The organism is Arthrobacter sp. NPDC056727 (assembly GCF_042790555.1).
Lineage (GTDB): Bacteria > Actinomycetota > Actinomycetes > Actinomycetales > Micrococcaceae > Arthrobacter.
Genome location: NZ_JBHTZA010000026.1, coordinates 1 through 57,671, shown reverse-complemented (window position 1 = coordinate 57,671; position 57,671 = coordinate 1). Strand labels below are relative to the sequence as shown.

The 57,671-nt window shown below is 67.5% G+C and carries 45 protein-coding genes, 1 tRNA gene and 1 riboswitch (1 of these 47 running past the window's edge); of the genes, 18 read left to right on the top strand and 28 right to left on the bottom strand.

Annotated elements, in window-relative coordinates; genetic code table 11:
* The 3 genes in view from egtC to egtA are tightly spaced (at most 3 nt apart) and all read right to left on the bottom strand, a layout consistent with a single transcriptional unit that may run on beyond the window.
* Positions 1-669 carry the 5' portion of an ergothioneine biosynthesis protein EgtC gene (egtC, locus tag ACFRAH_RS20490; RefSeq protein ID WP_377992749.1) on the bottom strand. The gene continues 96 nt to the left of window position 1, outside the view, so the window shows 669 of its 765 coding nt (coding positions 1-669); its start codon is at positions 667-669; its stop codon lies beyond the left edge, outside the window.
* 3 nt (positions 670-672) lie between these two features.
* The gene (gene egtB, locus ACFRAH_RS20485; RefSeq protein ID WP_377992748.1) at positions 673-2,022 is read right to left on the bottom strand and encodes an ergothioneine biosynthesis protein EgtB; all 1,350 of its coding nucleotides are present in this window, start codon (positions 2,020-2,022) and stop codon (positions 673-675) included.
* Positions 2,012-3,304 (bottom strand): ergothioneine biosynthesis glutamate--cysteine ligase EgtA, encoded by a 1,293-nt coding sequence (gene egtA, locus ACFRAH_RS20480; RefSeq protein ID WP_377992747.1) that lies wholly within the window; start codon positions 3,302-3,304, stop codon positions 2,012-2,014. Before egtA ends, egtB begins: the two co-directional genes overlap by 11 nt.
* 222 nt (positions 3,305-3,526) lie before the next feature.
* Between egtA and ACFRAH_RS20475 the strand changes: the two genes are divergently transcribed.
* Positions 3,527-6,091, top strand: coding sequence for an AMP-binding protein (locus tag ACFRAH_RS20475; protein WP_377992746.1), 2,565 nt, complete (start codon positions 3,527-3,529; stop codon positions 6,089-6,091).
* Between the two features lie 10 nt (positions 6,092-6,101).
* Here ACFRAH_RS20475 and ACFRAH_RS20470 read toward each other — a convergent pair whose 3' ends face one another.
* Together ACFRAH_RS20470 and ACFRAH_RS20465 are read right to left on the bottom strand one after the other, a co-directional pair.
* Positions 6,102-7,337 carry a glutamate--cysteine ligase gene (locus ACFRAH_RS20470; protein WP_377992745.1) on the bottom strand — a complete coding sequence of 412 codons (1,236 nt, stop codon included), beginning with the start codon at positions 7,335-7,337 and terminating at the stop codon, positions 6,102-6,104.
* Positions 7,338-7,459: 122 nt separating this feature from the next.
* Positions 7,460-8,983, bottom strand: a complete 1,524-nt coding sequence (locus ACFRAH_RS20465) for a UDP-N-acetylglucosamine 1-carboxyvinyltransferase (RefSeq protein ID WP_377992744.1) — start codon at positions 8,981-8,983, stop codon at positions 7,460-7,462.
* A gap of 239 nt (positions 8,984-9,222) precedes the next feature.
* Here ACFRAH_RS20465 and ACFRAH_RS20460 point away from each other — a divergent pair, with 239 nt between their 5' ends.
* Complete coding sequence (locus tag ACFRAH_RS20460) at positions 9,223-10,113, top strand: hypothetical protein (protein ID WP_377992743.1); 891 nt, start codon at positions 9,223-9,225, stop codon at positions 10,111-10,113.
* Positions 10,114-10,269: 156 nt separating this feature from the next.
* On the opposite strand, the gene ACFRAH_RS20455 is transcribed toward ACFRAH_RS20460, so the two are convergent.
* The 3 genes from ACFRAH_RS20455 to ACFRAH_RS20445 are packed head-to-tail and all read right to left on the bottom strand — an operon-like array spanning position 10,270 to position 13,321.
* Positions 10,270-11,073 (bottom strand): energy-coupling factor transporter transmembrane component T family protein, encoded by an 804-nt coding sequence (locus ACFRAH_RS20455; protein ID WP_377992742.1) that lies wholly within the window; start codon positions 11,071-11,073, stop codon positions 10,270-10,272.
* Entirely contained in the window at positions 11,070-12,701 is a 1,632-nt protein-coding gene (locus tag ACFRAH_RS20450) for an ABC transporter ATP-binding protein (RefSeq protein ID WP_377992741.1), read from the bottom strand. Before ACFRAH_RS20450 ends, ACFRAH_RS20455 begins: the two co-directional genes overlap by 4 nt.
* Positions 12,701-13,321, bottom strand: a complete 621-nt coding sequence (locus ACFRAH_RS20445; RefSeq protein ID WP_377992740.1) for an ECF transporter S component — start codon at positions 13,319-13,321, stop codon at positions 12,701-12,703. The genes ACFRAH_RS20450 and ACFRAH_RS20445 overlap by 1 nt, the downstream gene beginning before the upstream one ends.
* Before the next feature lie 72 nt (positions 13,322-13,393).
* A riboswitch (TPP riboswitch) is annotated at positions 13,394-13,537 on the bottom strand.
* Positions 13,538-13,657: 120 nt separating this feature from the next.
* Here ACFRAH_RS20445 and ACFRAH_RS20440 point away from each other — a divergent pair.
* The 3 genes from ACFRAH_RS20440 to ACFRAH_RS20430 all read left to right on the top strand — a co-directional run bounded on the left by ACFRAH_RS20440 (position 13,658) and on the right by ACFRAH_RS20430 (position 16,866).
* On the top strand, positions 13,658-14,209 hold the full coding sequence (locus ACFRAH_RS20440; RefSeq protein WP_377992739.1) for a heme-degrading domain-containing protein: 552 nt from the start codon (positions 13,658-13,660) through the stop codon (positions 14,207-14,209).
* Between the two features lie 75 nt (positions 14,210-14,284).
* Positions 14,285-14,548, top strand: a complete 264-nt coding sequence (locus ACFRAH_RS20435; protein ID WP_377951385.1) for a DUF4235 domain-containing protein — start codon at positions 14,285-14,287, stop codon at positions 14,546-14,548.
* A gap of 326 nt (positions 14,549-14,874) precedes the next feature.
* Positions 14,875-16,866: a hypothetical protein gene (locus tag ACFRAH_RS20430; RefSeq protein WP_377992738.1), complete on the top strand. Its 1,992-nt coding sequence runs from the start codon at positions 14,875-14,877 to the stop codon at positions 16,864-16,866.
* Between the two features lie 79 nt (positions 16,867-16,945).
* On the opposite strand, the gene ACFRAH_RS20425 is transcribed toward ACFRAH_RS20430, so the two are convergent.
* From ACFRAH_RS20425 to ACFRAH_RS20390, 8 genes are all read right to left on the bottom strand, one after another.
* Positions 16,946-17,152, bottom strand: coding sequence for a helix-turn-helix domain-containing protein (locus ACFRAH_RS20425; protein ID WP_377992737.1), 207 nt, complete (start codon positions 17,150-17,152; stop codon positions 16,946-16,948).
* Complete coding sequence (locus tag ACFRAH_RS20420) at positions 17,152-17,631, bottom strand: DUF2975 domain-containing protein (RefSeq protein WP_377992736.1); 480 nt, start codon at positions 17,629-17,631, stop codon at positions 17,152-17,154. Before ACFRAH_RS20420 ends, ACFRAH_RS20425 begins: the two co-directional genes overlap by 1 nt.
* Before the next feature lie 82 nt (positions 17,632-17,713).
* Positions 17,714-18,133, bottom strand: coding sequence for a monovalent cation/H(+) antiporter subunit G (gene mnhG / locus ACFRAH_RS20415; protein ID WP_377992735.1), 420 nt, complete (start codon positions 18,131-18,133; stop codon positions 17,714-17,716).
* Positions 18,123-18,401, bottom strand: a complete 279-nt coding sequence (locus ACFRAH_RS20410; RefSeq protein WP_377992734.1) for a monovalent cation/H+ antiporter complex subunit F — start codon at positions 18,399-18,401, stop codon at positions 18,123-18,125. The genes mnhG and ACFRAH_RS20410 overlap by 11 nt, the downstream gene beginning before the upstream one ends.
* Positions 18,398-18,943 (bottom strand): Na+/H+ antiporter subunit E, encoded by a 546-nt coding sequence (locus tag ACFRAH_RS20405; RefSeq protein WP_377992733.1) that lies wholly within the window; start codon positions 18,941-18,943, stop codon positions 18,398-18,400. Before ACFRAH_RS20405 ends, ACFRAH_RS20410 begins: the two co-directional genes overlap by 4 nt.
* The gene (locus ACFRAH_RS20400) at positions 18,940-20,529 is read right to left on the bottom strand and encodes a Na+/H+ antiporter subunit D (protein ID WP_377992732.1); all 1,590 of its coding nucleotides are present in this window, start codon (positions 20,527-20,529) and stop codon (positions 18,940-18,942) included. Before ACFRAH_RS20400 ends, ACFRAH_RS20405 begins: the two co-directional genes overlap by 4 nt.
* Positions 20,526-21,137: a Na(+)/H(+) antiporter subunit C gene (locus ACFRAH_RS20395; protein ID WP_377992731.1), complete on the bottom strand. Its 612-nt coding sequence runs from the start codon at positions 21,135-21,137 to the stop codon at positions 20,526-20,528. The genes ACFRAH_RS20400 and ACFRAH_RS20395 overlap by 4 nt, the downstream gene beginning before the upstream one ends.
* On the bottom strand, positions 21,134-24,214 hold the full coding sequence (locus tag ACFRAH_RS20390) for a Na+/H+ antiporter subunit A (RefSeq protein ID WP_377992730.1): 3,081 nt from the start codon (positions 24,212-24,214) through the stop codon (positions 21,134-21,136). The genes ACFRAH_RS20395 and ACFRAH_RS20390 overlap by 4 nt, the downstream gene beginning before the upstream one ends.
* Positions 24,215-24,404: 190 nt before the next feature.
* Between ACFRAH_RS20390 and ACFRAH_RS20385 the strand changes: the two genes are divergently transcribed.
* From ACFRAH_RS20385 to ACFRAH_RS20375, 3 genes are all read left to right on the top strand, one after another.
* Positions 24,405-25,808, top strand: coding sequence for an MFS transporter (locus tag ACFRAH_RS20385; RefSeq protein ID WP_377992729.1), 1,404 nt, complete (start codon positions 24,405-24,407; stop codon positions 25,806-25,808).
* A gap of 93 nt (positions 25,809-25,901) precedes the next feature.
* Positions 25,902-26,384, top strand: coding sequence for a cation:proton antiporter regulatory subunit (locus tag ACFRAH_RS20380; protein WP_377992728.1), 483 nt, complete (start codon positions 25,902-25,904; stop codon positions 26,382-26,384).
* 5 nt (positions 26,385-26,389) lie between these two features.
* Positions 26,390-27,574: a cation:proton antiporter gene (locus ACFRAH_RS20375; protein ID WP_377992727.1), complete on the top strand. Its 1,185-nt coding sequence runs from the start codon at positions 26,390-26,392 to the stop codon at positions 27,572-27,574.
* Between the two features lie 60 nt (positions 27,575-27,634).
* Here the strand turns inward: ACFRAH_RS20375 and ACFRAH_RS20370 are convergent, their stop codons facing one another.
* Both ACFRAH_RS20370 and dcd read right to left on the bottom strand, forming a co-directional pair.
* On the bottom strand, positions 27,635-28,576 hold the full coding sequence (locus ACFRAH_RS20370; RefSeq protein ID WP_377992726.1) for a hypothetical protein: 942 nt from the start codon (positions 28,574-28,576) through the stop codon (positions 27,635-27,637).
* A gap of 153 nt (positions 28,577-28,729) precedes the next feature.
* Positions 28,730-29,305, bottom strand: coding sequence for a dCTP deaminase (gene dcd, locus ACFRAH_RS20365; protein ID WP_377992725.1), 576 nt, complete (start codon positions 29,303-29,305; stop codon positions 28,730-28,732).
* 106 nt (positions 29,306-29,411) lie between these two features.
* Between dcd and ACFRAH_RS20360 the strand changes: the two genes are divergently transcribed.
* A complete protein-coding gene (locus ACFRAH_RS20360; RefSeq protein WP_377992724.1) occupies positions 29,412-31,214 on the top strand; it encodes a CAP domain-containing protein in 1,803 nt (600 codons plus the stop codon).
* Between the two features lie 102 nt (positions 31,215-31,316).
* Here the strand turns inward: ACFRAH_RS20360 and ACFRAH_RS20355 are convergent, their stop codons facing one another.
* Positions 31,317-31,763, bottom strand: coding sequence for an SRPBCC family protein (locus ACFRAH_RS20355; RefSeq protein ID WP_377992723.1), 447 nt, complete (start codon positions 31,761-31,763; stop codon positions 31,317-31,319).
* Positions 31,764-32,009: 246 nt separating this feature from the next.
* Between ACFRAH_RS20355 and ACFRAH_RS20350 the strand changes: the two genes are divergently transcribed.
* Positions 32,010-32,083, top strand: a tRNA-Gly gene (locus ACFRAH_RS20350).
* A 26-nt stretch (positions 32,084-32,109) separates the two neighbouring features.
* On the opposite strand, the gene ACFRAH_RS20345 is transcribed toward ACFRAH_RS20350, so the two are convergent.
* Positions 32,110-33,438: an MFS transporter gene (locus ACFRAH_RS20345; RefSeq protein WP_377992722.1), complete on the bottom strand. Its 1,329-nt coding sequence runs from the start codon at positions 33,436-33,438 to the stop codon at positions 32,110-32,112.
* Between the two features lie 131 nt (positions 33,439-33,569).
* Between ACFRAH_RS20345 and ACFRAH_RS20340 the strand changes: the two genes are divergently transcribed.
* Together ACFRAH_RS20340 and ACFRAH_RS20335 are read left to right on the top strand one after the other, a co-directional pair.
* On the top strand, positions 33,570-34,424 hold the full coding sequence (locus tag ACFRAH_RS20340) for a LysR family transcriptional regulator (RefSeq protein ID WP_377992721.1): 855 nt from the start codon (positions 33,570-33,572) through the stop codon (positions 34,422-34,424).
* A 145-nt stretch (positions 34,425-34,569) separates the two neighbouring features.
* Positions 34,570-34,824: a hypothetical protein gene (locus tag ACFRAH_RS20335; protein ID WP_377992720.1), complete on the top strand. Its 255-nt coding sequence runs from the start codon at positions 34,570-34,572 to the stop codon at positions 34,822-34,824.
* Positions 34,825-34,894: 70 nt separating this feature from the next.
* Here the strand turns inward: ACFRAH_RS20335 and ACFRAH_RS20330 are convergent, their stop codons facing one another.
* Both ACFRAH_RS20330 and ACFRAH_RS20325 read right to left on the bottom strand, forming a co-directional pair.
* Entirely contained in the window at positions 34,895-38,431 is a 3,537-nt protein-coding gene (locus ACFRAH_RS20330; protein WP_377992719.1) for a bifunctional proline dehydrogenase/L-glutamate gamma-semialdehyde dehydrogenase, read from the bottom strand.
* A 397-nt stretch (positions 38,432-38,828) separates the two neighbouring features.
* On the bottom strand, positions 38,829-40,289 hold the full coding sequence (locus ACFRAH_RS20325; protein WP_377992718.1) for an amino acid permease: 1,461 nt from the start codon (positions 40,287-40,289) through the stop codon (positions 38,829-38,831).
* Between the two features lie 157 nt (positions 40,290-40,446).
* Here ACFRAH_RS20325 and ACFRAH_RS20320 point away from each other — a divergent pair, with 157 nt between their 5' ends.
* From ACFRAH_RS20320 to ACFRAH_RS20305, 4 genes are all read left to right on the top strand, one after another.
* The gene (locus ACFRAH_RS20320; RefSeq protein WP_377992717.1) at positions 40,447-41,457 is read left to right on the top strand and encodes a LysR substrate-binding domain-containing protein; all 1,011 of its coding nucleotides are present in this window, start codon (positions 40,447-40,449) and stop codon (positions 41,455-41,457) included.
* A 57-nt stretch (positions 41,458-41,514) separates the two neighbouring features.
* Complete coding sequence (panD, locus tag ACFRAH_RS20315; protein WP_377992716.1) at positions 41,515-41,943, top strand: aspartate 1-decarboxylase; 429 nt, start codon at positions 41,515-41,517, stop codon at positions 41,941-41,943.
* 120 nt (positions 41,944-42,063) lie between these two features.
* On the top strand, positions 42,064-42,990 hold the full coding sequence (locus tag ACFRAH_RS20310) for an AEC family transporter (RefSeq protein WP_377992715.1): 927 nt from the start codon (positions 42,064-42,066) through the stop codon (positions 42,988-42,990).
* A 53-nt stretch (positions 42,991-43,043) separates the two neighbouring features.
* Complete coding sequence (locus ACFRAH_RS20305; protein ID WP_377992714.1) at positions 43,044-44,165, top strand: FAD-dependent oxidoreductase; 1,122 nt, start codon at positions 43,044-43,046, stop codon at positions 44,163-44,165.
* A gap of 11 nt (positions 44,166-44,176) precedes the next feature.
* Here the strand turns inward: ACFRAH_RS20305 and ACFRAH_RS20300 are convergent, their stop codons facing one another.
* The 3 genes from ACFRAH_RS20300 to ACFRAH_RS20290 form a co-directional block, all read right to left on the bottom strand.
* On the bottom strand, positions 44,177-46,819 hold the full coding sequence (locus tag ACFRAH_RS20300) for a trehalase-like domain-containing protein (RefSeq protein ID WP_377992713.1): 2,643 nt from the start codon (positions 46,817-46,819) through the stop codon (positions 44,177-44,179).
* Positions 46,820-46,944: 125 nt separating this feature from the next.
* Positions 46,945-48,267, bottom strand: coding sequence for a hypothetical protein (locus tag ACFRAH_RS20295; protein ID WP_377992712.1), 1,323 nt, complete (start codon positions 48,265-48,267; stop codon positions 46,945-46,947).
* A 265-nt stretch (positions 48,268-48,532) separates the two neighbouring features.
* A complete protein-coding gene (locus ACFRAH_RS20290) occupies positions 48,533-49,522 on the bottom strand; it encodes an LLM class flavin-dependent oxidoreductase (RefSeq protein WP_377992711.1) in 990 nt (329 codons plus the stop codon).
* Between the two features lie 153 nt (positions 49,523-49,675).
* Between ACFRAH_RS20290 and ACFRAH_RS20285 the strand changes: the two genes are divergently transcribed.
* Together ACFRAH_RS20285 and ACFRAH_RS20280 are read left to right on the top strand one after the other, a co-directional pair.
* Entirely contained in the window at positions 49,676-51,403 is a 1,728-nt protein-coding gene (locus ACFRAH_RS20285; RefSeq protein ID WP_377992710.1) for a helicase HerA-like domain-containing protein, read from the top strand.
* A gap of 129 nt (positions 51,404-51,532) precedes the next feature.
* Entirely contained in the window at positions 51,533-52,525 is a 993-nt protein-coding gene (locus tag ACFRAH_RS20280; RefSeq protein WP_377992709.1) for a hypothetical protein, read from the top strand.
* A gap of 125 nt (positions 52,526-52,650) precedes the next feature.
* Here ACFRAH_RS20280 and ACFRAH_RS20275 read toward each other — a convergent pair whose 3' ends face one another.
* The 3 genes from ACFRAH_RS20275 to ACFRAH_RS20265 form a co-directional block, all read right to left on the bottom strand.
* Entirely contained in the window at positions 52,651-54,624 is a 1,974-nt protein-coding gene (locus ACFRAH_RS20275) for an NHL domain-containing thioredoxin family protein (RefSeq protein ID WP_377992708.1), read from the bottom strand.
* Entirely contained in the window at positions 54,624-56,738 is a 2,115-nt protein-coding gene (locus tag ACFRAH_RS20270; RefSeq protein ID WP_377992707.1) for a cytochrome c oxidase assembly protein, read from the bottom strand. The genes ACFRAH_RS20275 and ACFRAH_RS20270 overlap by 1 nt, the downstream gene beginning before the upstream one ends.
* Before the next feature lie 167 nt (positions 56,739-56,905).
* Positions 56,906-57,190, bottom strand: coding sequence for an HU family DNA-binding protein (locus tag ACFRAH_RS20265; RefSeq protein WP_003803320.1), 285 nt, complete (start codon positions 57,188-57,190; stop codon positions 56,906-56,908).
* Positions 57,191-57,671: the final 481 nt, after the last annotated feature.

The following is a 57,671-nucleotide window of genomic DNA, read 5'->3' as shown; positions in this document are numbered from 1 at the left end:
CCAGCCGGGGCCGTCGTCGAACGGCTCACTCGCCACCACAACGTTCCCTGAACCCTCCCGCCAAAAGAGGGTGTCACCGGCAGCCGTGGCCGCTATGCGCGTCCCGTCGGTCAGCAGGAAGTTCAAGCGCCCGCCGGCAACCGCGGCGACGTCCCTGACCACCCGGGCCAGGGCATCCGCGGCGGGGTCCCCGGCGTCCAGCCGTTCCTGGACGAGGGCCCAAAGCAGCGCGGAATCGGCCTGGGCCTCGAGCGCCAGCAGGCGCGACGCAGGAATCGAGGCCGCCAGTGCCGCCACGGCATCCGGCCAGCCCTCGACCCGTCCGTTGTGGCTGAAAAGCCACGGCCCGCAGGCATAGGGCGCGGCGGCCGATTCCTCAAGCGACATTCCCCACGTGGCTGACCTGACTGCCGCCAGCACGGCAGCACTGGAAGTCACCCTGGCGACGTCGGCGAAGGACCTGTCCGCCCAGATCGGTATGGAACGGCGGTAGCGTGCAGGCACAGGATCCCCGGACGCGTACCAGCCGACGCCGAAACCGTCCGCGTTTACGGTCCCGTACCGCTGGCGCCGGGGAGCCCAGGATTGTGTCAGGAGACCATTGCCGGGACTGAGCAGCAGCTCCGCCAGCGGAACCGGAGCCCCGAGATAAGCCAGATGGCGGCACATCGGCTACCGCCCCCCGGTCTCGACGGCGTCACGGGCCGTGCGGAATCCGGCGAAGATCTGGCGCCGGATCGGATAGTCCCAATTCCGGAACGTCGCACGGCACGCGGCAGGATCGGCCGCCCAGGAGCCTCCCCGGAGCACCTTATAGTCGGAACCGAAAAAGACCTCGCTGTATTCGCGGTACGGGAAGGCGGTGAAACCCGGGTAGGGACCGAAGTCCGAGGAGACCCATTCCCAGACATCACCCATGAGCTGGCGAACACCCAGGGGTGACGCACCATCCGGAAACGAGCCGGCGGGGGCGGGGCGGAGGAGGGCTCCGCTGAGGTTCGCGTGATGCGGGGCGGGGTCGTCGTCGCCCCACGGATAGCGCAGGGAACGGCCGGACGAGGGATCATACCGGGCCGCTTTTTCCCACTCGGCTTCGGTGGGCAGCCGGCGTCCGGCCCAGCGGGCATAGGCGTCCGCCTCGTACCAGCACACGTGCTGCACCGGCTCATCGTCGGGCACCGGTTCAACAACGCCAAACCGGGCCCTGACCCACCTGTCACCGTCACGTTCCCAGTACTTGGGTGCCACCAGTTCGGCTTCCCTGCAGTGGTCCCAGCCCGGCCCGGTCCACCAGCGCGGATTCCGGTAGCCGCCGTCGTCGATGAAGTGCCGGTAGTCGCCGTTGGTCACCGGAAGCGTATCGATCCAGTAGCCGGGCACGTCCACGGAGTGGGCCGGACGTTCGTTGTCCAGCGCCCACGGCTCCAGCGAGGTTCCCATGGTGAACGGGCCGGCAGGAACCAGCACCTCCTTCGGGAGCGCATCCATGGGCCGTGGCAGGACACCGGCCGGCAGCGGCTGGCCGTGCAGGACCGGCGTGCCGACCCGGAGCTGGTGCGTGGCCAGCATTGTCTCGTCGTGCTGCTGCTCGTGCTGGATGATCATCCCGAACGCGAAGCCCCGGTCCACCAGCGGGGAGCCCTCCAAGGGACTCCGGTCCAGGACGTCGAGCGCCTTGTCGCGGACCTCGGCGATGTACTTCCGGGACTCCTGCGGCGAGAGCAGCGGCAGCGAGGGCCGGCTGCTGCGCGAATGCTGGAATGCGTCATACATTTCGTCAATGTCGCACCGCAGCGGCTCCATTTTGCCAACGTCGCGCACCAGCCACAGCTCCTCCTGGCTGCCAACGTGCGCCAGGTCCCAGACCAGCGGCGACATCAGCGGAGAGTGCTGCTTCAGCAGATCCTCCTCGTCGCACTCGGTCAGCCTGTGGGTGCGGTTCCTGGCCCGTTCCAGTCCGGCCGCAATGAAGGTCCTGAGGGTTGCGGGGTCGGCGGGTGCGCCGGTGTGGTCACTTTGCATTGTCGCCGTCCTCCTCGTGCTGCGGCCCGGCAAAGCAGCTGCCGGTCCGGGCCCACCTGTCCATCCGTTCGTCCGCCGGGCAGCGGCCACGCGCCGTGTAGCGCTCAACGAAGTCCTCGGTCCGGGCCCGCGTTACAGCGTCCGCCCCCAACCGGGGCAAAGCCGCCAGGGCAGCTTCGGCGCAGTCAAGGGCGGCCGAGGCGAGCACCGGATTCGTCAATCCGTCGCGGGCTGCGGTCCGCATGGCATCGGGCAGCAAGGCAGCCGGGGCGCACACGGCCGCAGCCGCGTCGGCGGCGTCTTCGTCTTCCATGAGCGCCATGACCATCGCCGCGGCCGGCTCCCAGTCATGGCCGGCCTGGGCATCGATGACCCGGAGTTCCATGAATCCGCGTGGCCTGACCGGCGGAAAAAGCGTGGTGAGGTGGTAATCCAGATCCCTGAGGGTTGCGGGCCGGGGACCCGCGCCGCGGAGCCAGTCCCGCATCCTCAGTCCCCGCGGCGCGTCCCAGCAGGATTCCGGTGAAGGTATGCACAGCACCAGGGCGTCGAGGGCGTAGCGCGCCCAGTCCTGCCGCGGATCCCCCGACGAAGGGACGGCGGCGGTCCGGGTGGGGTCAATGGCCAGCCAGGTGCGTTGCCGGTTGCTGCGCCATCCGCTGGGCAGGCCGTGGGCGAAAGGGGAATTGGCGAACATGGCTACCAGGACCGGCAGGAGGGTGTGCAGCCGGGACCAGCGCTGGGCTGCGCCAGTGGGCCCGGGGGCGTCGGATCCGGCGTCCAGTGAAACCTGGAGCGAAGCCGTGGAGCACATCATCGTTCGCCCGTCGGGGCCGAAGGAGTTGAAGTGCCGTTCCATGGATGCATACCGCGGATGCTCCAGGGACCGGACGGCCGGCCGGTCCGGGTCAAGAGCCAGCGGACCAAAGCACAGGCCAGCATCCGCAAGCCGGGTCCCGACGGCGGCGAGGTCGGCCCGGGTTGCCCCCATCAGGGCGGGAAGACTGGGCGCGCAGGCGGAGCTGACCTCCAGCTGGCCGCCCGGCTCGAAGCTGATCACACCACCGCCGGGCAACCGCCCCACCGACGCCGCCATCGCCTCCTTCACGCGTGCAACGGTGACCGGGATACGGGGATCCACGACGTCGTGCACCAGTCGCTCAACCTCGACTCCGGCCGCGCCCGGCGGACCGGTCTTAAAGCACACGGAGGCCACATAGACCTCAGCCTCGGATTCAGAAAGCGGACGGATGTCACGATCGGCCTGTATCGACGGGTTCACTCGGCACACCTTCCGACGGCGTTGTCTTCAGGCGGCAAGCTAAACAGCCCCTTTTCCGCCCTGTCAACGATCCGGGCGGCAGAAACCGTTTCTGTGACAGGGCAGCACTGTGATTTCCCGCCGCCGGACGTGGTTCTTGCGGCCGAATTATGACGGCCGGCCCGGATTCACGAACCCAGCAGTAACTTTACTTAGGTAAGCCTTAACTAATATCCTCTTTCGGTGACCACGCAGCTTGATTTCGCGCGGGTGCCCTTCGCCGCCGATCTCGCAGGCCACGGGGACAGGCCCGCCATTCTTACAGACAATTTCACCCTCACCTACCGGGAACTGGCCGATCGGGTTGATGCCCTCGCCCTCCGCCTGGGCACCCAGCGGCGCCTCGTGGCACTGGCTGCGGCGAACGACGTCGACTCCCTGGTGGCCTACCTCGCGGCCCTGGTTGGCGGCCACCCGCTGATCCTGATTCCGGAGGACAAGCCGGCGGCATTGGAATCCCTGGTGGCAGCGTACGACCCCGACGTCGTGCTTTGCTCCTCCAACGGGGAGACACTGTTCGAGGAGCGACGGGCCGGCACCGCGCACGAGCTCCACCCGGACCTGGCGCTCCTGCTCAGCACTTCCGGATCCACCGGCTCGCCCAAGCTGGTGCGCCTGTCCGCCGCCAATCTGCAGGCAAATGCGGAGTCGATTGCCGAGTACCTGGACATCGGCCCGGCGGACCGCGCAGCAACCACGCTGCCGATGTCATACTGCTACGGGCTCTCCGTGATCAACAGCCACCTGCTGCGCGGCGCGGGACTGGTGCTCACCGGCCTCTCCGTCGTAGATCCCTGCTTCTGGGAGCTTTTCCGCTCCCGCCAAGCCACTGCGTTTGCCGCCGTGCCCTACACCTTTGAACTGCTGGAACGGGTGGGCTTTGCCGGGATGGACCTCCCGGCGCTGCGGTATGTCACCCAGGCCGGCGGCCGGCTCGCCCCGGAGCGCGTACGGGGCTACGCCGAACTCGGCCGCCGGCAGGGCTGGGAACTGTTCGTCATGTACGGCCAGACCGAGGCTACCGCCCGGATGGCCTACCTTCCGCCCGGGCTGGCCGCCGAGCACCCCGGCGCCATCGGCGTCCCCGTGCCGGGCGGCGCGTTCCGGATCGAGCCGGTGCCCGGGCTGGAGCACGGCGAGCTCGTCTACACCGGGCCCAATGTGATGCTCGGTTACGCGGAGGCCCCGGCGGATCTCGGTGCCGGCCGCACGGTCCACGAACTCCGCACCGGCGACCTGGCCAGGCTGCACCCGGCCGGCGTCTACGAAGTGGTGGGGCGGCGCAGCCGGTTCGTCAAGATCGTCGGGCTCCGGGTGGACCTCGGCCAGGTGGAGCGCATCCTGGGCGACCTCGGCGTTGAGGCGGCCAGCGCCGGCACGGACCAGGGCCTCGTCGTCGCAGTCGAGGGCAGCCACGACACGCAACTGCTCGCCAAGGTCCTCGCCCAGGGCATCGGGCTGCCCCGTGCCGCACTGGAGCTGCACGCCGTCGAACATCTCCCCCGCCTGGCCACCGGAAAGCTGGACTATCCGGCGGTCCTGGCGCTCTCAACGCCGGCAGTACCTGAACGGGAGCCGGCAAACGCCGGCACCGCAGGACCCGCCGTCGGTCCCGACGACGTGCGGCGGATCTTCCGGGACACCCTGGAATGTGAGGATGTCGACGACGGCGACACGTTCGTTTCGCTCGGCGGCGACTCGCTGTCCTACGTGGCCACATCGGTCCGGCTGGAGCAGTTGCTGGGCCACCTGCCGGCTGACTGGCACGTGACGCCGGTGCGGGACCTGGAACCGCGGCCCGAGGGGAAACCCGCCGGGAAAATGCGGCGGCTCTTCGCCCCGGTCGAAACCAGCATCGTGCTCAGGGCAGTGGCGATTGTGCTCATCGTCAGCACCCACGTGGGACTGATGAAATGGCCGGGCATGGCCCACGTGCTGATGGCCGTGGCCGGGTACAACTTCGCCCGCTTCCAGCTCGGCGGGGAACGGCGTCCCCGGTTCAGGCGCCAGCTCTCCAGCCTCGCGAGGGTGGCTCTGCCCAGTGTGGCCTTCATCGGCGTGGCCTACCTGCTTACCGACAGGTACAGCCTGGCCAATGTCCTGCTCCTGAACTCCATCGTTGGCCCGGAAGAGGTCACCACGCAGTGGCACTTCTGGTTCATTGAGGTGCTGGTCTACATCCTGCTGGGCGTGACAGCCCTTTTGGCCATCCCCTGGGCGGACCGGGCGGAACGGCGGTTCCCGCTGCTCTTTCCGCTTGCCCTCACCGGCCTCGCGCTGCTCTCGCGGTATGACATCGTTGATCCCGGCATTCCGCACCCGTCGCCTACGCTGTGGCTGTTCGTCATGGGCTGGGCAATCGCCCGTGCACGGACCCTGGCTCAGCGGTGCGTGGTGTCAGCCCTCCCGGTCCTCACGGTCCCGGGCTATTTCTTCGGGGAGACCCACCGGGAACTGACGCTGGTAGCCGGAATCCTGCTGCTCACGTGGCTGCCCACCATCCCCGTGCCGAGGGGGCTGCAGCGCCTGACGGTGCTTCTGGCCAGCGCCTCACTGTACGCATACCTCGTGCACTGGCTGGTCTACCCGCTGCTGGATGCCACCAGCCCGGCGCTTGCCGTGGCAGCCTCCCTCGCGGCCGGGATAGCCTACTGGGCACTCTGCACGCGCGTCATGGGCCTGCTGAGCCGGAATGGATGGGGCAGGTTCCGCCGCCGGTTCAAACGGCCAGTGCGAACGGACGCATAAAGCCCCCGGGTCAGAGCTGGCGGACGCGCAAAAGTTCCGGAGCGGCCTCGCCGTCCGGGCCGACGTACGCGTCGGTTCCCTTATGGGTGGCCCGCACGGCGTGCGCGACGACGGCACCCAGCCCGCCGTCGTCGGGGTCTGCCCTGTCCAGCACCACCTGCCGGACGTCGCGCTGCTCGGCGGCACCCGTTCCGCGGGCGAAAATGTCCTCGATGCCCTGCCGGACCAGCTCCATTTCACCGTTCTCGGCCAGCACCGGCTCGAGGAAGTCAACCAGCGAACGCACCACGTCCTCGGCAGGCACCGGCCGGAAGCTGCCGAAGTCCAGCAGTTCACCGCGCAGGCCGAAGTTGCTGGCCTGCCATGCGGCCATCCGCAGCAGCACCGTGGGCACCGGCGCCGGTTCCACGCCTTCACGCCATTCCCGGCAGGCCGATTCCACGAGTGCACGAACCAGGACGCCGATCAGCGCGGCATCCTCGGCGCGGAGGCAGACGTCCGCCACCCGGACCTCCACGGTGGGGTGGTTCCGGGATAGGCGTGCGTCGAAGTAGATCATGCCCTCGTCCAGCACCACGCCGGTGTCCATCAGCCGGGTCACCACCCGGCGGTATGCGGACAGGTTGCCGAAGATCGCAGACGGGCCCGACGACGGCCAGCGGTTCCAGGCCTGCGTCCGGTAGCTCTCAAATCCGGTGGCAACGCCGTTCCAGTACGGGGAGTTGGCACTGAGCGCGATCAGGACGGCCAGCTTGTCCCGGATCCTGTCCAGCACGGCCACGCCTTCGTCCTGGGATTCGATGTAGGTGTGCACGTGGAAGCCGCAGGTCAGCTGTTCCTGGGCGGTCAGGCCGAACCGTTCCAGCATCCTGGCGTAGCGCGGGTCCGGCGTGGTGTGGCTGGATAGGGCCAGCGGCGAGGTGGCCAGTGCGGCGATCCGGGCGCCGTGGCCCTGCGCAGCCTCATCGGCCAGGGTGCGGCCGGCCCGGATCTGGCGCAGCAGTTCCGCGTGGTCCAGGCAGGGGCGGGTCTGCGTCTCGATCTGCTCAAGCTTAAGTTCGGCGCTCAAGCCCATTTCGTCGTCGTCGCACTTGGGTTCCGGTTTTTTCTTCAGCAGCCGGGGCTTGCCAGGGGCGTCGTCGGCGGCGAGTTTGCGGCCCGCCAGCAGGGCATCGGCGAGCGCCAGCGGTTCCCCGCTGTCCGGATCAACGATCAGGAGCTCTTCCTCCACGCCAAAAGTCCGCATGCCTACATTGTGCGCCAGCCCGGCCAAAACGTCCCCGACATGACGAAGCGCGAACGTACAGTTGTGGCCCTTGGGAACCGCTTCCCAGGGGCCACAAATGTACGTTCGCGCCTAAATGAACGTCAGTCCTGGAAGTACTCGATCTTGGCGCCGATGGTGTTGAGCCGTTCTGCGAGGTCCTCGTAGCCGCGCTCGATGACGTAAATGTTGCGCAGTTCGGACACGCCGCGGGCGGCCAGCATGGCCAGCAGCAGGCAGGCAGCGGGGCGCAGCGCGGGCGGGCAGCCCACCTCCGCGGCACGCCAGCGCGTGGGTCCGTTGACGTAGATCCGGTGCGGGTCCAGCAGCTGTATCCTGGCGCCCAGCTTGTTCAGCTCCGTCAGGTAGATGGCGCGGTTCTCGTAGACCCAGTCATGGATCATGGTCTGGCCCTCGGCGTTGCCGGCGATCACCGCGAAGAACGGCAGGTTGTCGATGTTCAGCCCGGGGAACGGCATCGGGTGGATCTTGTCCTCCGGCGCGCTCAGCTCGGAGGGCTTGGTGGTCACATCAACGAGCCGGGTGCGGCCGTTGCGGGCCATGTACTCGCCGGAGACCTCCAGCTGCTGGCCCATCTGTTCCAGCGTGGCCAGCTCGATCTCCATGAATTCGATGGGCACGCGGCGGATGGTCACCTCAGAGTTGGTGACGACGCCGGCGGTGATCAGGCTCATCGCCTCGATGGGGTCTTCCGAGGGGAAGTATTCGATGTCGACGTCGATGGTCGGCTTGCCGGTGATCTTCAGCGTGGTGGTCCCGACGCCGTCGATCTCCACTCCCAGCCGCTGCAGGTAGAAGCAGAGGTCCTGGACCATGTAGTTGGGGCTGGCGTTGCGGATGACGGTGGTGCCGCAGCGGTGGGCGGCGGCCATGATGGCGTTCTCGGTAACAGTGTCGCCCCGCTCGGTCAGCACGAAGGACCTGTCAAACGTGTCGGTCGGCGGCGCCTGTACGGAGTAGAAGCCCGAGCTGGCCTCCACGGACAGGCCGAACTGCCGCAGCGCCTGCATGTGCGGCTCCACGGTGCGGATGCCCAGGTCGCAGCCGCCGGCGTAGGGCAGCCGGTATTCGCCGGCCTCATCCAGCAGCGGGCCCAGCAGCATGATGACGCTGCGGGTCCGGCGGGCGGCCTCGACGTCCATGGATTCCAGGTCAAGGTCTGCGGGCCGGCGGAGGCGGAGGTCGTTGTCGTTGAGCCAGGTGCATTCGACGCCGATGCTGCTCAGCACCTCGACGATGCGGTTGACTTCCTCGATCCGGGCCAGCCTGCGCAGCGTGGTGGTGCCGCGGTTGATGAGGCTGGCGCAGAGCAGTGCGACACCGGCGTTCTTGCTGGTGTTGACGTCAACGGACCCGGAGAGCGTCCGGCCGCCCTCCACGCGGAGGTGGGTCATCTGCGGTTTGCCGAGCTGGACGATGCTGCGGCCAAAGATCGCCTCCAGGCGCTGGATCATTTTCAGGCTCAGGTTTTGCTTTCCCTGCTCCATGCGCGCGACGGCACTCTGGCTGGTGCCGAGTTCCGCGGCCAGCTGGCCCTGGGTCCACCCCTTCTGGCTGCGGGCGTCGCGGAGCAGAAGGCCGACATGTTCAGCGGTCTGTTGAGTCATGGAATAAATATATCAGATGTGAGTTATTTCGTCGCTTATCGCGCCCATTGCGCGCCGCTTTGGCCCTTGTTTTACCCGTTACATGCATAAACTTTCCACCACGTGCCACGCCCGTGTGACAGCATCCGTGGCGGCATTCCCAGCCCTCGGCATGTGCCAGGTGCCTGCCTTGACCGGCGCGCGTATCCGGGAGCAAGCTAGCGGTACCTGTTGCGGCCACAAGGGAACGGGAGGCCGCCGTGTTTTTCAGCTCCGCCCTGCTGGGCAGGAAACGCCCCGTCGGGCGCCGGGCTTCAGCGCTGCTGTCCTTTCTGGTGGCGACAGCTGTTGGTTTCATTCCGGGACCGAGGCTCGACGACGGCGCGCCGCCGGCACCCGAATCGACCGTCACCCAGCCGTCCCCCAAGGCGTCCGCTGCTTCCGGCGGAGACGATGCCGGGCCGGGCAACGATGTCTCCTGGCCGCAGTGCAGCGCCGACCTGCCGGACGACCCGGCATTCGCGATTGTCGGCGTCAACAACGGACTCGCCAACACCACCAATCCCTGCCTCCACCAGCAGCTTGACTGGGCGGACGACGCGGGCGGCGGAACCGGCCAGCCACCCCTGGCGCTTTACGTGAACACCGCCAATCCCGGGCTGCGCGGATCCTGGTGGCCGACGAACAACGAGTACGGTGGCAAGGTGGTGGCCAATCCCTACGGTGACTGCCGGGGGAAGGAGGACGCCGCCTGCGCCTACATGTACGGGTACGCGAAGGCCTTCGATGACGCCTACCTCCGCACCATCTCCGAGCCTGGGACGTACCTCTGGTGGCTGGACGTTGAGACGGGCAACAGCTGGTCAGGCGACAGGAACGCCAACCGGGCGGACCTCGAGGGCATGACGGACTTTTTCCACAGCATCGGCGCCAGCGTGGGCATTTACTCCTCCGCCCGGCAGTGGGGACAGATCGTCGGCGAGGTGGGTTCGGCCAGCAGCCTCTACACGCTGCCAAGCTGGCTTGCCGGGGCCCGCTCCGCCGCCCAGGCCAACGACATGTGTTCCGCGGCGCCCCTCACCGCGGGCGGCCAGGTGGTCCTCACCCAGTTCGTGGCCGGCGGCTTCGACTACGACCACTCCTGCATCTGAGCTGCCGCATAGACTCGGCCCCGTGGAAGGGCGGCCGGCCCTTTGGCGGCACCTTCTGGCCGGCCCGCATGCGGGCCGGCACCATGTTGCGGTCGACGGCGGGAGGCTGGTGGGGTTTGCCGGCTCGCTTCCGCCCGAAGACGGGGTGCGGGCAGGCTAGGAACCCTCCAGCCACACCATGTGCCACGTTCCGGCCCACAGCGCAGCCGCCACGGCGCCGGCGGCGATGAGGACTCCGCCCAGCACCACCCAGATGTCCAGCACGCTGTAGGTGGACACGCGCGCCCAGGTCCGGCTGGCCCCGCCGAACCCGCGGGCTTCCATGGTCACGGCGAGCCGGGTGGCACGGCGGATGGCCTGGACCATGAGTCCGAAGCTCTGCCCCAGGGTAGCCCGTATCCGCTGCCAGGGATTGCCGCGGGACCCCACGCCGCGGGCGCGCCGGGCCATGCCGATGGTCTGCCATTCCTCGGCCATCAGCCCGACCAGCCGCATGGCTGCCAGCGTCCCCAGCACAAAGCGGTGCGGCAGCCGTGCCTTCTGCGCCAGGGCGTCCGCGAGGTCGGTGGGATCCGTGCAGCTCATGAGCAGCACCGCGGGCAGTGCAATGGCAAGGCCCCGCAGCAGGAAACCCAGCCCCAGCTGGAGGGAACCTTCGCTCATGGACCAGAGTCCGACGTCGAGCAGTATCCTTCCGCTGTCCGGCGCCAGGATGGAGGTGCTCCAGCCGCCTGCGGCGGCAGCGAGGATCAGCGGCCAGCCGCGCTGCCACAGCAGCGAAAACGTCAGCCCGGCCAGGGGAAAGAGCAGCAGTTCGCACACCAGGGCAACCGACGCTGACATCCAGTCGATGGACAGCGCAAGGGCCAGGGTAATGAGGAAGACCGCGGCGAATTTGGCCAGCGGATTGGCGCGCGTCAGCACCGCCCGGTTTCCGGCGAGTGTCAGGACTTCCCTCATGGCGCCGCCTGTTCTGACGTCGGTTGGGCTTGCCTCTGCCCTGCAGCCCGCGGTTCGGCCCTGCCGCCGGAGCCCAGCCGCAGCTCGGTCCCGCCGAGGACATGGGTGAACTCCTCGTCGTGCGTCACGGACACCACGGCCGTGCCGGCGTCGAGCAGTTCGGAGAGGAACGAGGCAAGCTCCGCCCACGTGTTGGCATCCTGTCCGAAAGTGGGCTCGTCCAGGACAAGCACCTGCGGGTGGGCGGCCAGGACAGTGGCCACGGACAGCCGGCGTTTCTCCCCGCCGGACAGGGTGTACGGGTTGGCGTCCACCAGATGGGTGAGGCGCAGGCGCTCCAGCAGCTCGTCGACGCGCTCCTCGCCGTGGCCCAGATGGCGCGGCCCGAACTGCAGCTCGTCCAGGACGCGGCCGGTGACGAACTGGTGCTCGGGTTCCTGGAATACCGTGCCGATCCGGGAGATCAGCTGCTCGGGCTTCCATTTGTAGGGGTCGATGCCGGCGCCGGCGCCCAGCTCAACGGTCGCGGAGACCTTGCCGTCCACGGGCGGAAGCAGCCCGGCGAGGGTCAGCGCGAAGGTGGATTTGCCAACGCCGTTGGGACCCGTGACAGTCAGCGCCTCACCGGCACGGACCTGTGCGGTGACGTCCCGCAGAACCGGCACCGGGGGCACAGAACGGAAGCCGCGGCGCCGGGGACGTTCCCGCGAGACCGCGAGCTTTTCCGCGGCCAGCAGGAGCTGGCCGGCATCGCTCCCGGAGGGCGGCGTAGCCAGCCCGGCGGAGCGGCGCCGGGTTTCCGGAACGTAGCCCGGGACCCAGACGCCGGCGGCGGTGAGCATTCCGCGGGCCTGTTCGAGGACCTCGTCCGGGGTCCCGTCGATCAGCACTGCCCCGCTCGCGGCGGAACCCGGCTGCAGGACCACGATCCGGTCCACCAGGTCTTTCCATGCCGCCACACGGTGCTCCACCACCACCAAGGTGGCGCCGGTCTTGTCGAGGCAACGGCCCACCGCGTCCCGGACCTCCAGGACCCCGGCGGGGTCGAGGTTGGCGGTCGGCTCGTCCAGGAGGATGAGCCCCGGGCGCATGGCCAGGATGCCGGCGAGCGCCAGGCGCTGCTTCTGGCCGCCGGACAGGGACGACGTCGGGTGGTTCAGCGGCAGGTGGGACAGTCCGACGTCGTCCAGTGCCTCGTGCACCCGGCGCCAGATCTCGTCGCGGGGCACGGACAGGTTTTCGGCGCCGAAGGCGACGTCGTCGCCGAGGCGGGACAGCACCACCTGGGTTTCAGGGTCCTGCTGCATGAGTCCGGCGCGGCCCCGTTGCGCCCGCGGGGACGCGCCGTCGATGAGCAGCTCGCCGCTCTCGTCCGCGTCGTCGGGGTCCTGGTTCCCGGCGCCGATCACTGAGCTGTCCGCGTCGCTGTCCCCCAGCACCCCGGCCAGGGCGTGGAGCAGCGTGGACTTGCCGGCCCCTGACGGGCCGAGCAGCAGGACACGCTCACCGGGCCGGATGTCCAGGTCGAGCGCGTGGACGGCGGGTTTGGTGCGGCCGGCGTGGCGCCAGCCCCAGCCGCGGGCGTGTACCGCGGCGGGGCGGACGCCGCCGTCGTGGGAAGCGGGCATCAGTTGAAGACGGGCTCCGTGGCTGCCTTGCGCGACGCGAAGGAGCTCAGCACGCCGGTCCTGGCCAGGCCGCGGGTGGCGATCCAGGACAGGGCGCCGGCAATGACCGCGCCGGAGATGGCGCAGAACACGATGTACGCGAGCTTGTCGCCTCCGCTGTAGGCGATGTTCCAGCCCCACGGCGCGAAGGAGTCGTTAAGTCCGCAGAACAGGCCCGCGCCGGCGCCGGCCAGCAGAGAAGCCGGGAGGTTGAACTTCCGGTACACCAGGGCGGCGAACACGAGCTCCGCGCCGAGGCCCTGGAGGACGCCGGAGATCAGCACCGTGGTGCCGTACTGCGAGCCCATGAGGAGCTCGCCCGTGGCGGCGACCGTTTCGCAGAACAGGGCAGCGCCGGGCTTGCGGATGATGAGCATGCCCAGGACCGCCGGAATCATCCAGCCGCCGGCATACAGGCCGGTCAGGGGCGGGTAGACGGCGTTGACGGGAGTGGAGATGACGTTGGCGCCCTGGGACCAGGCCCAGAAGATAACCCCGCCGGCGACGGCGATGAGCGCCGCCACCACGATGTCCGCAACGCGCCAGTTATAGCTGGTCTTCCTGATTGATGCAGTTGTCATGATGGTCCTCCTGAGGAACAGGAGGGGAAAGCGTTCCCCCGGCCGCCGGTGGCTGGGCCTCCTGCTGCCGGGCGCTCTGAGAACTCGACTCCCTTGCGCCGGTACTAGCCGGATCAGGTTCGAGGGTCTGCGGCGGTCCGCACTCTCAGCGCCCATCCGCGGTTGCGCTGGCAGTTGCCTTTGCATCCCGACGGCGGCGCTCCCCTGTCGTGATAAATCTGCCCTTGTGGGCTGGTCCAGTTTACACCCCGGCGGCCCCGGAATCCCGGGGCCGCCGTCACAATCCGGGAGACGTCCCTGCGCTGCCGGGACAGCCGTGCGGAGTACATTGGGGCCATGACGCTACAGGACTCCGGCAGCCCTGCCCTGCCCGCCTTTGACCCCGATTCCACCGAGGAACAGCCCGCGGGATCCCTGGAAGCCCTGATCGGCCAGATCGAGGGTGAGATCGCCGAACTGCAGTTTCCCAGGTTCAGCAAGGACGACGCCCTGGCGCTGGGCCTGGAACTGGTGGAACGCGGCAAGGAAGAGAACCTGCCCATCGCCATCGACATCACCAAAGGCCAACAGGTCCTCTTCCACGTGGCGCTCGAGGGTGCCACACCGGACAACGATGGCTGGGTGCGGGCCAAGCAGCGGACTGCCGTGCGCTACGAGGAGCCGTCGCTGCTGGTGGGACTGCGCGGCCGCGTCGGCGGGGGACGGATCGAGGACAACGCGTGGTTCGACCAGTCCACCTACGCCGCCCACGGCGGAGCCTTCCCCGTCTATGTGCGGGATGTGGGGGCGGTGGCCGTGGTCACGGTGTCCGGGCTGCCGCAGAAGGCGGACCATGACCTCGTGGTGCGGGCCCTGCGGGAAATCCACCGTTCCATGCGGCTGGGCTGACGCTTCACGCGGACAGGCTGCTCCATGCGGATAGGCTAGGGAACAACCAGTGTTCATCTCGCGAGGAGTTCCGGAATGAGTTTCTTCATCAAACTGCTTGGCACCGGCATCAGCCTGCTTGCAGGGTTCGCCGGCACCAAGGCCGTCGACACCATCTGGGAAAAGGTCACGGGGCAGAAGCCCCCCAAGGGCGACAAGGACGACGTCCCCACAACGCTGCGCACCGCCCTGACGTTCGCCCTCGTCTCCGCTTCTGTGAGCGCCGTGATCCAGGTGCTGGCCAACCGCGGCACGCAGCGGGCCATCACCCGCTTCGCCAAGACCCAGGACATCGTCTAGGGCCGTCGCCCCCCCCAACATCGGGTGGGCTGCCCGCAGCCTCTTCCTGCCAACGACCGGGTTTCCCCAAGCACGGCCGGACATACTGTTCCTGTCCTGAACCCGGCAGTGCTGATGACCTCGGCCGGGCTCATGACAGCCGGACCCGGCACCGCAAACTGCGGCGCCGGGTCCGTTCACGTGCTTTCCTCACAGCGCCTGCGGGTCCCCCCACGCAGCCGTAAAAAGCCTTGGACTACAAGGTTTCTCCAACCTCGAAATCGAACGTTTTTCCAACCCCCGCACCCTTAAGTGGATGCCATCAGCGTCTTTTCGAGGAGACAAAAATGGTATCCACCCCACATTTCCTGTCGGCCAAGCGCCTGACCCCGCGGCACCGGGCCGCACCCAGCACTTCATCCCGCCGCCGCGGAATCGCCGCAGTCACCGCCGTGCTGCTCGCGGCGACGGGCGCCGGAACCTCACTGGCCGCCACGCAGGTGACCCAGGCGAACCCGAGCAAACTGACCGCTGTCGGGCCCGTCAACACCGAGTACGGCTTCCCGTCCTGGTACGAGGACAGCAACAAGACGCGCGTCGAGCTCTGCCTCGACGCGGAAAACCCGCTCTGCGGATTCCTGCCCGGCGACATCCCGGACGGCACCGCTCCAATATCCTTCCCGGACAATTTCCCGGAAGAGGCGTTCTACATGCTCGCGGGTTCGCAGCTGGACCTGCCCGGCGGCGGAAAGGCCGTCCTGGTCCTCGGCCTGGAGGCAGCCTTCGCCAATACGGTCACCCAGGGCGACCAGGTGGTGTTCGGCCGGCAGCGCATCGTGGTCAAGGGCGGACCCGCCAACAGCACCCTGACGTTCCAGCACCCCTACGGCACCATCACCATCGACACCGACGGCACCGGTGCGGGCAAGCTCGTCGAAGACATCTCGCCCGCCGCCGGCAACTTCTCCACGGCCCTGAAGAGCAACATCGGCCCGTTCCTGAAATGGGATCCGGCCACTGCGCCGGCAGCCCCCGAGGGTTACCTCGGCGACCCGGGCCAGGACCACACCGTCACCGGCAGCCCGTTCGGCTACAACAAGTTCTCGGTCAGCGGCGGCGGCGTGTCCCTGGAAACCGACCAGTTCACCGTCCAGGGCAAGATCTCCACCAACCAGGGCGTGAACACCGATAGCGCCGTCCTGAACGGGGCCATGATCGACGTGTTCGCCAGCAGCGGCAACGGCGCCCAGCTCCAGGTCGACGGCCAGGCAGGCGTTTTCGAAACCACGCCCATGCTCAGCGACGCCGACACCGGCCGGTACTACGCCCGGATCCAGTTCACCGGCACCGCCCCGTCCACCGTCAAGGTCACCAACATCGGCGACAAGCCCGCCAGCAGCAGCCAGATCAACGTCACCAAGCCCAGCGGCGTCATCATCACCAAAGCCGTCTACGACGGAACCAACCTCACCGTCGCCGCCACCTCCAGCGTGGGCTATCCGCTCACCGTGACCGGTCTGGGCACCATGGAAGCATCGGCTACCGGAACCGGCGCGGAGAAGTCCTTTCCCGTCACCGCTCCCCCGGCCACCGTCACCGTCAAAACCCCAGAGGGCGGCTCTGCTTCCCTGCCCGTGACCGTCTCCGGCGGCGCGGCAACCCCGGTGGGTCTGGACCCGGTCACCCCCGCCCCGGACCCCGGTCCCGTCGTCGACACCGGCAGCGGTTCCGTCCCCGGCTCAACGCAGCCCGCCACAGCAGTCGCTACCGCCGCTTCGACCACGGTCACCCGCGGCGGAACCGTCCAGCTGGACGGCAGCACCTCCACCGGCGCCGCGACTTTCAAGTGGACCCAGCTGTCCGGACCCGCCGTCACCTTCTCCAGCGACACCGCCGCCAAGCCCACCGTCACGGTCCCGTACTACGCCAAGACCACTGACACGGCACCGCTGACGGCCAAGGCCGACGAGCCGATCAAGCTCCAGCTGATCGTCACGGATGCGAACGGCATCGGCAGCGCCCCGGCGTCGGTTGACCTGGCAGTCCAGACGGATACCGTCGCCATTCCCGCCGGCTCCCGCCACCGGCTCGGCACCGAGCTGCGGATCACCGGCACCTCAACACTGGCCGGCAGCACCGCCGTCCTGGTCCCGGCCACCACGGTGGTCATCTACGACACCACGCCCGGCCGGGCCGTGTCCAAGATCGGCACAGCACAGGTGGACACCCTCGGCAACTGGTCCTACAAGGCCAAGCCGGGACCAACCCGGCAGATCACCAGCGTCCTGGTCCAGTCCAGCCGCGGCGGCACCGCAACCGGAGTGCTCGCAACCCGCTAGACCCAGCTCATCACCGCCCGGGCCCTGTCTGTTCAGCAGACAGGGCCCGGGCCGTTTAATCTGGGCCTCTAACGGCGGTTCAGTCCTCGACCCATTCGAGCAGGTCGCCGGGCTGGCACCCGAGGACCCGGCACATTGCCTCCAAAGTACTGAACCGCACAGCCTTGGCCCGTCCGTTCTTCAGCACTGCCACGTTGGCCGGGGTGAGGCCGACCCGGTCCGCGAACTCGCCCACGCTCATCTTGCGTTTGGCCAGTTCGACGTCGATGCGCACCACGATGGGCATCAGATGACTGCTTCCATGTCGGTCCGCAGTACCGTGGCCTGCCGCAGCAGCGCGCGCATCACCACCATGAGCAGCCCGACGACGGCACCGCCCACCAGCATGAGCATCAGGATCATCGGCATCCCGGGATCGTCGGCATTCAGCACAACGAAGAGGAAGACACCGGCCAGCAGGACCCAGGCCGTGAGCACAGCCCACACGATCGCGTCCACCCAGGCCAGGGCTGCCTTGCTGAAGATGCGGTCCCGCTTGACCATGGTCAGGAGTTTCCAGGTGCTCACGATCACCACCTGCACGCAGGCCACCTCCACCACCGCGAAGACGGTCAGCGGCCACTGCAGGGGCGCATCGGCGGGGTTCTCCTGCGCCATGTAGGCAAACTGCCCGGGCAGGGACAGGGCCTGAAACACCAGCAGCAGGCCGAATGCCATGATCAGCAGGATCCGAAGCGCGGTGACTGCCAGGTTTGTCTTATGCATGGACCGAGTATCGCTGGTTTCCTATCGAATTTCAATCGCTAGAACTGTTGCCGCCGTCCGCTTTTCCCGGGTTCCGGCAGGCTCAACCAGCTGGACGTTCGCCGCCGTCGTCGTCCGCGTCCGGCTTGCCGGCCGCCTTGGCGGCCTTAAGCACCACGGCCTCCAGCTCGTCGGTGCTGAGCAGCTCCTTGTGAAGGTGCTTGGTGCGGTAGCCGGCACGGCCCACCATGTGGGCCGAAACGGGCACGGTGAGCAGCTGGAAGATCCATGCCACAAGCAGCACCGGCCACACCCACCAGGTCCGCAGCTGCAGCCCCACCGCGGCCAGCAGCAGGAACAGCCCCAGGACCTGCGGCTTGGTGGCCGCGTGCATCCGGCTCATCAGGTCCGGGAAGCGCAGCAGGCCGATCGCGGCGGCGAGGGACATCAGGGCCCCCACCACCATGAAAACGGCCGAAACCGCGTCGATCACGGTATCCACGGCATTGGTTTCAGGACTCATTGGGCTGCCCCCGTCTGTCGGCCACGAAGCGGGCCACCGTCACCGAGCCGATGAACCCGATGACGGTGATGGCCACCACCAGCATCAGGTTGTTCAGGTGCCGGTTCACGGCCATGTCGATGCACAGCGCCGCGCCGAGGATGCCCAGCAGCACGTCCGCCGCGAGGACCCGGTCCAGCAGCGACGGGCCGCGGGCGATGCGGATGATCGCGCCCGCGGCAGCCAGGGACAGGGCCACTGCCGTGACGGTGAGGACGAGTTCCATCATGCGCCAACCTCCTGGTTCAGGGCGGCCAGCTCTTCCTTCGTTCCCATGATCCGGATGAGCCCCGCCTCGGTGTCCCGGACTTCCTGGCGCAGTCGGAGGACATCCTCGCCGTTGCGGACGTTCAGTCCGTGGATGTAGAGCGTGGACGTGGACCTGTCCACCTCCACCACCAGCGACCCCGGGATCAGGGAGATCACGTGGCCGGTCGCCGTCACCATGAGATCGGAATGGCTGCGCAACGGAACGGCGACGACGGCGTTGGTCACCTTGGGCCCCCGGGTCACCGCCAGGTAGAACACCTGGCAGCTGGCGGCCACCACGCGGCCCAGGAACACCACGGCGAACGGAACGGCCCGCAGCACGTTGAAGCGGCCGCTCAGCTCCACCGGCGGCAGGTAGAACAGGCGCGCCACAGCAATAGCCAGCAGGGCGCCGAAAAGCAGGTTGCCTGGGCTGAAGTCCTGCCAGAGTGCTCCCCAGACAATGACGAGCCAGACCAGCAGCGGCAGTTCCTGCCGCAGGGACACCTTTTGCCTGCTCACTTTCCGGCTCCGCTCAGCGCGAGGGCCGGGACAGGGGCGCGGTCACCGAGCACCGCCTGAATGTAGGCGGATCTGTCCAGCATGGCCGCGGCGGACTGGTCCGCCACGTGGAAAAGCGGTCCGGCGAAGACGGTGAGCGCCACTCCCAGCACCACCAGGCCCAGCGTGGACCCCACCATGGTCCGCGGCAGCAGCCGCACCGCCGTCGGGCCGCCGTCGGGGGCGGGGACTGCCAGGAGGACGGGATCGGGGTGCTCCGCGTCCTCGGCCTTGCGCCAGAAGGCGCGGTTCCACACACGGGCCACGGCGAGAAGCGTCAGGAGGCTGGTCAGCACGCCGCCGACCACCAACGTATAGGCCAGCGGCGTGCCCAGCCCGATGCCTGCCTGCATCAGGCCGAGCTTGCCCAGGAAGCCGGAGAACGGCGGGATGCCAGCAAGGTTCATGGCGGGAACGAAGAACAGCAGCGCCAGCAGCGGGGACAGCTTGGCCAGGCCGGCCAGCCTGTCCACGGAGGAACTGCCGCCGCGGCGCTCAATCAGTCCGGTGACCAGGAAGAGGCTGGTCTGGATGGTGATGTGGTGCGCCACGTAAAACACGGCGGCCGCCAGGCCTGCCACGGATGACATCGCCAGGCCGAACACCATGTAGCCGATGTGGCTGACCAGGGTGAAGGAGAGCAGACGCTTGATGTCGCTCTGGGCGAGGGCACCCAGGATGCCCACCACCATGGTCAGCAGCGCCACCACCATGAGGGGCGTGTTCAGACTGTCGCCGGGGAACAGCAGGGTTTCCGTGCGGACCATGGCGTAGACGCCCACCTTGGTCAGCAGGCCGGCGAACACGGCCGTGACCGGGGCCGGCGCGGTGGGGTACGAGTCGGGAAGCCAGAAGGACAGCGGGAACACGGCGGCCTTGATGCCGAAGGCCACCAGCAGCATGACGTGCAGGAGCGTTTTGGTTCCCTGGTCCAGTTCCGCAAGCTTGATGGCCAGGTCCGCCATGTTGATGGTGCCCGTGGCGCCGTAGACCATGGCGATGGCAATCAGGAACAGCACCGAGGACACCACCGAGACCACCACGTAGGTGACACCTGCCCGGATGCGCGGGCCCGTGCCGCCGAGGGTCATCAGCACGTAGCTGGCCGTCAGCAGGATCTCGAAGCCGACGTACAGGTTGAACAGATCCCCGGAGAGGAATGCGTTGGAGACGCCGGCCACCAGGATCAGGTACGTGGGGTGGAAGATCGACACCGGGGCGTCCTGGTCGCCGTCGGCCATGCCCTGCCCGGTGGCATAGACGAGGACGGCGAGGCTCACCGCTGACGACACCACGAGCATCAGCGATGAGAACTGGTCCACCACCATGACGATGCCCCACGGCGGCACCCAGCCCCCGATGTTCACCGCCGCGGTGCCGCCGTTCCACACCGACGCCAGGAGCAGGCACTCCAGCAGCAGCGTGAGGGACAGCAGGGCGATGCTGACGGCACGCTGGGCGCGCGAGTGACGGATCAGGACGAACGTCAGCGCCGCACCCAGGATGGGAAGTACGACGGCGAGCGGGGCAAGGTTTGCGAGGTTCACTTTGTGCCCCCCTCCGTGTCTGCTTCTGTGCCGTTGTCTTTGTCCGTGCTTGTGTCCGTTTCCGTGCCTGTGGCCACGTTGCCCGATCCCGGCTTCTCCTCCAGCGCCGCGTGTTCCGCGAGGAGGGTCCGGCCGCCTGCTTCGACGGTGGCCGTTGGCTCCGCCGCCGCGGAACTGTCCGGCCCGCCCATCGGCAACGGGAATTCGGAGGTCTCCACGGGGATGACGGCGTCGTCCTCCGCGTCGAAGCTGGGGGTTTCGGCCACGCGGCGGTCCTCGATGTCGTCTTGGATGTCGTCCTGGCGGGCAAGCACCCAGGTCCGGTAGATGATGCCCAGCATGAAGGCCGTCACCGCGAAGGAAATGACGATGGACGTCAGGATCAGTGCCTGCGGCAGGGGGTCGTTGTAGGACCCGGGGTCTGTGTCCTTGCTGAAGAACGGTGCCAGCCCGGCGTAGCCGCCGGTGGCGAGGATCAGCAGGTTGGTGGCGTTGGCGAGCAGCATCAGGCCCAGCAGCACCCGGGTGAGGCTGCGTTCCAGGATGAGGTAGATGCCGCAGGCGTAGAGGGCGCCCATGACCGTCAGCAGGGTCAGGTTAACGGTCATGCCTTGCCGCCTCGGGTTGATCCGGCCGGGACCCCGGCGGGCACCTGTTCGCTGCCCTCGCCGCCCTCCTGCGTGCCGGCCTGCCCGTCCGCTTGCACGGGACGCTCTTCAAAGTGCTCGTCGATTTCGGCGCCCAGGCTGCGCAGGACATCCAGCACCAGCCCCACCACCACGATGTACACACCGGTGTCGAAGATGGTGGAGGTGACGAACTTGATGTCGCCAAAGACCGGCAGCCAGAACTCGATGATGGCGCTCTGGAACACCTGGCCGCCCAACAGGACCGGGGCCGCGCCGGACAATGCGGCGGTGGCCAGGCCGATCCCCAGCAGAGTGCCCGCGCTGATGGGAGTGGCCTCGCGCAGTTCGAAGCGGCCGCCGGCCAGGTAGCGCAGGGTCAGGGCCAGCCCGGCCATGAGCCCGCCGGCGAAGCCGCCGCCGGGGAGGTTGTGGCCGGCAAGCAGCAGGTAGAGCGAGAAGATGATCATCGAGTGGAAAACCAGCCGGGTGACCACTTCGAAGATGATGGAACGGCGCTCCGGGGCCAGCGTGCGTCCGGCGACGAGCCACGGGTCCCGTGCGGCCGCCGCGAACTTGCGGGTCAGCGCCAGGGCGGCGCCGTCACGCGATGATTTGTCGACGCCGTGGCGGCGGCCCACGGTCCCCTCGGCCACAGCGGCCGCCGTGCGCAGCCGGTCCCCGCGGCCCCGGACAAAGATGAGGCTTGCCACGCCGGTCGCGGCCAGCGCCAGCACGGATATCTCGCCGAAGGTGTCCCACGCGCGGATGTCCACCAGGGTGACGTTGACGATGTTGAGCCCGCCGCCGCCCTCGTAGGCCAGCTTGGGGAACTCGAGGGAGACGGGCGTGGCGATGCGGGCGCCCATCGCGTGGATGGCGGCGAAGACCATGGTGGCGCCGAAAGACAGGCCAATGATGACGCGGACCACCCGGTACTTGCCCCGCGTGCGGTCCCGCAGCTCCGCCGGGAGGCTGCGCATCGCCAGCACGAACGCCACCAGGATGATGGTCTCCACGAGCATCTGCGTCAGGGCCAGGTCCGGGGCGCCCTGCAGCGCGAACATCAGGGCGATGCCGTAGCCGGTGACGGACACCATGAGCACGGCGAGGAAGCGCTTGTTGGCCCGGACGGCGGCCAGCGCCCCGATCACAATTCCGGCGCCTGCCACCAGCTGCAGCGGCGAGTTCGGGTCGACGAAGTACAGCCCCTCCGGCAGCGGCTTGTTGGCGACGATCAGGGCGGACAGGGGCAGGGCGCAGGCGACGCTGAGGATCACTGCCAGGTAGAAGTACAGCGAACCACGCTGCGTGCGTCCGGTGATCCAGACGGCGGCGTCGTCCAGGGCGCCGATGGTCAGCTGGTAGCCGCGGTCGGCGTCGAACCAGGGCGGGACGGCGCCCTGGATCCGGTCCACCACCGCACGTCCGTAGAACATCGCCGCGCCGGCGGCGAAGGTGATGGCCGTCAGGCCCAGGGCGGGGGTCAGCCCGTGCCACAGCGCGAGGTGCCCTGCGGCAGCTGCCGGAGTGCCGGCGTCGTGCGTTGCCTCTGCAAACAGGGCCGCGTACGGCTGGATCCAGGCGTCCACCGGCGCCGGCCACAGGCCGTACACGATGGTGAGGACGCTCAGGGTTGCCGGGGCCGCCAGGAAGGAGGGCCGGATGGCCTTGAACGGGGTGTGCTCGACGCCCGGCTTCACCGCGAAGGCGCCCCACATGAAGCGCGCGCTGTAGGCGAAGGTCAGCACGGAGCCCACCACCGTGCCCGCCAGCACCACAGTGCCCCACGGGCCGTAGCCTGGCGCGCCGGCGAAGTGCACGAACGCCTCAAGGACAGATTCCTTGGCCACGAAGCCGCCGAGCAGCGGGATCCCGGCCATGGAGGCGGCGCCGACGCCGGCCACGATGCCGAGCGCCCGGGAAGAGCGGAACACGCCCGAGAGCTTGCGGATGTCGCGCGTCCCGGACTGGTGGTCGATGATGCCCACCACCAGGAAGAGCGTGGCCTTGAAGAGCCCGTGGGCGAGCAGCATGGCCAGGCCGGCGAGCGCGGCGTCGGGCTTTCCGAGCCCCACCACCATGGTGATGAAGCCGAGCTGGCTCACGGTGCCGTAGGCCAGGATGAGCTTGATGTCCGTCTGGCGCAGTGCCCGGTAGCCGCCCACCAGCATCGTGGCCAGCCCGAGTCCAAGGACCATCGGGAGCCAGTAGGCGGTGTCCGTGAAGCCCGGCGCGAGGCGTGCCACGACGTAGACGCCGGCCTTCACCATCGCGGCCGCATGCAGGTACGCGCTCACGGGGGTTGGCGCGGCCATGGCGCCCGGCAGCCAGAAGTGGAAGGGGACCAGCGCGGATTTGGTCACCGCTCCGACCAGAATGAGGACGACGGCGGCGCCCACCGCAGTGGCTGCCGGCCCGGACACCAGCTGCGGTGCCTGTTCGAGGATGGCGGAGATCCGGTACGTGCCGGCGCTGGCGCCGAGCATGATCAGGCCCACGAGCATGGCCAGGCCGCCGGCGGTGGTGACCATGAGTGCCTGCAGCGCGGAGCGGCGGGCAGCCAGCCTTGTCCGTGCGTAGCCAATCAGGAGGTAGGACAGGACGGTGGTGAGTTCCCAGAAGATGAACAGCATGAGCAGGTCATCGGCGGTGACCAGGCCGAACATTGCCCCGGCGAAGGCCAGCAGCTGCGCGCCGAATCCGCCGAGGTAGCTGTCCTTGTCCTTGAAGTAGCGTGCGCAGTAGACCAGCACCAGGGCGCCCACACCCAGGACCAGCAGGGACATGACCCACGCCAGGGCGTCCATGCGGAAGGCGAATTCAATGCCAAGGCTGGGGATCCACGGAACCGTTTCGGTGACTGCGCCGGCTTCGGCGGCGCCTGCCGTTTCTCCGTGGCTGCCGCTGCCGTAGACGGCGGCGTGCTGGAACAGGAGCCACACGAATGACGCGGCCGGCACTGCGGCCAGGCCGTAGAACGAATTCCGGCCAAATTTACGGAAGACGAACGGCGCCACAGCGGCCACCGCGAAGTGCACGGCAAGGACTGTGATCACTGGAATCTCCGCAAAGTCAGAATTCGATTATCAAAAGTTGGAGCAGGCGGTCATGCGTTGGGTTCGGTTTGGCCAGTTTATCAAGGGACCACTGACAGTTTTCCCCGCTCAGGCGGGCCGCAGGGCAGTTTTCGCCAGCCTCCGGGAAAGTTTTCGCTCCCTGTTCGCCACGGGCGGATAGCATCGGCCTATGAACTCCGCAGCCGCACCCGAGGCGACGCAGCCGCCGTCGGAACTCGAAGCAGGATCCCGGCCTTCCAGCAAGGGGCGCGTCCTGGCCTGGGCCGCCTGGGACTGGGGATCGGCGGCGTTCAACGCAGTCATGACGACGTTTGTCTTCACGGTGTATTTGACGTCGCAGGCGTTCGGCGGCGAAGACCGGGCCTCGGCGGTGCTCGGCGGAGCCCTTGCCATCGCGGGGGTGGCCGTCGCGCTGCTCGCGCCCGTCACGGGCCAGCGGTCGGACAGCGGGGGCCGCCGCAAGCTCTGGCTGGGAGTGAACACGGCCGCCGTCGCGGTCCTGACGGCACTGTGCTTCTTCGTGTTTCCCCGGCCCGACTTCCTCCTGCTGGGGGTGTCCCTGATCGCGCTGGCCAACGTGTTCTTTGAGTTCGCCGGCGTGAACTACAACGCCATGCTGGCGCAGATCTCGACACCCCGGAACATCGGCAAGGTCAGCGGCTTCGGCTGGGGCATGGGCTACCTCGGCGGCATCGTGGCCCTGCTGATTGTGCTTCAGCTGTTCGTGCAGCCGCGCTTCGAGTGGTTCGGCGCTTCCACGCAGGACGGCCTCAACATCAGGCTGGTGGCGGTGTTTTCCGCGCTGTGGTTCTTCATCTTCGCGCTGCCGGTGATGTTCGCCGTTCCGGAACTTCCCAAGCCAAAGCGGGCCGCAGGCCTCGGTTTCCTGGCATCGTACGGCCTGCTGGCGCGCAGAATCAGGGCGATCTACCGGACCAGCCCGCACACCATCTTCTTCCTGCTGGCCAGCGCCGTCTTCCGGGACGGCCTGGCGGCGGTCTTCACCTTCGGCGGGATCATCGCGGCCGGCACCTTCGGGTTCGCCCTGCCGCAGGTCATCTTCTTCGCCATCTTCGGCAACATCGTGGCGGCCGCCGGGGCCATCATCGGCGGTTTCCTGGACGACAGGGCAGGACCGAAGGCCGTGATCATCGGCTCGCTCACCGGCCTGCTGGTCGCCGGAACGGTGATCCTGGTGCTGGGCAACGACAACCATACGTTCTTCGGCGCGCCGTGGTCCGGGGCCACGACGTTCTGGGTGTTTGGCCTGTTCCTCTGCCTCTTTGTTGGGCCTGCGCAGTCCTCCTCGCGCGCATACCTGGCCCGGCTGGCGCCGCAGGGTGAATCCGGTGAGCTCTTCGGCCTGTACGCGACCACCGGGCGCGCCGTCAGTTTCCTCGCCCCCGCCCTGTTCACACTGTGCATCACCGTCGCCACTCCCCTGGTGGCCGAGGGGGAAGCGCAGCGGTGGGGCATCCTGGGCATCATGGTGGTGCTGCTCGCCGGGCTGCTGGTGCTCATGCCGGTGAAGGCCCCGAGCGAAGCCGAGATCGCCGTCGTCCCGCAGGCCTGACCCGGGGTCCTGGGCGCGAACGGACACTTGTGCCCCCCAGCGTGGGCGCCCGGTTTCACCCAAAATCGCAGGTTCGCGGACTAGGCTGATGCTATGCAAATGGAAGAGACAGACCTCCCGGGCCTCGGCCGGCGCAAGGACTTCATGACTGCATCCGGCCGGCGGATCGGGGTGGTGGAGCTGCGCGAGGGCCAGACCGAGCTGTTCGTCTCCACCTGGGATGACCCGGACACCTGCCAGGCCTCGATTCCGCTGACCAGTGAGGAGGCGGCGTGCCTGGGCAATCTGCTGGGTAGCCAGCACCTTGCCATGACACTGACGGAGGCCCACCGGGAGGTTCCCGGCATCGCCACCCGGCAGTTCTCCATTGCCGCGGACTCCCCGTTCCAGAACCAGCCCATGGGCAAAGCCCGCATCCGCACCCGGTGCGGCGTTTCAATTGTCGCGATCATGCGTGAAGGCGAGGTGGTCCCGTCGCCGGGTCCCGACGTCGTTCTTCACGCCGGTGACCTGCTGGTCGCCGTCGGCACGCAAGAAGGCCTGGACTCTGCGGCCGATATCCTGCGCAACGGCTGACCCTCATGGACCGCGTGGCCCTGTCGCTGATCGAGCTGGGGGCAGTAGTGTTTTGCCTCGGCCTGCTGGCGAGGCTCGCGGGGCGGATCGGGATGTCCCCCATTCCGCTGTATCTCGTAGGCGGGCTGTTTTTTGGTGCCGGCGGCGTGGTGGAGCTAAGCGGCATGAAGGAGTTTTCCCACCTCGCCGGCGAGATCGGCGTCATCCTGCTCCTGCTTATGCTCGGACTGGAATATACGGCAACGGAACTCGTGACCGGCCTGCGGAGATCATGGAAGGCCGGCATCCTCGACTTCGTCCTGAACTTCGTTCCCGGCGCTGCCCTGGCCGCCCTTCTCGGGTGGGGAGTCGTCGGCGCCATGGTTATGGGCGGCGTCACGTATATATCGTCGTCGGGCATTGCGGCCAAGGTCATCACGGACCTTGGCCGTATCGGTAACCGTGAGACGCCCGTGGTCCTCTCCATCCTGGTCTTCGAAGACCTGGCCATGGCCATTTACCTGCCGATCCTTACCGCCACGCTTGCCGGGGTCAGCTTCCTCGGCGGCCTGCAGACCGTGGGCGTCTCGCTGGCCGTGGTCACCGTGGTGCTGCTGGTGGCTCTGCGGCACGGGCACCACGTTTCCAAGGCCGTGCACAGCGAGAATTCCGAGGTTTTCCTGCTGAATCTGCTCGGGGCCGCCCTGCTGGTTTCGGGCGTGGCCGCGGTGCTGCAGGTATCCGCCGCGGTGGGCGCCTTCATGCTCGGCATCGCGATCTCCGGCGCCACGGCCCACAGTGCAACACGGATCCTGGAGCCTCTGCGGGACCTGTTCGCCGCCATCTTCTTCGTGGCGTTCGGGCTCAACACGGACCCCACCTCCATCCCTCCGGTGCTGGCGTGGGCGCTTCTCCTCGCGGTCCTCACCGCGGCCACCAAGATCATCACCGGCGTCTGGGCCGCCAAGCGGGCAGGCATCGCGCGTCCGGGACGGTTCCGCGCGGGCGCCGCACTGATTGCCCGCGGCGAGTTCTCCATTGTCATCGCCGGCCTCGCCGTGACGTCCGGTGTGGTGACGGACGAGCTTGCCGCCCTGGCCACGGCCTACGTCCTGATTATGGCGATCCTCGGCCCGCTGGCTGCCCGCTACGTCGAACCTCTCGTCAAGAAGTTCTCCCGCCCAGCGCGGCCGCAGCCCGTCCCGGCCTGAGGACTGCCTTCACCGAAACGTGAGATCTCGGCACATACGAAGCCTCGAAGCGACGAGATCTCACCTGTCGGGGCGCCACCCGCGCCGGACCAGCGCGTCGAGCACCCGCTGCGCGCACCCATCGAAGCCCCACGTCCTGACCTGGGTCGCGGTGATGGTCACAGAAGTCCAACCTATCGCCGCAATGGACTCGTCCCGGCGGATGTCTGAGTCGCGCTGGCGCAGTTCGAGGTGGTGCCGCCCGTCGTAGTTCACGGCCACCTTAAACTCGGGAAAGGCGAGATCCGGCCACGCCAGTTCCCACCCGGTTTCATCCATGACCACGTAAGCCATCGCGGGTTCAGGCAAGCCCAGCCTGCCCAATGCCAGCCGAAGCCGAGTTTCCGGCGCCGAGTCGGCTCCGACCCTGGCAAGCCCCAGCGCCGCCTTGGCGCGCCGGACTCCCCGGGCACCACCGTTGGTTTCCACCTGCTTCCGCAGATCAGCCAGCGAACAGAGGGCTAACTTCCGGGGACCGAAGCTGCGCGATTGGCTGCAGATAAAGAAATCAGCCGCGATCACCAGATCCTCGAGTTCAAGCACGGTGGCCAGATCCAGCCAGGTTCTTGCCGGTCCCGTCACCGGAATGCCATTGAGGTCCGTCACGTCGGCGCCTGGCAACTCGAGCCGGTGGCCGGCCACTCCTTTGCGTACCGGCCGGTTTCCGCCGTCGAACCGCGCAAGATGCACGCGCAGGTCAGTCTGCACGCACCAAGGCAGCGGGCACCGCCACAGGCGGCCGGCAGTCCCCAGGCAGCAGGCGGTTGACGGACAGAGGCCGGACAGCAGCCGGCAAGTGTGTGCGAAGTCCTGTTCGGCATCCCACGGCACCCGCACACCCCGGCTCGCTACCCGAAGATCGCTGCGCCAGGCACGTTGCGCGGCCACACCTGCAGCACGCTGTTCATCAAGGGTGAAGGACCTGCCGGTGAGCGCGGCGGGAAGTGGCGGCGGCTTTCTCATGCGCCATTGTGTGCACGTCAGGCGAGGTCATTCGCGGTTATCCCCAGTGTGGAGGAACAGTCATGAGAGCGGGCCGCCGTCGAGACGTGAGATCTCGGCACTTAGGAAGCCGCTAAGCGCCGAGATCTCACGTCTCGGCGCAAAACGCGCCCGCTAAATGTCCGTGCGGTGGAAGTTCAGGTGGCTGCGGCTTGCGGTGGGCCCGCGCTGGCCCTGGTAGCGGTTGCCGTACTCGCCGGACCCGTAAGGGAATTCGGCGGCGGAGGACAGCCGGAAGAAGCAGAGCTGGCCGATCTTCATGCCGGGCCAGAGCTTGATGGGCAGCGTGGCCATGTTGGACAGTTCCAGGGTGACGTGTCCGGAGAAACCGGGGTCGATGAAGCCCGCCGTGGAGTGCGTCAGCAGGCCGAGGCGGCCGAGCGAGGATTTGCCTTCGAGGCGCGCGGCGATGTCGTCCGGCAGCGTGACGGTTTCATACGTGGAGCCGAGCACGAACTCGCCGGGGTGCAGGATGAACGGTTCGCCCTCCTCCACCTCCACCAGCCGGGTCAGCTCTGGCTGCTCTTCGGCAGGGTCGATGTGGGCGTACTTGTGGTTGTCGAAGAGCCGGAAAAAGCGGTCAATCCGGACATCCACCGAGGACGGCTGGACCATCGCGGCTTCGAACGGATCGAGGACGATCCGTTCGGAATCAATTTCGGCACGAATGTCGCGGTCAGAGATCAGCACACCCTCAAAAATACCATTGCCGCTCCCCTGCCCTGCCGCTAGTGTTGCGTGAACAATCCGGCCGACGGTCTCACGTCACACGGTCAGAAGTAGAGCTGGGGATATTTTGAACAGGATTGCGGCCAAGGCCGCTGTTGCACTCGCCTGCGCCCTCGCGCTGGTGACGCCCGCGGCGGGCGGCCTGCCAACCGTGGCGACTGACGGCGGTTCGGCGGCCGCTGCCGCCATGCCGGGCAACGCTGCCGCCGCACCGGGCACCACTGCCGCCGCACCGGACGCAGTGTCGGGCGCGGGCGCCGCTCAGCCGGCCGCCTCTGCAGAAGCCCCGGCCACGCCCGACGACGGCGGGACGGCCACCGGGACACTCTCACCCAAGCTTCCACCCACCGGTTCAGCCGGCGCCGCGCCGCGCGCCCAAGTCGCGCCTGCCCAATCGGCGCCCAACCCAGCCCCGGTGCAGGCCATCCATTCCTCAGCACCCTCCGCACAAGCCGCCCCGCAAGCTGGACCGCCCGAACCAGCCTCCATCCCGCCGCTCTCAGCTCCTGCGGACGCGTTCGCCGCACCGCCATACACGGCCCGGACGGAAACAGGCGCCGCCGCCAAGGGCCTGCTGACAACGCAGGCCCTGGTGCCGGACAGCAACGCCGCCCAGGTGACCGCCGTCTTCAACGCCATCAACACCTACCGGGCGTCCCTGGGCCTGCCGGCCGTCAAGTACCACGCAACAGTGGCCAGCCTGGCCCAGGAATGGTCGGACAGCATCGCCTCCCGGGAGGTCATTGAACACCGCGCGAACTTCTGGACTGATGCCCGCGCGCTGAGCCCCAACAACGGTGCCGGCGAGGTCATTGCCGTCCGCTGGGACCGCGACGCCGCGCAGCTCGTCGAGTGGTGGAAGGGGTCGCCGGCCCACAACGCCATCCTCACGGACCCCAGGTTCAACGTCGTCGGCATCGGCATCACCTTCACCGACGGAAACTGGCAGACCACCCCTAACCGCTACACCATGTGGGGCGTGGTGAATTTCTTCGGCTACACGGCACTGCCCGCCGGCACCACGGCCGCTCCGGGCGGCAGCACCTCCGTTCCCGTGCAGCCGGCCGATGTGTGCGAGCCCCTGGTCAAACACATGCCGCCCACATTGGACCTGGCCACGGCATCCATCAAGGGCGCGGCGGACATCGTGTCCGTGGACTCCCAGGGGCAGCTCCTCAACCGGCCCGCACTGGGGGCCGGCCTGTTCGGTCCCGCCGAAACGATTGGCTCCGGGTTCGCGGCGGTGCGGCAGGTCTTCGTTACCGACTGGGACCGGGACGGCGTGTTCGATGTGCTGGCGCAATGGTCGGACGGCCGCCTGACCCTGCACCCCGGGCAGCTCACAGGCGGGTTCCTGCCGCCGGTCACGCTGGGGCAGTCCGGCTGGGCTGACATGACGCTGGCAGTCGGCGGATGGTGTTCCACGAACCGGCTTCCTCAGCTCCTGGCCCTCGATACGGCGGGGAACCTCTGGCTCTACCCCAACCGGGGTGCGGGTGACCTGGTTGACCGGACCCTCATCGCGTCCGGCGTCGCTGCAACACGGCTCGCCATGGTGGATTACGACGGCGACGGTTTCCAGGATCTGCTGGCCCGCCAGTCCGACGGGAACGTGCTGCTCTACCGTGGATCAGGCGGCCCGTCACCCAAAGCCGAAGCGAGGACACTGGTCGCCAGCGGGTGGGGCGACGTGGCGGCGATCCGCGCACTGCGCGGCGTCACCGGCGACTATTCCGGCGGCCTGGTCCTGCAGCGCACCGGAACCGTCGGGCAGGCCGGCCCCGTGCAGTACTGGAACCTCGACGGCGGAGTCCTGTCGCCGCCGTCGGCCATCCCCGGAACATGGACGGGCCAGCGGCTGGCCCAGTAAGCACGCGGCACACCAACCCGTGGAGTTTTTGTACAGATATTCGCCTCAGAAGGCGCTCTAACTCGCGGTATCTGGACAAAAACTCCCAGCTGGAGCGGGGTCTCAACCCGCCGTCGTGCGTTCTTCCATGACGCCCGGGAGCCTCGACAGCTGGCCCACCACCGTCCGGAGCCTGCCCCGGTATGCCGGGCGGACGAAGCTCCGTAAACCCTTCGAGGGCGCCTCCAGCGCGAACCGCACCCGGGTTCCGGCGCCCTCGGTGCTGAGGTAGAAGCCGCCGCGCACGAGGGACGGGCCGGCCACCACCTGGAACTGGATTTCGGCACCGGGCCGCGCATGGGTGATCTCGTAATCGCGTGCCACGGGGCGTCCACGGGGCCCGTCCATGGTCACCTGGTATCTGGCACCCACGCTGCCGGCGCTGCCCGAACTGAGCACCGCGCTCCGGACGCCGGCCTGCCAGCTGGGCAGGTTCCGGCCGTCCAGGAGGAATGAATAAACCGTCATGGCGTCGCGCGCAACGAGGACCTCGTGTTCTGCACCTGCCATGGGGATCCTTTGTCCGTCGTCGGGCCTGCCTTGCGTAGCCCGTTTCCCCTGTACCGCAGCTAACGAGATTCAGAATAGCCACCTGCGCCGGTCCACGGCCGCGCACCGCCCGGGCCTTTACCGAACAGTTACGGGGTGGCCCCGCGGACGGGTTGGGCGACGCGCGCAGACTCGGGATCCAGATGGCCGGAGCGGCCGCACAACTGCGCTAAGCTAGGTTCTGCCCCGGGCTTTTCCGGTGCGACTGCGGCTGTAGCTCAATGGTAGAGCGCTAGCTTCCCAAGCTTGATACGCGGGTTCGATTCCCGTCAGCCGCTCCACTCCGCCCTTCGCGTCGCCTGCGGCGTCACGCCGCCCGGCGCACCACCCGCAGCAGTCCCCGGCGGTTCCGCAGGTCCACCTTGAGCGTCAGCTCCCCTTTGCGGGCAAGCACGACGGCGACAGTCACCGCGGCGAGCGCCGGCACCCCTCCGGCCACCAGCAGCCCGGCGTGCGGATCCAGGTGTTCGGCGATGAACCCGATCATGGGGCCGCCCAGCGCCTGGCCGCCGATCAGCACCATGATGTACAGGCTCATCACGCGGCCCCGGATGCTCATGTTGGAGCTTGTCTGCACCAGCTGGTTGGACGCGGTGAGGAACATCAGGCACCAGAATCCGCACAGCACCAGCGCGGCGCCGAACAGCGGCAGGGTGGGGACGGCGGCCGAAAGGCACAGCATCAGCCCGTACATGCCGGCCGCCAGGACCACCGAGCGCAGCCGGAGCTGCCGGCGCCGGGTCGAGGCGACCGCCCCGGTCAGCGCCCCGAGCGCCACGAGGGCATTCAGCATGCCGTAACCGCCCGCACCGATGCCGTACACCCGGTCCGCGAAGGCGGCGAGCAGCACCGGCAGGCTCATGGCGAACACCGAGATGAAGCCCACCATGAGCCACGGCCAGTAGATGGTGGGCTTGCTCAGCGCATACCGCAGCCCCTCGCGCAGCATGCCTTTGGACTTGGGCGCAGGCGCGCTGACGAACAGCTCGTCGCGGCGCAGCAGCAGGAGCATGGCCACGGTGGAGCAGCACGCGGCGGCGTTGGCGGCAAAGGCCCAGCCGGCGCCGACGGCGGTCAGCAGCACCCCGGCGATCGCGGGACCGATCAGGCCGCCCAGCTGGAACGTCGTCGAGTTCACGCTGATGGCGTTGCGCAGGAACCGGGGCCCCACCAGTTCGTGGACAAAAACCTGCCGGGCGGGCTGGTCCAGCACGGTGACCAGGCCGAGGACCAGCGCGATGGTGTAGACGTGCCACACCTCGATCCTCCCGGTAAGCGCCAGGCCAGCGAGCGCAGCGGCCAGAACAGCCGCGGCGGACTGGCACAGTATGAGGATCCTCCGCTTGGAGAACCGGTCCGCGACCATTCCGCCCCACGGTCCCAGCACCAGCGACGGCAGGAACTGCAGTGCCACGGTGATGCCGACGGCGGTGACCGAGCCGGAGAGCTGGAGCACCAGCCAGTCCTGGGCGATGCGCTGCATCCAGATGGCGATCACGGCAATGAAGTGGCCGGCGGCGAAGAGCCTGAAGTTGGGAACCCGGAGTGAGATGAAGGTGTGCCGCCACGGAAGGCGTTCACTGACGACGGCGACGGGCTGGGTGACGGTGGCCAGTGGCGGCGGTGGGGGTGTCACAGAGGTTCCTCAGGTGAGCGGGCCGGCGGGGATGTCCTCAACGCTATGGCTGTTGGCTCTGATTGTGGAAGAGTATTGCTCCTATAAGTATCATTGCTGTTCGTAATGACTGCCCAGGCTCAGGAGGACGCATGTTCGAACCGGCCCAGCTCCGCTCCTTCCTCGCCGTCGCGGAAACGCTCAGTTTCACCAAGGCGGCAGAACGGCTGGGCCTGGCCCAGCCCACGGTCAGCCAGCACGTCCGCAAACTCGAGGCTGCCGCGAAGCGGACGCTCATCAGCCGGGACACGAGGGATGTCAGGCTGACGGACAACGGCGATGCCATGGCCGGCTTCGCCCGCAGCATCCTCGCCGCCCACGACGCCGCCGCCCGCTACTTTTCCGGCTCCGCCATGCGCGGGCGGCTGCGCTTCGGCACCGCTGACGACCTCGCCATTACCGGCCTGCCGCGCATCCTGCGTGAGTTCCGCCAGATCTACCCGCAGATCAACCTCGAGCTCACCGTCGGCCAGAGCGACCAGCTGTACAAGCGGCTGAATTCCGGCCAGCTGGACCTTGTCTTCGTGAAATGGGTTGCCGGCGCCAAGGACGGCACCGTGGTCCAGCACGACACCTTTTCCTGGGTGGGCCTGGAACAGACCGCACTCGAGCCGGGCCATCCCGTCCCGCTGATCGCCTATCCGGCGCCCAGCCTGAGCCGCAAGCTTGCCATCGACGCCTTGGAATCCGTGGGCCGGACGTGGCGCATCACGTGCACCACCAAGCAGATCAGCGGCGTACTGGCCGCCGTCCGCGCCGGCATCGGCGTGGCCGTGATGCCGTCCTCGCTGGTGCCCGAGGACCTGAAAGTCATCACCCGCCGCTTCGAACTGCCCCCGGTGGGGGACGTTGATTTCACGCTGATCAGGAACCCGCTGGCCAACGCCGAGGTCATCGACGCCCTGACCCAGGCCATCATGGGAAGGACCCTGAAGAAGCCGGTTTGAGCCGCTGCGGCAGGAAAAATGATTGATAACGGTTCGCAGCTGGCTTATGCTGTGACTGTTGCGGTCATGCAGCGGCTGTCAACACACAGGTTTCGAAAACGGACATGCTTGGCAAGGACGCCCGTGTGCCCGGGATAGGTACGCCGTGACCACAGCCGCAAACCCCCGCTACACCCGCCACTCCATGACCATGGACGCCGAATACGTCGGCCAGCCGAACTGCGAAAAGTGCGGAACAGACGAGTTCATCTACCTCGAGTCCTTCGTGCCGGCCAGGTACCGCCAGGACGGCACCGTCCGGAAGCTGGGCGAAGTCGCGTACACCTGCACCCGCTGCGAGGACTTTTCCGCACACAGCGTTCCCGCCTCATGGGCTCCACCCGGCTGGTATTTGGGTTAAGCAGCAACAGGCAAAAAGAACGGGCGGGCACCTGGTGGGTGCCCGCCCGTTCTTTTGCCTTACACGTGCCTTAGATCAGTGAATCGGAGAGGTGGTTCGGCGTGCCGAACCGGTGCGCGGTGATGCTGACGGCCTGCTCGTGCAGGAACGGCAGCATCTCAACGCGGCCGGCTTCCGTCACCTCGTGGGCATAGATGGCGAGGTCCGGACGGCCGCCGGTGGCTTCGGCGAGGTCGGACGCCGAGCCGCCGATCAGGCGGATGCGTCCGCCGGACAGCTTGCCCGCCGCGGCGAGACGGCCCGCGGAAGCCAGCCACGCGGCGTCGTCCTCCACCGTCACGGGGATGTCCAGTCCGGTGAGCACCGCACGCAGCTGGGCGGGCAGTTCGACGCCGGAGGAGACGGTGAGCGGGGCATCGGCAAGTACGCCGGCGGCTACTGTACGGACGAGCGCCCGGAGGGATCCGCCGTCGGACAGCCGGACGGTGACCGGCAGCGCACGGTAGCGGAAGATGTTCCGCTCGGCGCTCAGGTTCGAAACGTCCTTGGCGGTGCCGAATTCGTCCGCCCAGGCGAGGGCGTCGGAACCGAGCGCCCGCTGCAGCGCCTCGGTGTCGGCGGCGCTCAGTTCGCCCTTCACGGCGTCCACGAGCCGCTGGACCCGGCGGTTGGCGATGCCCGCAGCGGTGCCGTGGGTGCTCTCGGCGCTGGCCCAGTCACCGAGGCCGGCGAGGTAGTTCGGGCCGCCCGCCTTGGTGCCGGCGCCAACCGCCGACTTCTTCCAGCCGCCGAAGGGCTGCCGCTGCACGATGGCGCCGGTGATGCCGCGGTTGATGTAGAGGTTGCCTGCCTGGATGGTGTCCAGCCACACGCCGAGTTCGTCGGTGTTGAGGGAGTGCAGGCCGGCGGTGAGGCCGTACTCGATCTGGTTCTGGATGGCGATGGCCTCTTCCAGGGTGTCAGCGGTCATCACGCCGAGGACTGGGCCGAAGAACTCGGTGAGGTGGAAGTAGGATCCGCGCTTGACGCCGTAGCGCACGCCCGGGCTCCAGAGCCGGCCGGTGTCATCGAGTTTGCGCGGCTCGACGGCCCAGTTCTCGCCGTCGCCGAGCGTGGTCAGGGCGTTGAGCAGCTTGCCCTTCGCCGGTTCGATGATCGGACCCATCTGGCTGGTGGGGTCCTGCGGGTAGCCCACCTTCAGGGAGGTCACGGCGTCGATCAGCTGGTTGTGGAACCGCTTCGAGGTGGCCACGGAGCCCACCAGGATCACCAGGGAAGCAGCCGAGCACTTCTGCCCGGCGTGGCCGAAGGCGGAGTAGGCAACGTCCTTCGCGGCGAGGTCCAGGTCTGCGCTGGGGGTGACGATGATGGCGTTCTTGCCGCTGGTTTCCGCCAGGAGCGGCAGGTCCTTCCGGAAGGAACGGAACAGTTCGGCGGTCTCGTAACCGCCGGTGAGGATCACGCGGTCCACGGCGGGGTGGGAGATCAACTGCTGACCGAGCTCGCGTTCGCCCAGCTGCACCATGGTGAGCACGTCGCGCGGGACGCCGGCCTCCCACAGTGCCTCGATCATCACGGCGCCGCTGCGGCGGGCCTGCTTGGCGGGCTTGATCACGACGGCGGAGCCGGCGGCGAGTGCCGCGAGCGTGGAACCGGCGGGGATGGCCACCGGGAAGTTCCACGGCGGCGTCACCACGGTGAGCTTCGCCGGAACGAAGGTGGCGCCGTCGACGTCGTCGAGTTTGCGGGCGGATTCGGCGTAGTAGTGGGCGAAGTCCACGGCCTCGCTGACCTCGGGGTCGCCCTGGTCGATGGTCTTGCCGGTCTCGCTGGCCATGACCTCGAGCAGTTCCGCGCGGCGGGCCTCGAGGACGTCACCGGCGCGGTGCAGAATTTCGGCACGCTCGGCGCCGGACAGCGCACCCCACGCCTTGCCCTTTTCGACGGCGGTTTCAATCACCGTGTTGAGGGTGGCCGCATCGTTGATGGTGGCTGCCTCGACGGACGCGTTGCCCAGCGTGGACGCCGGGACGCGGTCCAGGATGGCCCGGCCCCAGTCGCGGTTCGCCGGCAGGGACGGGTCCGTGTCCGGGGTGTTCTGGAAGCCGGTGCGGGGCATCAGCTCTGCCGGGTGGCTGCGGTTCTGCAGGCGGTTAGGCGGCGGGACTTCGTCGTCGAGCTCTTTCAGGGAGGACAGGAAGCGCTGCTTTTCGCGCTCGAACAGCCCTTCGTTCTCGCTGAGCTCGAAGACGGCGGACATGAAGTTTTCCTGGCTGGCGCCCTCTTCGAGGCGGCGGATCAGGTAGGCGATGGCGACGTCGAATTCGGCCGGGTGCACCACCGGTGTGTAGAGCAGCAGGGAGCCGACGTCCTTCTTCACGGCTTCGGCCTGGCCCTGGGCCATGCCCAGGAGCATTTCGAACTCGATGCCCGACTCGACGCCGCGCTGCTTGGCCAGCAGCCAGGCGAAGGCGATGTCGAACAGGTTGTGGCCGGCGACGCCGATCCGGATGTTGCCGATCCGGTCCGGGTGCAGTGCGTAGTTGATGACGCGCTTGTAGTTGATGTCCGAGTCGAGCTTGGTGCCCCAGGTGGCCAGCGGCCAGTCATGCAGCGAGGACTCGACCTGCTCCATGGGAAGGTTGGCGCCCTTGACCACGCGGACCTTGATGGCCGCGCCGCCGTCTGCGCGGCGGGCGGCCGCCCATTCCTGCAGCCGGATCATGGCGGCGAGCGCGTCGGGAAGGTAGGCCTGGAGCACGATGCCTGCTTCCAGGTTCTTGAACTCGGGCTTGTCCAGGATCCGGGTGAAGACCGCGATGGTCATGTCCAGGTCCTTGTACTCCTCCATGTCCAGGTTGATGAACTTGGCCTTTTGCCCGGCGGTGGCGTAGGAGGCGGCGCGGGCGAACAGCGGGGTGAGCTTCTCGACGACGTGCTCCACGGCTTCGTCGAAGGCCCAGGCTGAGTGCGGGGCCACCGTGGAGGACACCTTGATGGAGACGTAGTCCACATCGGGGCGGGCCAGCAGCGTGTGGGTGCCTTCGAGCCGGCGGGAGGCCTCGTGCTCGCCCAGGACAGCCTCGCCGAGCAGGTTGACGTTGAGCTTGATGCCGTCCTTGCGGATCTTGGCGATGGCGGGGCCCAGCTTGGAGTCCGTGGCGTCAACGATGAGGTGGCCAACCATTTCGCGAAGGACCTTGCGGGCCACCGGGATGACAACCTGCGGCAGGACCGGGGCCATGACACCGCCGGCCTGGACAGCTTTGCGCATGTACCAGGGCAGGAAGGCGGGGACCTTCGGGGCGAGGGCGGCGAGGTTGCGGGCTGCTACGTGCAGGTCCTCGGGACGGACCACGCCATCCACGAAGCCCACGGTGAAGTCCAGGCCGTTCGGGTCCTTAAGGACGCCGGCGAGCTGCTCGGCGGAAGCGTCCACGGGAAACTTGCCGGCTTCGGTCAGCCAGCGGCGGACGAGGGCGACTGCGTCGGTGGCAAGGGCCGTCGCTTCGGCGACGTCGGACCCTGCCGAGGGGGTGGCGACGGTGCCGGTGACAGCGGCGCCCTTGCCTGCCTGCACGCGGTGATCCGTTGCGGTGTTGGTCATTGCTTTCCTCGTTCTTTCAATGCGATGTGATCCTCTTATTCATCAGTATGAGCCTGGCCTCCCTTAAGATAAAGCGATCTTTCCTGAGCAATACACATTAGAAATAACGATCGTTCTGGAATGGCGGCGCGCGCCCGACCGAACGTCCCGGCCGGCCTGCGGAAGGGTCCGCCAAAAAGCCGCAAAATCTGAGGAAGGGTCACAGGATTGCCGGCAGGATCTGAGGAAGCGTTGGGGACCCAACACGCGTCCTCAGCTCCCGCCGCCTGTCACCCGACGCGTCCTCAGCTTTCGCCGTCGGAACCCAAACCCTTCCTCAGATACCGTCGCCAAACGGCAAACCCTCCCGCACCTGGGGTGCGGAAGGGTTCGCGGGTATGGGCAAAACGGCCGGGGCCTACACAGGCGTGTGCATCTCCACTGCCTCGTTGTGCCGCGGGCTGTTGGGGTTCATCAGGGAGTGGCGCTTGCCGTAGCCGAAGTAAATCACCAGGCCGATCACGAGCCAGACGCCGAAGCGCAGCCAGGTTTCCCAGTGCAGCTGGAACATCAGGAAGGCGGAGGCCAGCACACCGAAGGCGGGTACCACGGGCATCAGCGGCAGGCGGAAGGTCCGCGGCGCCTCCGGCTTGGTGTAGCGGAAGATGATCACGGAAACGCAGACCACCACGAACGCGGCGAGGATACCGATGTTGGTGAGGTCGGCGACGGCCTTGATGGGGAACACGCCGGCCAGTAGCGCCGACGCAATACCGGCGATCCAGGTCACGCGCTGCGGGGTGCCGTGCCGGTCGGTCTTCGAGAACCAGCCGGGGAGGAGGCCGTCGCGGCTCATAGAGAACCACACGCGGGTGACGCCGAGAAGGAACGTGAGCATCACGGTGAGGATGGACAGCACGGCGAACACAGAAATGATGGTGGCGATGACGGGAAGGCCGACGCCCTGGAACGCCGAGGCGAACCCGGCGGCCGGATCGATGTCCTTGTAGTTCTGCATGCCGGTGAGCACGAGGGTGGCGGCAACGTAGAGCAGCATGGCGATGATGAGGGACAGGACGATGGCCTTGGGCATGTGCTTCTTGCCGTCGGTTGCCTCTTCAGCTGCGGTACTCATGGCGTCGTACCCGAACACGGCGAAGAACACGGTGGCCGAGCCGGCCAGGACGGGTCCAAAGCCGCTGGGCATGAACGGGTTGAAGTTCTGGGTGTTGATGTAGAAGACGCCCAGCCCAATGATGAACAGAATCAGGACAACCTTGATGGCGACGGCGATCAGTTCAAACCGGCCGAACGTCTTGGTGCCGCGCGAGAGGATCCAGGTAACCAGCAGGCAGACGAGGATGGCGGGGATGTTGATGATGCCGCCCTTGCCTTCATCCACGGTGGACGTCATCCAGGCGGGCATGTGGATCCCGATACCGGACAGGAACGCGTCGAAGTAGCCGGAAATGCCGATGGCCACCACGGCCACGATCGCGATGTATTCCAGCAGCAGGTCCCAGCCGATGAACCAGCCGATGATTTCGCCCAGCGCCACGTAGCCGTAGGTGTATGCCGAGCCGGCGCGCGGGATCATGCCGGCGAACTCGGCATAGGAAAGCGCCGCGGCAGCCGAGGCCAGGCCGGCGATCAGGAAGGAAATCAGCACAGCAGGTCCAACGCCCGGCGTACCCTCGCTGCCGTGCGCCACCAGTCCCGCCAGTGAAAAGATGCCGACGCCGATGATGCCGCCGACGCCGATGGCGGTCAACTGCCAGAGTCCGAGGGACTTGAATAGGCCGCTGTGCTTGTTCTCTACCTCGATGTCGTCAATGGGCTTGCGCCTCAAGATTGACTGCGAGGGATCTGTTGTACTCATCGGGACTCCTGCGTAGGTGCGGCCCCATCATTTCGCCCTGTGATGGGGGTAACTCAATCTGTTCAGTATGCAAGCAGTGTTGCATTAGATAAAGTGCATACTTCTAACCAGTATTCGTTAGTCCGACTATTCATTTGTGCAACCCAAGGAACAGTTCATGCTTGATGTTCGCCGGTTGAGGCTGCTCCGCGAGCTGAAGATCCGGGGCACGCTCGCCGAGGTGGCAGCAGCCCTGCAGTACAGTCCATCCTCAGTTTCCCAACAGTTGGCCCTGCTTGAGAAGGAAGTGGGGGTGGAACTGCTCAGGAAAACCGGCCGCCGCGTGCAGCTGACCCCGCAGGCCGAGGTTCTGGTGGCGCACACGGCCCATCTGCTGGAAACCCTGGAGCAGGCCGAGGCGGACCTGGCCGCATCCCTGACCACGGTCTCCGGCACGGTACGGATCGCCGTCTTCCAGTCCGCCGCGCTGGCGCTGATGCCGGACGCGCTGACCCGGCTCGCCGCGAGCTACCCCGACGTCCGGATCGAAATGACCCAGCGCGAGCCCGAGACGGCGCTGCATGAGACGTGGGCGCGCGACTTCGACCTGGTCATCGCCGAGCAGTACCCGGGCCACGCCGCGCCGCGCTACCCCGAACTGGACCGTGTACGCCTCACGAGTGACGCCATCCGCCTCGCCGTCCCGCCGGCAGCCGAGGGCCGGGCGAAAGTCGGCTCCCTCGCTGACACGGCGGAGATGCCCTGGGTCATGGAACCGCGCGGAGCGGCGTCGCGCCACTGGGCCGAGCAGGCCTGCCGGAGCGCAGGCTTCGAGCCCGATGTCCGCTTTGAAACCGCAGACCTCCAGGCCCAGATCCGCCTGATCGAGTCGGGAAACGCCGTCGCCCTGATGCCGGACCTGGTGTGGACCGGCCGGGGAACCACAGCCCAGCTGCTGGACCTTCCCGGCAAGCCGAGGCGGACGGTCTTCACCTCCGTTCGGCGCTCCGGCGCGCAGCGGCCGGCCATCCTCGCGGCCCGCGAGATCCTCGCCTCCACCGCCGCGTCCATTGCGGCCGCCCAGGAAATCGACACGGGAGCGGACGCCTCCGGCGCCCCGGCAGCGGCCCCCATTGCACCAGCAACGCCCGCAACTGAAGGAGCGGCGGCCGGCGGGGAACCGGTGTAGCGGGGTGTTCCCTGGCTCACAGCCAAGCGTTGACCCCGGCGTTAGACTGTTGACGTTATGAATCGCACAATGTTTAAGTCCAAGATCCACCGGGCCACCGTCACGCACGCGGACCTGCACTACGTGGGTTCGGTCACCGTTGACCTGGACCTGCTCGACGCTGCCGACATCCTGCCCGGCGAGCTCGTTGCCATTGTGGACGTCACCAACGGTGCCCGGCTCGAGACCTACACCATCGCCGGCGAGCGCGGTTCCGGCGTCATCGGGATCAATGGCCCCGCGGCGCACCTGGTGCACGAGAACGACACCGTCATTCTGATCACCTACGCGCAGATGACCACCGAGGAAGCCAAGGCGTACGAGCCCAGGGTTGTCCATGTGGACAAGGACAACCGCATCATCCAGCTCGGCAATGACCCCGCCGAGGGCCTCACGCCGGGACTGCTGCGGCCGCCGTTCGCGCTCAACAACGCCGCGCTGAGCTAATAACGCTGAGCTAGCGGCCACGAGATCCCTGCCACAAGGGCAACCGCGGCCGAATAAATATGATTAGGCTGGGATGGTGGACGCCACCCCCTGCCTCAGCCTGCCCTTAACGGCAACGACGTGCTAGGCGTCCTCGCAGGCTTTTTCGTGGTCTGGTCCATCATTCTGGTGGGCATGTTCGTGGGCCGGCGCAGGATCCTCGGCGAGAATGCCCGGCAGGTCCTAAGCGGGCTGACCTTCTTCGTGGCCAGCCCCGCGCTGCTTTTCGAGACGCTGAGCCGGGCAAGCCTGCGCGAGGTGTTCGCCGCACCGCTGCTCGTGGCGGCAGTGGGTGCCGTGAGCACAGCCGTCCTGTTTTTTGTCATCGTCCGGTTCCTGCTCAAGCGCACCGTTCCGGAATCACTGATGTCCTCCATGAGCGCCTCGCTGGCCAACTCCGCCAACCTGGGCATCCCGATCGCCGTGTACGTCCTCGGTGATGCCAGCCATGTCGCTCCCCTGCTGATCTTCCAGCTGGCGTTCTTCACTCCGATGTTCCTCATGGCCCTCGATGCCACCACCAGCTCGCACCGGACCACGCCGCTGCGGTTCGTGATGCTGATCCTGAAGAACCCCATGATCGTCGGTTCCGCCCTTGGCCTGCTGGTCGCCGGCACAGGCTTCCAGGTCCCGCCGCTGCTTCTGGAGCCCATCCATCTGATCGGCGGCGCCGCGATTCCGGCCATGCTGATGGCCTTCGGCATGAGCCTGAACGGGTCAAAGCCGCTGCAGGCAGATGCCGGCCGGCGAACCGATGCCCTGCTGGCCAGCGGCTTCAAGCTCTTCGTGCACCCCGCCATTGCCTATGTCTTTGCGCGCTTCGCCCTCGGGCTGGACGGCGCTGACCTGTTCGCCGTCGTGGTGACGTCCGCCCTGCCAACGGCGCAGAATGTGTTTGTCGCCGCGAGCCGCTACAAGGCCGGTCTCACGGTGGCGAAGGACACCGTTCTGATCACCACGATCGTCGCCGTGCCTGCGATGATCGGCGTGGCCCTGCTGCTGGCGTAGCCGCCGCCTCATCCCCGACCGCCCCGCGGCTGCCGCATGAACTGGAGGAAACCTTGAACACCACCCTGGACACCGTGATCATCGGAGGCGGAGCCATGGGTTCCGCCGCCGCCTGGGCACTGGCCGCACGCGGCCGCGACGTGACCCTGCTCGAGCAGTTCGCGCCCGGCCACCTGAAGGGCGCTTCGCACGGCGCCACCCGGAACCTGAGCCTCTCCTACGCCGAGCCCGAATACGTCGCCATGCTGGCCGAAGCGCTGAAGCTCTGGGCCGAGCTCGAAAACGAGAGCGGCGAACGGCTGCTGGCGCGCACCGGCGTCGTCAATCACGGCCCGGACCCGCGCCTCGGCGAGATCCATGCAGCACTGAACAGTGCCGGCCTGCGGGCGGACTTCGTTCCGCTCGCCGAAGCCGGCGAGCGCTGGCGGGGCATCCGCTTCGACCGCCAGGTGCTCCACATGCCCGACGGCGGCCAGCTCAACCCCGAGGCCGCCCTGCCGGCGTTCCAGCGGCTCGCCGCACGGAACGGCGCGGCAATCAGGCACGGCGTGAAGGTGGTGGGGCTGGAAATACTCGACGACGGCGTCCGGCTCACCGTGGACGACGACGGCCGGACCGAGGTGCTCACCGCCCGGCAGGCGGTGGTCACCGCCGGCGGCTGGACTTCCAAGCTGCTCGCCGGCTCGGTCATGACCCCGCGGCTGACGGTCACGCAGGAGCAGCCGGCCCACTTCGGGATCACGGACGACGGCGCCTCCTGGCCGGGATTCAACCACTTCCCCGGCGAGGGCGCGGACTACGCGAACTTCTACTCCCCCGTGTACGGCATGCTGACCCCCGGCGAGGGCGTCAAGGCGGGCTGGCACGGAGTGGGGCCCGTGGTGGATCCGGACCGGAGGTCCTACCTGCCCGAACCCCGGCAGCGCGCCGCACTCCAGCAGTATGCGAGGGACTGGCTGCCCGGCGTGGACGCCGACGCGATGACCGACATCAGCTGCACCTACACCACCGCGCCGGACCACAACTTCGTGCTGGACCGGATCGGGCCCGTGGTCATCGGGGCGGGCTTCGCCGGCCACGGCTTCAAGTTCACGCCGGTGGTGGGCCGGATCCTCGCGGACCTCGCCACCGGAGAGGGCCGGGCACCGGAGATCTTCGCAGCTTCCCGGGCGTAGGGCTTCCCGGTTCAGCTCCGCTGGTGCCGGTCCAGGAGCCGGGCGCAGCGGATGAACCCGAGGTGTGAGTACGCCTGCGGATGGTTCCCCAAATGCGTCTCGGTGCCCGGATCGTACTCCTCCGGAAGCAGCCCGGTGGGCCCGAACAGGTTGACCAGCTGGTCAAAGAGGTCCCAGGCGTCGGCGATCCGTCCCACCGCCACGTACGCCTCGATCAGCCAGGTGGTGCAGATGTGGAACCCGCCCTCCAGACCCGGCAGGCCGTCGTCGTACTTGTACCGGAAGACCGTGGGGCCCACCCGGAGTTCCCGCTCCACGGCGGTGACGGTGTCCAGGAACCGCTGGTCGCCGACGTCGAGCAGGCCGGACAGCCCGATGTGCAGGACCGCGGCGTCAAGGTCGGGGCTGTCGTAGGCCACGGTGTAGGACGCGGAACTGTCGTCCCAGCCCTCGCGGAGGACTTCCTCCCTGATGGTCGCGGCCGTCTCCGCCCAGGAGGGCCCGGGGCTACGGCCATGGCGTGCGGCAGTGCGCAGGGCCCGGTCCAGCGTGACCCAGCACATCACCTTGGTGTAGACGTGGTGCCGCGGTGCGCGGCGAGCCTCCCAGATGCCGTGATCGGCCTCATGCCACCGCGCCAGCACGGCGCCGGCCATCTGGACCAGCAGCTCCCAGTGCGCGTCCGCCAGCGATCCCCGGGACTCGCTCAGCCCGTGGATGAGCTCTGCTATGGGGCCGAACACATCCAGCTGGACCTGATGGTCCGCGGCATTGCCGATCCGCACGGGACGCGAGCCCGCATATCCTGGCAGGCTCTCAATGATCGCCTCCGTGGACAGCGGTGCACCGGTCACGGAATACAGCGGATGCAGCCACTCCGGTCCGGGGGCGTTGGCAAGGATGCCGGTCAGCCACCTGAGGAATCCGTCGGCTTCCGCCGTTGACCCCAGATCAACCAGGGCGTTCACGGTCATGGAACCGTCGCGCAGCCAGCAGTAGCGGTAATCCCAGTTGCGGGTGCCGCCGATTCCCTCCGGGAGGGACGTGGTTGGGGCCGCAAGCACGGCACCGGTGGGCTCATGGACCAGCGCGCGCAGCACCAGCGCAGAGCGCCGCACCAGGGACGGCTTCACGCCCGGCAGCGTCAGCCCTTGGACCCAGCGGCGGGAATGATGGGCGACGGCGGCCCGCCGGTCCGCTTCGTCCGTCACCGCTTCATCCGCGCCGGCCTGGTGCCGGGACTCCGTATCACCGCACCGCAGGTTGAGGACCACCGGTCCGTGCTGCAGGTTGACCTCGGCAGTGGCCGTGGCGTGCCGCCCGTCCGAGGTTATGGTGAAGCTGACGTCCTGTGCCAGGAGGATGATGGGGTCGGAGGTGCCGACGACGTGAACCTCGCTGCCGCGCGCCTCCATGCTGAAGGGCGCATTGGCGTAGTCCGGCCGCGGTGCGAAGACAATCCGTGCCGCGCCGGTGCCGGACAGTACCCGGACCAGGCTGGTGATGCCTTCCGGGGCAGGTTCGAGGTAGTCGGTCACGGTGACGTCCGCCCACCGCGTCTCCACGATCATGGTGCTGTCCACGTACCGCTGTCCCAGCACCCTCGACGCCTTGACCGGCTCCACGGAAAAGTGCCCGGCCGCGTCACCGCCGAGGATGTGGGCAAAGAGCGAGCCCGAGTCCGGCAGCGGGTGGCTCATCCAGCAGATCTTGGCGTCGGGTGTCACCAGTGCGGTGGAGGAGCCGTTCCCGATCATGGAGTGCCGTTCCAGGCCGACGGCGTCCTCGCCGAAAAGCCAGGCGCGGCGCAGTTCGAAGAGGATCCCGAGCACCCGCGCGAACGATTCCGGATCCTTCAGCCGGTGTTTGGCCGACGACGGCAGGTCCCCCACCCACAGCCCCATGTCCGGGCCGCGCAGCGTGTCCATGGCCAGTTCATCGCTCATGGCGTCGCCCGCGTACAGCGCGGCACTCACTCCCAGCCGGGCCCGGAGGTGGTCCAGGGCATCGGCTTTGGCGGGCTGCAGCACCGACAGGTCGAGGACGGAGCCGTCCACGATGAAGAACAGCCCCAGGGCCCGGGCAACCTCCTCCGCCTTGCCGGCGCACCTGGCCACAACGTCCGGGGCGGCGGACCTGGTGTGGACAGAGACAGCCACGGGCTTCCGTTCGACGCTGACGCCCTTATAGGCGCCCACCGCTTCGAGCAGCGCCTGGTTGGCCTGCTGCAGGACGGACTCGGTGGCCAGGGACAGCCCGTGGGCGAATCCCATGTCGAACTCCGCCCCGTGCGAACCCACCAGGTGCACCTCGGCGGGAAGCCTGGAGACGGCGGCCAGGTCACGCAGGGAGCGGCCCGAGATGACGGCGGCGTGCGTGTTGGGCAGCGCGGCCAGGGCACGGAGGGCAATGGCCGCGCTGCCCAGCGGCAGCGTTTCCGTGGAGATGCCTTCGGCGGCACACAGCGTTCCGCCGTAATTACAGGCAACCAGCAGCCCGGGGGTCCTGGCGAGGATCTTCAGTTCGCCAAGCAGCTGGGGTGTCAGCCCGTCGTCGGCCGCTTCCGACTGCACGAAGGCCCGGAGCAGGCCCAGCGGGAGGGACTTGGTCAGCAGTGCGGAGTCGGCCACGGTCTGGTTCAGCGGAGTGGGCATGCGCGGCAATCCTTCGGATTATCCCCAATCGGTCTTGGACTCCTCAAGTCTCTGCCGCGGCCGTTTCCCCTGAATATCCCGGTTATTGCGTCTGTGTAACTTTGCGGGCCCCTCCCCCGCCGGCATCAGCAGTTGGGCGAATCGTATTCGTAGGCTCCGGCGTCAGCGGCGGCCGTTCCCGCGCAGTCCCCGTTCTGTACGGAAGGGGCTTTCATGAGGTCCACGGTGTAGGGCGTGGCGCCGGCCCTGTCGATGGCCGGGCTGGTGCCGGTCAGGCGGAGGTCCGTCGGGGCATACGCGAAGCGGGCCGGCGCCGTCGTTGACGAACTGTTGGGCGTGATGTTGGTGGGACCGTTCAGCACGTTCTGCTTCTCAGTCCAGCCGGAACCGTTGATCCACAGGGAGTTTTTCACTCCCACCAGGATGTTGGCCCGGATGACCGTCGTGGCCGGACAGGTCGCATGGCACACGACCGCCTGCGACTGGGTTCCCGTCAGGTAAACGGTGTTGAATTCAAAGACGGTGCCGTTGGTGGGGCCCCACGATGTTCCGTTTCCCCTGGCAATGAGGCCCTTGGCCTCGGAGCAGTTGGCGCCGCACGTTGAGCGGATGAGGTTGTACCGGAACACGTTGCCGTCTGCGGTTCCCGAGGACTTTCCAAGTTCGGAAAAGTTGTTGTTGTCCAGCGATACGTTGTGGTGAATGTTGTTGCGGTTGCCGTTGTAGATTTCAAACGCGCCGCCGTCCTGGTTGTAGTCATAGGACTTGCCGGTGGATCCGCTGACGGTGTTGCCGGAGAATTCGTTGTCGCTGCCGTTAATCAGCACCCCAAAAGCCCCCGAGTCGTCGCTGCAGTTCACGGCGGTTGAGGTTCCGCAGTTAGTGCCCGGCGTATTCACGTTCATCACGTTGTTGTTGGTCAGTGAATTGCCCGCGTATTTGCCGAAGTCGGAGCCCGTGCCGATTTTGAGTCCGACTGCATTGCTGGACGCGCTGGAGTTCCGCACGGTATTGCGGTCGCCGGTGACGCTGATCCCGGCATATCCGCAGGCGACCGCGCGGAGGCCCTCAACGGTGGTGTAGTTGCCGTTGATCCTGATGCAGTTGCCGGATTTTCCGCCGGTGACGATCGGGGCGTTGCCCGTGCCGTAGCTGTTCAGCGTAATGGGTGCGGTGGAGGTTCCACTCTGCGCGGTGACGATGCCGCCGGTGAAGGTGTCACCCCGGCGGAACCTGACGGTGTCACCGGGCTTGAGAACGGCCTGGTTGAGCCTGGACAGCGTCCTCCAGGCCGCGGTGCTGGATGTGCCGGAGTTGCTGTCGCTGCCGGCGGCGCTCACAAAGTATGTGGTACCCGCAGCGGACGCCGGAACGGCAGTTCCCGCAACAAATCCACTGACCACGAGGAAGGCCATGAGAAAGGCAGCTGCAGTTGATTTGATCTTCATATCCCCCACCAGGAAACCTGCATTTGCAGGAAGTTTTAGAGCATCCCGAATCGCGGGCGCGGTTCGGCCCGTAATCAGGCGCAAATTGAGACCTTGCGAAATTAAAGCTAGGTTCCGCCCGGGCCGAAGTCAAAAGATATTGGTCTAAATAATGGCCCGCTGAGGGCTCAATTATTCGGCCGCCATTTCCGCATCGGGCGCTGACCTGCGGGTTTAGTCGCACCGCTCCCAGACAAGGCCGGCGAATATTTCCTTGCCGCGCCGGTCAGACGCGCACTAGGCCCGCCGCCTCCGCGAGGAGCTCCACGGAGCGAAGCCGTTCGGCGGTTCCGGTGCTCTGGTGGGCAACAATGAGCTCGTCGGCGTCGGCATGCCGGGCAAAGCCGTCCAGGTAATCCAGCACGGCGTCAGGGGTGCCCACGGCCGAGTACTTCATCATTTGCGAGACGTGCTGTCCCTGCGGCGAGTCCAGGATCATGTCCGCTTCGTCGTCGGTGAACTGTCGCCCGCCGCCGAAGAACAGCGAGACGCGTGCCCGCATCGTGGCCCGCAGCATCTCCTGGGCGTCCGAGGCAGCATCGGCGGCCACCACGTTGACCCCGGCGATGACGTGCGGTGCGGCCAGCTGCTCCGACGGCTTGAATTCCCGGCGGTACAGGGACACGGCGTCCTGCAGCGCATTCGGCGCGAAGTGCGAGGCGAAGGCGTAAGGCAGCCCCAGCTGGGCCGCCAGCCGCGCTCCGAAGAGGGAGGAACCCAGGATGTAGAGGGGCACGTTGGTTCCCCTGCCCGGCGTCGCCTCCACACCCTGCACGCGGGTAGGCCCCGTCAGGTAACCCTGCAGCTCCAGGACGTCCTGCGGGAAGGTGTCGGCCGACTGCGGGTCACGGCGCAGGGCGCGCATGGTGTTCTGGTCGCTGCCGGGAGCACGGCCGAGGCCCAGGTCGATCCGGCCCGGATGCAGGGTCTCCAGGGTGCCGAACTGCTCGGCGATGGTGAGCGGGGAATGGTTGGGCAGCATCACGCCGCCCGCCCCCAGCCTGATGCTGTCCGTGTTCGCGGCGACGTGGGCGATCAGCACGGACGTGGCCGACGACGCGATGGAGGACATGTTGTGGTGCTCGGCGTACCAGACGCGGCGGTAGCCGAGCTTCTCGGCCAGCTGGGCCATGGCAACGCTCCCGGCAAAGCTCTCCGCCGCCGTCTGGCCCTTGCCGATGGTTGCCAGGTCGAGGATGGAGAGGGGAACAGTCACGGCAGGATGGCCTTTCGTAGGGGTTGCGCAGCTGCCGGGCCCGCGGTGGTCCGGCACGTTGGGAACAACGACGGCGGGGCCCGGGTTATTTCTGTCCGGCGCGGTGACGCTGTCCACATATCCCGCCCAAGCACCTCCCGCTATGCTGGCGGCATGGCCAACAAGTCCACCGCAGATAAAGTAGCCACCATCCAAAAGGGCTACGCCCTTGAGGGTGCCACCATCGAGCTGGGTGCCGCCATCGTCGACGGCGAACTGCACAAGGACGCGCCGGTCCGGCTGCCGCTTTCCATGATGAACCGGCACGGGCTCGTGGCCGGCGCCACCGGCACGGGCAAGACCGTCACCCTGCACATGATGGCGGAACAGCTCTCCACCGCCGGCGTGCCGGTTTTCCTGGCAGACATCAAGGGCGACCTTTCGGGGCTTGCCACGGCGGCTCCCGGGAGCGAGAAGCTGGCCAAGCGGACCGAGAGCATCGGGCAGGCATGGTCCGGGAAGACGTTCCCGGTGGAGTTCCTGGCCCTTGGCGGGGACGGCGATGGCATCCCGGTCCGTGCCACCATCACGTCCTTTGGCCCCATCCTGCTCTCGCGCGTCCTGGAGCTCAATGACACGCAGGAATCCAGCCTGCAGCTCGTATTCCACTTCGCTGATAAGAACAACCTCGAGCTGGTGGATTTGAAGGACCTGCGCGCCGTCATCCAGTTCCTCACCGCCGACGAGGGCAAGGAAGCACTCAAGGAGCTGGGCGGCCTGTCCAAGGCCACTGCCGGCGTCATCCTGCGCGAGCTGGTGGCCCTCGAGGCGCAGGGCATGGAGCGTTTCTTCGGTGAGCCGGAGTTCGACACCGCCGAGCTGCTCCGCACGGCCCCGGACGGGCGCGGCGTCATCAGCTGCCTGGAGCTTCCCACGCTGCAGACCAAGCCGATGGTTTTCTCCACCTTCCTGATGTGGCTTCTCGCGGATCTGTTCGAGGACCTGCCCGAAGCCGGCGACCTCGACAAGCCAAAACTCGTGTTCTTCCTCGACGAAGCGCACCTGCTCTTCAACGACGCCTCAAAGGCCTTCCTGGAAGCCATCACCACCACCGTCCGCCTGATCCGTTCCAAGGGCGTGGGAATCTTCTTTGTCACGCAGACCCCGAAGGACGTCCCCGCGGACGTCCTCGGGCAGCTGGCCAACCGCATCCAGCACGCCCTCAGGGCTTTCACGCCCGAGGATGCGAAGGCCCTCAAGGCAACCGTCTCCACGTTCCCGGTCAGCGACTACGACCTCGAGGAAACCCTGACGTCCGCGGGCATCGGCGAAGCTGTCGTCACCGTCATGAATGAGAGAGGCGCCCCGACGCCGGTGGCACTGACCCGGCTGCGCGCACCGGAGTCCATCATGGGTCCCAGCGCCGTCGAACTGGTCCGGAGCACCGTGGCGGGATCGGCGCTGCTCGCAAAGTACGGCACCGCGGTGGACAACGTCTCGGCGTACGAGAAGCTGACGGGCAAAGCCGGGGCGTCCACAGGCGCCGCGGCACCCGGCCAGCCGCCTGTGCCCTCGCCCGACGTGTTCGTCCCCAGCAGCCCTGATCCGACCGCCATCGAGGACGAGGCACGCCGTATTGAGGAGGAGATCCTCGGCCGTCCCAGCAGCAGGCAGCCAGGTGGCTGGCAGCCCGGCGGTGGCGGGCATGGTGCAGAGGAGGCGCCTCCGCCCGCGTCCCGGCGCCAGGCTCCGCAGTCCGGCGGCATGATGGAGGACATCACCGGAGCCCTTGGCGGCGTCCTTGGCAGCGGCCTGAAAAGCATGGCCCGGTCCATGGGCACCCAGCTGGGCCGGGAGCTCCTGCGGGGCGTTTTCGGCACCTCGTCCCGGCGCCGCCGCTAGCGAAAGACGCCGCCGGCAGCGGCGGGTGGGGCTCCGCCGTCGGGCGTTCCTGCGCCTTGGACGTACGTCACGGTGACCGGCGCTACTCCAGAGTTACCTGACGTTGCAGGTAACGTGGGGTGCGTGCAAATGAGTCAAGCGTTGGTGAAAACGGCGGCCGGATGGCTGCTGGGCCTCATGCTTGCCATCGTCGGCGCCATCGTTTCGGTCAATTTGGTCAACTCCTCTGTGGCCAGTCCGCAGCAGCCGGTGCGCGAATATCTGGAGGCGCTGCAGCACGGCGAAGGCGAGCGGGCGCTTGGCCTGCTCCGCGCTTCGGTGCCGGACGCCGACCCCGCCATGCTCGACGGAACGGCCCTGCAGACGTCGGCTTCACGGATCACGAACGTCAGGCTGGGCGCCGCAGTTGCGCGTGGCGGCAACCGGGTGATGGTGCCGATGGACTACACCATCGACGGCAGCCAGCTGCACACCGAATTCCTGCTGGAAAGCACCGGCACCGAATGGCTGTTCTTCCACAAATGGTCCTTCGTGCCCACCACGCTGCCCACTGTGGACGTGACGGTGGTGAACTCCGGCGAGGCAACGATGAACGGCGTGCCGGTGAATATGCCCGGCGGCCACAACAGCTTTGCGGCTTTTTATCCCGGCGAGTACGAGGCGTCCCTCAACGGCCAGTACTTCGCCGCTCCGCCCACGCGGGCCACTGTCTCCGGCCGCGAGGCTCCCGCCGCACCCCTGAACCTGCTCACGCATGCCACCGACGAACTGAACCAGGCGGTGTCCGCCCGGGTCAAGGAATTCCTCGACAAGTGCGCTGCGGAGGCCAGCCAGCAGCAGCGGCTCCAGCCCGACTGTCCGTTTTACCACGTTACGAACAACCGGATTGTACCCGGGACCATCAAGTGGAGCATCACCGAGTACCCGAAGATCACCATCGAGCCTTTCGACGGCAAGTGGGTGGTGGCGCCGCTGGACGGCAAGGCCAAGATCACCGCCGAGGAGGTCGACCTGTTCACCGGAGCCGTCTCGCCCTTGGACGTCGAGCACGAGTTCAGCTTCACGACGCGTCTGGACATCAACGGCGACACCATCAAGGTCACGCCGCTCCTCGCCTTCTAGGGTTCTGCGGCGGCCCGGGCTGGCCCGGTTTTGGACCTCAACCCGACGACAACGGCCCGGTATTCCCGCCGCGAGGGCGGAAAACCGGGCCGCTTCAGCCAGGCGTCAGCTGAGCCGCAGGGACCTCAGTCCATGCCGCGGAGGTCCAGCACCAGGTCGGTGTCGCCGTCGGCCTGCAGCACCACGGGGATGCCCCAGTCCTGCTGGTAGAGGTGGCACGCGGCGTGGTCCGGGATCTCGCCGTCTTCGGTTTCGGGGCCGTCGCAGGCAGCTGCCCGGGCAGTAATGTGCAGCACGCCCTCCGGAACGTCGGAGGCCAGTTCCAGCGTGCGGAGCAGGCCCACGGAGGTCCCGCCGCCGGACACGAGCAGCTCCGGCGGGGTGGAGGAGATCTTCAGCTGGGTGGGATCGCCCCAGCGGTCATCGAGCTTCTGGCCGGTGGGTGCCGTGAAGCGGACCGTGAGCTCCAGCAGGCCCGGTGCCACAGGGCTCTTGGGCCGGTGCGTCTGGGCGGCGCCCTCGTCCACCTGCTGCGCTTCCTTGGGGATGGGCACGTACACGAGCTGGTGCTTGTTCGCCTCGACCACCACCAGCAGCGGCTCGGAGCCCGCCGTCTGGGTGTGGTCGACGATCACGTCGGACGGCTCGGAGAGGCCCCGCGCCAGCGTGGAAACAGTCCGGGTTGCGGGGTCGTAGCGGCGCACAGCACCGTTGTAGGTGTCGGCGATGGCCACGGACCCGTCCGGGAGCACGGTGACGCCGAGCGGGTGCTGCAGGCGCGCCTCGGACGCCTCGCCGTCGCGGAAGCCGAAGTCGAAGAGTCCCTTGCCCACGGCGGACTCAACGGTGACGGTGCCGTCGTCGCCGATCACCAGCTTGCGGAGGGCAGAGGTTTCGGAGTCGGCCACCCAGACATTTCCGTCCGCGTCCTCGGCCACACCTGACGGCTGCGCGAACCAGGCCTCGTGGGCGGCGCCGTCCAGCAGGCCTTCCAGTCCGTTGCCGGCGATGATGGAAACATCCCCGGTGAGCGGTTCGTAGCTGAAGATCTGGTGCACACCGGCCATGGCGATCACCACGGCGTTCAGCTTGCTGGACCAGACGACGTCCCACGGCGAGCTGAGGGCGACGTCCAGGGGATGGTCCCCCAGGCGCCCGGTGAAGCCGGCCGCGTCCTCGTCAACGCGGGCGGGCCCGGTCTCGAGGAGCCGCTGCACGCCGCTTCCCACGAGCGTGGTGACAGTTCCGTCTGCGAGCGACAGTCCCCGCAGGCGGTGGTTGACGGAGTCTGCAATGACGACGTCGTAGCCCGTCTTGGCTGCCACGTCTTCCGGCAGCAGGACAAGACCCTGCGGCTCGTTGAACCGGGCGGCGCCTGCGGCGCCGTCGGTGTGGCCCTTCTCCCCGGAACCGTACGTGTTCAGGACGGTGTGGAAGTCGGTGCCGAGCTCCAGGACCCGGTGGTGGCCGGTGTCGGTGACCAGCCAGCTGCCGGCCCCGGCGGCGGCACCGGCGTCGGACGTGGAACCCCGGCCGGACGGCAGGTAGAGGGCTTTGCCTGGGAACCGCAGGGTGCCCGACGTCGGCTCCGGGGCCACGTAGGGGCCGCTGCCGCGGTGCAGGGTGCCGCGGGCCTCATGCTCGGCGATCAGCTCGGGGATCAGCACGCCGAGGCCGTCGGCGTGGCCTTCGCCCGACAGGTGCGCCACGATGTAGCCCTCGGGGTCAATGACCACCAGCGTGGGCCAGGCGCGCGCCGTGTAGGCCTTCCAGGTTTCCAGCTCGGGGTCGTCCAGGACCGGGTGGTGGATCTCGTAGCGCTCCACGGCGGCGGCCAGCGCGACAGGATCGGCCTCGTGCTCGAATTTCGGGGAGTGCACGCCCACCGTAACCAGGACATCGGAGTACTTTTCCTCCAGCGGGCGGAGCTCGTCCAGCACGTGGAGGCAGTTGATGCAGCAGAAGGTCCAGAAGTCGAGCAGCACGATCTTGCCGCGCAGGGCTTCCAGGTCCAGGGACTTGCCGCCGGTGTTGAGCCAGTTGCGGCCCACCAGTTCGGAGGCGCGGACCCGGAGGTGGGTGCGTACGGTTTCGCTCATCAGCGTCCTTCCAGCTTTGAGTTGCGTTCAGCCAGCTTGGCGTCGCGTTCAGCCAATTTGGCAAACATATCGTTATAAGCGGTGAGATCGGCGTCGTTATTCCTGTCCGCGGCCCGGTCGGTGCGCCGGGTTTCACGTTCATCCGATCGTGACCACATGATGGCGACGCCGATCGCCACCAGCAGTGTGGGTACTTCGCCGATGCCCCAGGCCACGGCACCGCCCATCTGTTGGTCCAGCAGGGCTGAGCCTCCCCAAGTGCGGCCGAGGTTGCCGAAATAGTCGGCGGCCAGCAGGTTGGTGCCGCCCATGATGGCCACGCCGAAGAACGCGTGGAAGCCCATGGTGGCCAGCAGCAGGAGGAGCCGGAAGGGATACGGCGCACGCCGGGGCAGCGGGTCCGTGCCGATCATGCTGAGCACGAAGATGTAGCCCGTCAAGGCAAAGTGCAGGTTCATCAGCTCGTGCCCCACGTGCTCCCGCATCGCCAGGCCGAAGGCGTCCGAGTAGTAGAACAGCACGATGGAGCCGGCGAAGTTGGCCGCAGCGAACAGCGGGTGGGTGACTACCTGCGAGAATTTCGAGTGCACAAACAGCAGGAGCCATTCCCGGAGGCCGCGCGAACCGTCCTTCCTTGCCGGCAGCGCCCGGAGCGCAAGCGTCACGGGGGCGCCGAGCACCAGGAAGATCGGCGCCACCATGGTGAGGGCCATGTGGTCCACCATGTGCGCGGAAAACAGTACCCGGCCGTATACCGACGGCGGTCCCGACGTGATGTAGGTCAGCACCAGGAGGCCGATGATCCAGGTCACGGTGCGGAACCAGGGCCATTTGTCCCCGCGTGCGCGGACCTTGGCAACGCCGAGGAGGTAGGACGCCAGGCCGAACACGGCAACGGCAACCCAGAGCCAGTCCAGGCGCCATTCGGTGAACCAGCGTTCAGGAGTCAGTTCGGGGGGCAGCTCGTAGCCGGAAAGGACGAACGCCGGCGAAGCGTCGGGGGCATAGCTGGTGGGTTCCGGCGGCGCGGAGCGGCCCAGCGCGACGGCGATGCCGGACGTGGCGCCCATGATCAGGAGTTCGATGAGAATCAGCTGCCAGAGGACGCGCCGCGCGGACATGGCCGCTCCCGCACGGGCCAGCTGCGGGATGACCCACTGCCGGTGCATGAAGCCGATTCCGCCGAGTACCAGGGTTGCGGCGGACTTGGCGAGGATGAGCTGTCCGTAGGCCGAACCGAAAAGATCGGTCCAGCTGGTCACCCGGATGCTGGCATTGACGACGCCCGACGCGAACACCAGCGCAAAGGCGAAACCCGCGAGGGAGGAGAACCGGCGGAGGACCGGTTCCGTGATGTCCGGGCCTCCCTGGGCTGGCTGGCTCGTCTGGCTGCGGGCCGCGTTCCGCGGGCCGAGGGTGCCGGAGAGGAGTGCGAGCAGGATGATGCCGCCCACCCAGACGCTGACGCCCACCAGGTGCAGGCCCAGCGAGTTGATGGCGCCCTCGTGGTCGTTGGAGCTGGCCGAGTGGCCGATCAGGGCCGTGGGAACCAGTCCGATCAGCGCCAGCAGCAGCGTGAACGCCAGGCCTGTCAGTGACCGCACCCCAAAAAGGGCGGTTGTCACGACGGCGGCGATGATCGTCACGGCCAGCCAGGCGCGCCCGGTTTCAATGTCTGTCATGAAGTAGACGAGGGCTCTGGTGTATTCGGCGTCCCCGGAGATGCCCTGGCCTGCCACATCAGAATAGGTAAGCACCAGCACGGCGATGGCAGACAGCGTCCATGCCACGCCCGCAGCGGCCGCGACGGCAAGGGCGCGGGTGAAGGCCGGGTGTTCCGGGGCGTCGGCCTCCCTCGACCGGGCGGCGCCGACCTTGTGCGGCAGGATACCCGCAGCGAAGATGAGTCCGCCGATTACGGCGGCCAGGGATACGTTGTGGATGGCTTTACTGACCGGAAGCCCCCACCGGACCAGCGCGCCAGGATCGGAAACTTCACGGGCGGCTGCGGCGCCGGAGAACAGCAACGCGGCCACCAGCCCAAGGAAGAGGGCACCGAGTCCGGCCAACTGCCAGGTTCGCTGAATGCCGAAGGCCATGTCAGTGCCCCGCATGCCCGAATCGGGCGCGGGTTGCGGTGTAAGGGGTTTTGCTGCTGAGGGCACCTATCCATTGTCCGCTACCGCCGCCGAGGCGGCGAATCGAGGGTAGGCGTATCGGAGCTTAACGCCAAGAGGAGCGGCACCCTCACGGGTGCCGCTCCTCTTGAGCTGTGAAAAGACTACTTCTTGGAGACAGCCGCCTTCAGCTTGGAGCCAGCGGTCAGCTTGACGCTGTGGCCGGCTGCAATCTGGATGGTCTCGCCGGTCTGCGGGTTGCGGCCAGTGCGGGCTGCACGGTCGGTGCGCTCAACTGCGAGCCAGCCCGGGATGGTGATCTTCTCGCCGGCGGCGACAGAAGATTCGAAAACCTCGAACAGTGCATCGAGCACGGAGTTGACGGCTGCCTGGCTGGTGCCAGCCTTGCCTGCTACCTCTGAAACGAGTTCACTACGGTTCTTAGCCATGTAAGTCCTCCTGGACGCTCTTGATTCTGGAGCCTGCATGCGGCGTGCGTGCAAGCCACTGTTCGAAAACTTACCAGCTTGCACCCATGAGGAGGGCAAATTCCGCGTGTTTCCGCGACTTTTTGACCTAAATCACCGGGATTTCAAGGATTTTCAGCCCAAAGCGGCCTCCGGCCCGGGGTCTGTCCTCACGTGAGCCGCCCTCACGCTGCCTCGAGTCCCCATGCAGCCCACCCGTGGCCGCGTGATTTCAGGGAGCGTTCGTCAATACCCGGCGGGATCTGCGGAAGGGTCTGTAGTAAGGCGGGAGGATCTGCGGGAGCGTGTGGGGGGTGTCTGTTCGCCTGGGACGCGGCCCCGGGGTCGTGTCGGGTGTGGGTGGTGTGTTAAATGCGGGAGAGCCCCGACCAGTGATCCTGGTTGGGGCTCTCGACCTAATGGTTGTCCGGCGGTGACCTACTCTCCCACACCCTCCCGGGTG

Coding starts and splice junctions, on each gene's coding strand:
- ACFRAH_RS20395 (WP_377992731.1), bottom strand. CDS start 21,137: ATGACCGTTAACCTGACCCTGCTGACGGTCATGGGCGCCCTCTACGCC.
- ACFRAH_RS20325 (WP_377992718.1), bottom strand. CDS start 40,289: ATGAGTACAACAGATCCCTCGCAGTCAATCTTGAGGCGCAAGCCCATT.
- ACFRAH_RS20465 (WP_377992744.1), bottom strand. CDS start 8,983: ATGACTCAACAGACCGCTGAACATGTCGGCCTTCTGCTCCGCGACGCC.
- ACFRAH_RS20280 (WP_377992709.1), top strand. CDS start 51,533: ATGAGTCAAGCGTTGGTGAAAACGGCGGCCGGATGGCTGCTGGGCCTC.
- ACFRAH_RS20295 (WP_377992712.1), bottom strand. CDS start 48,267: ATGAAGATCAAATCAACTGCAGCTGCCTTTCTCATGGCCTTCCTCGTG.
- egtB (WP_377992748.1), bottom strand. CDS start 2,022: ATGCAAAGTGACCACACCGGCGCACCCGCCGACCCCGCAACCCTCAGG.
- ACFRAH_RS20340 (WP_377992721.1), top strand. CDS start 33,570: ATGTTCGAACCGGCCCAGCTCCGCTCCTTCCTCGCCGTCGCGGAAACG.
- ACFRAH_RS20375 (WP_377992727.1), top strand. CDS start 26,390: ATGGACCGCGTGGCCCTGTCGCTGATCGAGCTGGGGGCAGTAGTGTTT.
- panD (WP_377992716.1), top strand. CDS start 41,515: ATGAATCGCACAATGTTTAAGTCCAAGATCCACCGGGCCACCGTCACG.
- ACFRAH_RS20430 (WP_377992738.1), top strand. CDS start 14,875: ATGGTATCCACCCCACATTTCCTGTCGGCCAAGCGCCTGACCCCGCGG.
- ACFRAH_RS20285 (WP_377992710.1), top strand. CDS start 49,676: ATGGCCAACAAGTCCACCGCAGATAAAGTAGCCACCATCCAAAAGGGC.
- ACFRAH_RS20440 (WP_377992739.1), top strand. CDS start 13,658: ATGACGCTACAGGACTCCGGCAGCCCTGCCCTGCCCGCCTTTGACCCC.
- ACFRAH_RS20320 (WP_377992717.1), top strand. CDS start 40,447: ATGCTTGATGTTCGCCGGTTGAGGCTGCTCCGCGAGCTGAAGATCCGG.
- ACFRAH_RS20450 (WP_377992741.1), bottom strand. CDS start 12,701: ATGCCCGCTTCCCACGACGGCGGCGTCCGCCCCGCCGCGGTACACGCC.
- ACFRAH_RS20380 (WP_377992728.1), top strand. CDS start 25,902: ATGCAAATGGAAGAGACAGACCTCCCGGGCCTCGGCCGGCGCAAGGAC.
- mnhG (WP_377992735.1), bottom strand. CDS start 18,133: ATGAGTCCTGAAACCAATGCCGTGGATACCGTGATCGACGCGGTTTCG.
- ACFRAH_RS20265 (WP_003803320.1), bottom strand. CDS start 57,190: ATGGCTAAGAACCGTAGTGAACTCGTTTCAGAGGTAGCAGGCAAGGCT.
- ACFRAH_RS20470 (WP_377992745.1), bottom strand. CDS start 7,337: ATGCGGACTTTTGGCGTGGAGGAAGAGCTCCTGATCGTTGATCCGGAC.
- ACFRAH_RS20445 (WP_377992740.1), bottom strand. CDS start 13,321: ATGACAACTGCATCAATCAGGAAGACCAGCTATAACTGGCGCGTTGCG.
- ACFRAH_RS20300 (WP_377992713.1), bottom strand. CDS start 46,819: ATGCCCACTCCGCTGAACCAGACCGTGGCCGACTCCGCACTGCTGACC.
- ACFRAH_RS20385 (WP_377992729.1), top strand. CDS start 24,405: ATGAACTCCGCAGCCGCACCCGAGGCGACGCAGCCGCCGTCGGAACTC.
- ACFRAH_RS20435 (WP_377951385.1), top strand. CDS start 14,285: ATGAGTTTCTTCATCAAACTGCTTGGCACCGGCATCAGCCTGCTTGCA.
- ACFRAH_RS20425 (WP_377992737.1), bottom strand. CDS start 17,152: ATGCCCATCGTGGTGCGCATCGACGTCGAACTGGCCAAACGCAAGATG.
- ACFRAH_RS20270 (WP_377992707.1), bottom strand. CDS start 56,738: ATGCGGGGCACTGACATGGCCTTCGGCATTCAGCGAACCTGGCAGTTG.
- ACFRAH_RS20355 (WP_377992723.1), bottom strand. CDS start 31,763: ATGGCAGGTGCAGAACACGAGGTCCTCGTTGCGCGCGACGCCATGACG.
- ACFRAH_RS20455 (WP_377992742.1), bottom strand. CDS start 11,073: ATGAGGGAAGTCCTGACACTCGCCGGAAACCGGGCGGTGCTGACGCGC.
- ACFRAH_RS20420 (WP_377992736.1), bottom strand. CDS start 17,631: ATGCATAAGACAAACCTGGCAGTCACCGCGCTTCGGATCCTGCTGATC.
- ACFRAH_RS20330 (WP_377992719.1), bottom strand. CDS start 38,431: ATGACCAACACCGCAACGGATCACCGCGTGCAGGCAGGCAAGGGCGCC.
- ACFRAH_RS20275 (WP_377992708.1), bottom strand. CDS start 54,624: ATGAGCGAAACCGTACGCACCCACCTCCGGGTCCGCGCCTCCGAACTG.
- ACFRAH_RS20410 (WP_377992734.1), bottom strand. CDS start 18,401: ATGATGGAACTCGTCCTCACCGTCACGGCAGTGGCCCTGTCCCTGGCT.
- ACFRAH_RS20370 (WP_377992726.1), bottom strand. CDS start 28,576: ATGAGAAAGCCGCCGCCACTTCCCGCCGCGCTCACCGGCAGGTCCTTC.